This window comes from Actinomycetospora lemnae, assembly GCF_028737315.1.
GTDB classification, from domain to species: Bacteria; Actinomycetota; Actinomycetes; order Mycobacteriales; family Pseudonocardiaceae; genus Actinomycetospora; species Actinomycetospora lemnae.
In genome coordinates, this window is sequence record NZ_JAQZAO010000004.1 from 172,173 (window position 1) to 227,475 (window position 55,303).

A 55,303-nucleotide genomic window follows, 5' to 3' on the forward strand; every position below is an offset into this window, starting at 1 on the left:
CGGCTACCTCGACGACCTCGGCCGGTACAGCGGCCCGCCGAGCGGCGCCGATCCGGTGCCGACGGCCATGGCCCAGCGCGGCCCGCGCACCGGGGAGGGCCCGGACGGACCGAGCACCGGTGGAATCCCTCACGGACTGCGCGGCGTGACAGGCCCACCGAAGGGTCGCACGCCCATCGGTCAGACCGCCGCCGTCCGCCCGGTGCCGCCGTCGCCGGGCCCGGCGGGGCCGGGTACGGCGGGCCCGCCCCCGGCGGTTGCCGTCCCGGGTGCCCCGGCCGCGGGAGTCCCTGCCTCGGCCCTGCGCGGGTCGGGCTCGACGCAGGACCACGAGGCGGGCTCCGGGAACCGTCAACCCACGGTGACACTCTCACGGCGCTGGCTGATCGCCGGGTCGGCCGCAGTGGTGCTGGTGCTCGTCATGACCGGAGTCGCGATCGTGGTTCTGGTGTGGGGGCCACCGGCGGCAGCAAGTGAGACGACTCTGGAGCCGGTGAACACGGCCCAAGCCAACCCGTTCCTGCCGCAGCCCAGCGGTACCGACGCTCCGGGCGTGGCCGCGCCCCACGGCGCGTCCGGCTCCTTGGGGGGCGACACTCCGGGCCTGTTCGGGGGCAGCGGGAGCAACATCTGCCGGCGTGACGAGATAGCGAGCTTCCTGGCCAACAACCCCGACGTCGGCGCGGCCTGGGCGCAGGCTGAGGGCATCGACCCGAGCCAGATCGGCGACTTCCTGGCGCACCTGACTCCCCTGGTCCTCCGCGCGGACACCGCGGTGACCAATCACGGGTACGCCGACGGGCGCCTCACCAGTCGACCCGCGATCCTCCAGAGCGGCACCGCGGTCCTGGTCGACGGGTACGGCACGCCGCGGGTCAAGTGCTACTGCGGCAACCCGCTCACCGAACCCCCACACGACCTCCCGATGCGGTTCGAGGGCACGGCTTGGCCGGCCTTCGTCCAGGTCGGCATCGTGGTCGTCCGACCTGCGCCGGTGATCGTCGACACCCTCACCGTCGTCAACGTGGTCACCAACGACACCTACGTGATCAGCACCCCGCCATGGCGGTATGGACCCCCGCCCCCGCCGCGTCTCGTGAGGGGCTCGAGGACCTCGAGCAGTGACGCCACGCCCACAACCACGACTCCGACCGTCACCAGCACGACAGGCCTCGCCACCACGACGACGACGGGCACCACCACGGCGACGGGCACGACCACGGGGACGGGCACGGCCACGGGGACGGGCACGACCACGGCGACGGGCACGACCACGGCGACGGGCACCACCACGGCGACGGGCACGACCACCGCCACCACCGCGACGGGCACCACTACCGCGTCGGGCGCCACCACCGCGACGGGTGCCACGACTGCGACCGGCACCACCGCCAGCGTCTCGCCGACGAGCACGAGCGGACCGTGAGCCAGGTGACCTTCCCCGTACTCGCGAGGGTCTGTCGGTCGAACGTCGTCGGTGTCGGAGCCCGGGCGATCAGGCGCGGGTGAGGTGGCGGCGGAGGAGCTTGCCCGACGGTGTGCGGGGGAGCTGGTCGACCACGACGATCTGCGCGATCTTCTTGTAGGGGGCGACCCGTTCGGAGAGCCATGCCTGGACGGCGGTCAGGTCGAGGTCGGGGTCGGCGACCACGTAGGCGACCGGTTCCTCGCCGTGGCGGGGGTGGGGGCGCCCGACGACGCCGGCGTCGGTGATCGCGGGGTGTTCCACCAGCACGGCCTCGAGTTCGGCGGGGGCCACCTGGTAGGCGTCGACCTTGATGAGCTCCTTGAGTCGGTCGAGGAGGACGACGGTGCCGTCGTCCTCGACCTGCCCGAGGTCCCCGGTGCGCAGCCAGCCGTCGTCGTCGAGCACCGCCCGGGTCTCGTCGGGACGGTCGCGGTAGCCGGCCATCACCTGCGGGCCGCGGACCCAGAGCTCGCCGACCTCGCCGGGTCCGCGGTCCTGCCCGGTGTGCGGGTCGACGACGCGCAGCGCGGTGCTCGGCACCGGCCGACCCACGGTGCCCGGTCGGGTCCCGCCCGCGGCGCGGTCGGGAACGCACACGCACGCGGCGGTCTCGGTCAGCCCCCAGCCCTGGCCCACGACGGCGTCGGGCAGTCGGCGGGCGAGGGCCTCCTGCACCGACGGCGTCAGGGGCGCACCACCCACCGCGACCGTCCGCAGCGAGGACAGATCGTGGGAGCGGGCGAGGGGGTGGTGGGCCAGGAAGACCGCGAGGGGAGGAGGGACGGCGAGGAAGCGCACGCGGTATCGCTCGACGAGGTCGAGGAAGGACGTGGGCTCGAAGCTGGGCACGGTCACGACGGTGGCGCCCGCCGTCAGCGGCAGGGCGAGGTTCACCACGGCGCCGAGGACGTGGAAGAAGGGAGCGATGGCCAGGGTGGTGTCCTCCGGTCCGAGCGGCATCAGTCGGCCGGCCTGGCGCAGGGCGGCCACGAGGTTGGCGTGGGTGAGCTCGACGCCCTTGGGCAGGCCCGTGGTGCCGCTGGAGAACGGCAACAGCGCCACCGTCGACGGCTCGGCGGCGACCTCCCCGGAGCGGTGGCCGGGCTGCCGGGTGAGCACGTCCTCGAGCGAGACGGCGCCGTCGACCGGTGCCGTGCTGAGCACCGTCGTCACACCGCACCGCCTTGGCGAGGGGGACGAGGTGGGGGAGGGTGAAGGCGAGAGACGGCGCGGCCTGTGCCAGGAGGGCCCGTGCCTCCGCTGCCGTGTAGGCCGTGTTGAGCCCGGTGACGGTGGCGCCGAGCCGCATCGCGGCCCACGCCACGGCCACCCACGGGGGAGCGTTCGGGGTCCACAGCGCGACGGTGTCGTCGCGCCCGACGCCGCAGTCGTCCAGCCAGTCGGTCAACCGGTCGACGCGCCGACCCAGCTCCGTGTAGGTGACTGCCCGTCCCGAGGGGCCGTCGACGAGCGCGATGCGGTCGGGGTGGCGGCGGGCAGCTTCCTCCAGCACGTGGGGCACCGTCGCGTCGTCAGGGACGAGGTCGGGGTAGGGGCTGGTGAACATGAGACCTCCCGCTGCTTGACACGCGTAAAGTACTGGCTGGCTTGACGCATGTAAAGTCTGAGGCGTGGGCTCGACACGTGACCGCATCCTCGACGCCGCCTGGGCCCTGGCCAGCGAGAGCGGGGTGGCCGGGCTGACCCTCGCGGAGGTCGGGCGGGCGGCCGGCGTCTCTCGCCAGGCGGTCTACCTCAACTTCAAGAACCGGGCGGGCTTGCTGATGGCGATGGCGCTCCGCGCCGACGAGGCCTCGGGCTTCGTCGCGCGGATCGCGGCCACCCGCGAGCTCCCGGCCCGGGAGCGGTTCGCCGCCGTCCTGGAGGCATGGCTCGCGCACATCCCCACGATCCTGCCGGTGGCCCGGGCGCTCGAAGCCGCCACGATCACCGGCGACGAGGGCGCCGTGGTCTACCAGGAGCGCATGGAGCAGTGGCGGCGGGTCGTCAGCAGCGCCGTGCGCGCCCTGGCGTCCGCGGGAGCGCTGCGCGCGGACTGGACTCCCGAGGAGGCCGCTGACTGGGTCTGGGCGCACACCCATCCGAGCGTCGACCACCACCTGCGCCTGGAGCGCGGATGGTCGCGGGAGCGGGTGGCGTCCCGCGTGATCGACGGCCTGGGTCGAGAACTCCTGCGACCTCGGGCTGCGTCACACCCTTTCGACGCCGCCGACTCGGACGTGGAGGTGTCCGCCGATACGGAGGCATGTGGGACACCGCCGGCGAGCACGAAGGGTGCGCCGCGAGTGTCTACTTCTCAACGATCTTCCAGTAGGAGTCCTTGCGAGTGACTTTCCCGTCGCGGAACTCCCAGTGGTCGCATCCTCGCACGCGGACCTTCTCGCCCTCGGGAGTCGTGCCCGTGAGCAGCCATTCAGAGACACCGAGGTCGCCGCTGATCCAGTGCCGGTCCTCGCCATAGTGGACGTCGGGGAGACCGTCGAAGCGGGCCGCCAGGCCCTCGCGCACCGCCGCCTTCCCGACGTGGCGCCGCCCCCAGGGTTCAGGACCCTTCGGCATGTCCAGGGAGCATTCATCGGCGAAGAATCCCATGATCTCGTCCAGGTCGTGCGCGTTGAAGGCGAGGGTTATTGCTCTCAGTGTTTCCTCGGTGGGTCGATCGTCCGCCATGGTCATGCTGTCCAGATGCGGTAGGGGTCGGGATCGGGTGGCGGCCAGCGTACTGCTCGCGGCGAGATCGAGTGGTGAATTGCGCCGTTCGCTACGGCCCTTCTGCGAGAAGGGCACGAAAGCTGCAGGACCCCTGAGCGCGCCGGAGCGCGTCGGCACGACGGCCGCGCTGCACCGGGACCTCGAGCACGAGGACCGAGCCGGGGACGGCCTCTCTCGGTCGCGGTCCCGCGGCGGGGCGGAGGACTGCGTCGGGCCACACCGGACCTCACGCCCCGCGCTCGAACTCCCAGACGAGGACGCCGGGCAGGCCGACGTAGGCGGTGCGGTTGGCGTCGGGGATGAGGCCGGCGGTGGGTGTGGCGGCGGCCTCGGCGGTCAGGCTCGGTTCCTCGTAGCTGCGGACGGCGAGGCCTGCTCGCAGGCCGGCCGTGACGTAGTCGGAGGGCTTGTGGGCGTGCAGGCGCATGTAGGCGCGGCCGCCGTCGACCGTGAACTGCGGCTGCCAGCCGAGCATGACGAGGAACGGGTGGACGTCGCTGATGATGACGCGACCGCCGGGACGGACGACGCGGGCGAACTCGGCGAACGCGGCGTCGAGGTCGGCGACGTGGACCAGGGCGAGGGCGCAGACGGCCGCATCGACGGAGGCGTCGGGCAGGGGCAGGCGGGTCAGGTCGCCCAGCAGGAACCGCGCGTCGGGGACCTTGGTGCGGGCACGGTCCACCATGTCCGGGGACTGGTCGACGCCGGTGACCGCGTGGCCGCGGCCGGTGAGGTACGCCGACCAGCGGCCGGTGCCGCACGCGGCGTCGAGGACCTCCCCGGCGGGGAGCGCGTCGAGCAGGCGTCGCAGCGGTGGTTCCTCGATGCCGAACAGCCGCAGGGGACGGTCGTAGGTGGGGGCCCACCGGGCATAGCCGTCGGTGAGGCCGAGCTCGACGCCGACGCTGTCGGTCGGCACACCACCGTCCAGGAGGGCGAGCGTCTCGGCGAGCCGCGCCGCCCGCGCCTCGGGTTCGTCGGAGTAGAGCGACCGGAGCAGCGCCAGGCCCTCGACGCCCACCATCAGCTCACCGAGGGTGGGTCCCGATCCGGTCACGTCGCGCACGCTACTGGCGCGACATCGAGACTCCCAGCGAGGACGTGATGAGCGTGAACAGCCCACGACGTCCTCTGACAGCGGTCAGGCGCTCCACGCCCGGGCGCGCCAGAAGGCGGTGAGCGCGCGTGCTGCGCGCGCCGGGTCCTCGGCCATCCACCAGTGGCCCAGCCCGTCGAGCACCGCGACCTCGGCGCCCGCGCGTTCCGCAGCTCGCCGGGGGAGCTCCTCGGAGCCGACGAAGGGGTCCGCGATGGCGACGATCCCGAGCCCCGGGCGGGCCGCCAGGGCCGGCAGTCCCTGGCCGAGCTCGGCCATGACCGGTTGGGCGGCCGAGCGGTAGAGCGCGAGGACCGCCTGCTTCATCTCCTCGCCCTGCACGCCCGCGATCTGCAGCGCCTCGGCGCGACCCAGGCCGAACTGCTCCATCTGCTCGGCCCGCTGCTCGAGGGTGCCGCCGAACATCTCCTCGAGGTGGGCCTCGCCGTCCCCGGGCGTCTGCCAGATCTGCGCGAGGTCGTGCCAGGTGTAGTCCGGCTCGAACAGGCCCAGCGCGTCGCTGGCCCAGCTGCGCACCAGCTCCGGGCGCTGCATGACCGCGGTGACGACGTGGCCGCCACCCCAGTCGTGGCCCAGGAGGTCGACGGGCCGGTCGAAGCGCTCGAGCTCGCCGATCAACCAGTCGCGGTAGGCCGTGACGGTCGCGGGGAAGCCGGCCGGGAGCGGCACGCCGAACCCGGGCGGGGAGAGCCGGACGACGTCGTCGACGCCCGCGCGGGCCAGCTCGGCGACGAGCGGGTCCCACAGCGCCGCGCTCTCCGGATTGCCGTGCACCAGTGCCACCGTCATGACGCCGCATCCTGCTCTCTCGGAGCGGGTGCGGCACGGCTGCCGACCACGACCCCCGACCGGTCCTCGACCACGGCGTCGGTTGTGCGCCAGGTCGCCAGCGGGCCGTGGGCCCAAGGATCCCCTGGAACCCGGTCTGCCTGCGCCGGGGACGACGCGCCGTTCGTTTCCCCGTCTCCCCGAACGGCTATCCCCGCTGATCCCCACGTCGACGGCCACGGTGCCGCCTGCGGGGAACGATGACGGGAGCAGGACCATGACCAGCGAGAAGCACGACGCGACCAGCGAGTCGACGGGCGCCGGGGGCAACGGTCCCACCAACATCCCGGAGGAGTCCGCGTCCTCGGAGTCAGAGCTCGCGCTGTCCAAGCAGGCGGCGCGGCGAGACGGGGACGAGGACGGCGAGTAGGACCACGTCGTCGGCTCCGGCGCCCCCCGACCTCGTGAGGGCGCCGGTGCCGCGACGGTGATCGACCACGGTCCGCAGGGCCGGGCGCCTCAGCCGAAGAACACCGCCGCCTCGGCGTAGAGGGCCGGGTCGACGAGCTTGAGCTGCTCCGTCGCCTCGTGCAGCGGCACCGTCACGATGTCGGCGCCGCGCAGGGCGGTCATCTGGCCCCACTGGCCCGCCGCGACCGCGTCGATCGCGTGGAGGCCGAAGCGGGTGGCGAGCCAGCGGTCGCGGGCGGTGGGGGTCCCACCCCGCTGGACGTGCCCGAGCACCGTCGTGCGGGCCTCCTTGCCCGTCCGGGCCTCGATCTCGCGGCCCAACCACTCGCCGACGCCACCGAGCCGGACGTGGCCGAAGGCGTCCTTCTCCCCGGTGAGCAGCACCTCTTCGCCGTCCTTGGGCATCGCGCCCTCGGAGACGACGATGATCGGCGCGTAGTCGAGCCGGAAGCGGGCCTGCACCCACTCGCAGACCTGGTCGATGTCGAAGCGGACCTCGGGGATCAGGATGGCGTTGGCGCCACCCGCCATGCCGGCGTGCAGCGCGATCCAGCCGGCGTGGCGCCCCATCACCTCGACGATCAAGGTGCGGTGGTGGGACTCGGCGGTGGTGTGCAGGCGGTCGATCGCCTCGACCGCGATGTTGACCGCGGTGTCGAAGCCGAAGGTGTAGTCGGTGCCCGAGAGATCGTTGTCGATCGTCTTCGGCACCCCGACGACCCGGACGCCGGCGTCGTGGAGCTCGCTGGCGACGCCGAGGGTGTCCTCCCCGCCGATGGCCACGAGGGCGTTGACCCCGAGGTCCTGGAGGTTCTTCTTGATGCGCCCGACCCCGTTCTCGATCGCGAACGGGTTGGTCCGCGACGACCCGAGGATCGTGCCCCCGCGCGGGAGCAGGCCGCGCACGGCCGGGATGTCGAGAGGCCGGGCGATGGCCTCCAGGGGCCCGCGCCAGCCGTCCCGGAACCCCAGGAACTCGTAGCCGTACTCGGGCACGCCGCGCCGCACGATCGCCCTGATGACGGCGTTGAGACCGGGACAGTCGCCGCCCCCGGTGAGGATGCCCACGCGCATGACCGGAGGTTCCCACGACATCGGTGGTCGGGCGTAGCAGGCCCCGACCGGGATGCGCGTCGAGCGGGCCGGACCGTGCTCGAGCGCTGCACCTCGTCAGCGCGGGGACGCCGGCGCGGGGTGGGCCGTCACCGCCTGTGCGGCGATCCGGGACAGGGCCTCGACGAGCTGGATGCCGGCGTCCTTGCTGGGTTGCTGTTCGGTGAGGACGGCGAGGAGGACGGGACGGCCCGCCGCGGTGACGATGCCGACCGAGCCGACGACCCAGCGTCCGTCGTCGGCGTCGACCGGCGTCCACCCGTTCTTCAGGGCGGTCGTCGTCCCCGGGTCGGCGGCCGCGCTGACACCCCAGCGTTGCTCCTCCACGACGGTGGTCATCAGCTCGTGGGCGAAGTGGCGGGAGTCCGCGTCGAGGGGTCCCGGCGCGTGCAGGGCGGCGAGCAGCGCGAGCCGGTCGGACGCCGGTGTCGTGCTGCTGCCCCAGTGATCGAAGAGCTGGGTGGCGCGCACGCCGAGACGACGGTGGGCCGCGTCCAGCACCGGCACCCCGCCCAGGTCTTCCCAGAGGCGCGAGGCGGCGTCGTTGTCGCTCTGCTGGATCATCAGGGCGGCCAGCTCCCGCGCCTCGGCGGACGGCGGCTGTCCGTCGTCCTGGCTCTGCAGCAGCAGGGTCTCCAGGATGTCGAGCTTCACCACGCTGGCGGTCTGGATCGGGGTGTCGGCGGCGTAGCCGAACGGCCGTCCCGTTGCGACGTCCAGCGCGGCGACCGAGACGTGGTCGACCGAAGCTCCGGTGACGAGACGGTCGATCGCCGCGGTCGCGTCACGTGCGGCAACGGCTGGGTCGACGACCGGGACGGCCGGTGCACGGGGCGGGCTGATGCCCGGTGCCGGAGCGGGCCCCGGTGCCGGACCGACGTCGTTCGTGGCCGTCACGACGAGCACGCCCAGCACCAGCGCGAGGAGGGCCCCACGGCGCCGGCGCCCCCACGACCGACGCCGTGGGGCCACGGCACCCGGTGAGACCGGCGCGACCGTGGCCACACCGGGTGTGGGGCGCCGCGTCGGCGGGACGGCGATGAGCCCCGGAGGTCGCCCTGCCGGGGGCAGCGGCACGGTCGGCGGGTCCCTCGGCGGAGGCGCCGTCCTCCGCGGCACGAGGCGGACCTCGATCGTCGGCCGGTGCCACGAGCGCTCCCGCGGGCCGACGGTGGGGACGACGGTGTCACCCGTCGGATGCCCCAGATCGTCCCCGTCGCGGATGTGCGCCGCCGGTGACGCGCGATGCTCCGTCCCGGCACGCCGCCGGCGGAATCCGGAGGTGGTCACGTCACCGGGTCGCCTTCGCCGAGGCCTGACTCGGTGCCGCAGCGGCCTGGTAGGCGGACAGGAACGCGACGAGCTCGGGGATGGCCTGCCCGACAGCGTGGGCCACCGGCACCTGAGCGGGCGTGTAACCGTGACGCCCGAGCAGCTCACCGAGCTCGATCAGGAAATGGACCGACGGGAACTCGTCAGGATGGCGGGCCATGGCCGCCACCGTGGAGTGACGCCCGTACGCGGTCACGTCGCCACGCCGTGGAGTCGGCGTCGTGGTTCCGGATCGCGCGCTCCGCAGCCGCCACCGAATCTGCGCTCGCCCTCGACTCATCGGTGACCCGGCGCGCCGACACTCCCGTGCCTCGACGTCGGCAGCCAGCCGGCGTCCGGAGTGAGGAGGTCCGGTGAACGCGCGAGAGCTGATCGAGAAGAACCTGGAGTGTTGGAACGCCAAGGACCAGGCGGGCTGGTCCGCCACCTTCGCCGAGGACGCCACGCTGGCCGCGCCGGGCGGGGTGCACGGGTCGGGACCGGAGATGGTGGCGACCTTCTATCGCCTGTGGCAGGAGGCCTTCCCCGACAACCGGTGCCGCATCGTCCGCATCGTCGACGGCGGGTCCAGCGGCGTCCTCGAAGCGGTGTTCGAGGGGACCCACACGGACACGCTCCACGCCCCCAGCGGCGATCTGCCGGCCACCGGTCGCCGTGTCAGCGTGCCCTTCATCAACGTCTGCGAGATCTCCGGCGACCGGTACACCGACTTCGTCCTGTACTTCGACCAGGTCGAGCTGCTGACCCAGCTCGGACTCGTCGCCGCGCCCGTGGGGTGATCGCGGCGCCCCTCACGGCCAGGCGCCGGGCGGCCCGCGCGGCGCCTGGCGGGGTGTCGACCCGCTCACCCCCACCGCCGGCACCGCACCCACCGCACGCGAGGTGCTGACCTTCGCCGGGCTGACCCTCGTGGTGCACGCCGACGCCGCAGCCACCGGCGGGGTCTTCTCCGTGATCGAGGAGCTGCCGCCGCTGTCGGACACCCCGCTGCACGTCCACCAGCACGAGGACGAGTACTTCCACGCCGTCGAGGGCGAGCACGTCATCCGGATCGGCGACCGGGAGCACCGGCTGGCCCCGGGCGAGAGCGTGGTCGCCCCGCGCGGGACACCGCACGCGCAACGCCGCGTCGTGCCCGGCGAGGGACGGATCCTCCTCGTCGTCGCCCCGGCCGGGCTCGAGGGCTTCTTCCGCCGCCTCGCCGACGCGGAGGCCCGCGGGTGCCTCGACGACGAGGCCCGCCGAGCGGCCTCCGCCGCGTACGGGATCACCTGGCTCCCGGACACCGACGTCGAGATCGAGATCGGGAACCACCACCGCGTCGAGGACGAGCTGACCGACACCCCTCACCGAGGACCACGACCGGCTCGACCGCTCCTGTAGCGCCCGCGATCGAATGACGCGTCCGCCGGGTCCAGGTGTCAGCGCCGTCACGGTCGGCAACCCCGAGGGTGACGCACCGCGCCCGGGACCGATCGCGTCCGCACCGCCCGCCGGTCCCGCCCAGGGCGCTCGCCGAGACACCGGGTCGGGCGGGGCTCGCCGCGCAGGGCACGACGGCGTGGGCTCGGCCCGGACACCCGCCGACGGGACGAGGCATGTCCTTCCCCGCCCGCAGGGGCGCCCGGCGCGCCGTCGTGCGCCTCGCCGTGGCCGCCGCCGTGACCCTCGGTGCGTGCGGCACCGCGTGCGCCGCCGCACCGCCCCCGTCTCCGCCGCCACCGCCAGGGGTCGCCGCGCCACCGGCAGCACCGACAGCGCGGCCCGTCCCCCTCGCCGTCCCGGCCGAGCCCTGGGACAGCCTGGCCCGGTGCGAGACCGGCGGCGACTGGCACGCCGACACCGGCAACGGCTACCACGGCGGTCTGCAGCTCAGCCCCGTCACGTGGGCCGCGCACGGCGGCGACGCGTTCGCCCCGCGGGCCGACGAGGCCAGCCGGGAGCAGCAGATCGTCGTCGGTGAGCGGATCCGGGCCGAGCAGGGCTGGGAGGCCTGGTCGAGCTGCGCCGACGAGGTCGCCCCGAACTGACCGACTCGTCCCCGGGGACGCGACGAGGGGTGACCCACCGCGGTGGGCCACCCCTCGCCGACTCCTCGTCCTGCCTCGCCGTGTCCGGTCCCGACCCCGCCGCGTCTCGCCGTGCTCTGCAGTGGCCTGGCTCCCGCACCCGAGGGAGGTGATGGCTGCCCGGCCGGCCCGAGAGCCAGAGGTCGGTGGGCAACCACGGAGAACGGTAGGGGCCGCGCGCGGGGTGTGGCAGCGGCCGTCACGGAACTACTTCCCGGGGGCGACGTTGACGGTCGGGGCCTCAGACCGGCGGGATCGCGTCCCTGTCCTGTCGGCGGATCTCGACGCCACCCCAGAGCGCCAGCCCGGTGACGTGGAGCGGCGGGGCTCCCACCGGCGGCGGGGTCGTCGGCGGTCCCGACAGGTCGCCGAAGCCGCCCATCACGCCCCGGCCGTCGCAGCGCACCTCGACGTCCGGCCCGACGATGATCACGACGCCGCCCATGACCGCGACGACCCGCAGGGTGGTGCCGTGCGGGTCGAGACGGGCGTGGCGCAGATCCAGCTCCGCGCCGCCCATGAACACGAGCACCGAGTGCTCCGGACCCGGCGCCCACTGCCCGCGCCGAATCGTCGCCCGCCAGAGGGAGAACGACGACGTCGGCGCCACCGCGCCGGTCGCCGGCGGCGGCACCCGGTCATCGGGGTCCGACCCGCTCATGCCGGCCCCGGACCCCGGCGTCGGGTCACCGGAGCAGCCCGCGCGTGACGAGCTCGACGCCCTCGGCCGTGACGTGGTGCGTCCGCCCCGAACCCCCGGCCACCCGGCTCCCGCTGCGGACCTCCACGGTCGGCTCCGCCGTGTCCTCCGCCCAGCGGCAGGCGAAGCCGCCGTACATCCCGGGCACCGCGACCCACATCGTCGCCTCCGGGTGCTCGAGCAGCGGCCCGAGCTGCGGGGGCCGCAGGCGGCGGCCCAGCCGCCGTGTCCGCACGTCGACCAGCGCCCACAGGAAGATCTCGAGGTCGGTGCGGGTCTCGTCGTCCACCGCCACGGCGGGCTCCGGGCGCAGACGTTCGGCGAGCTCCGTGCGCCCGAGCCGGCGCGCCAGTGTCTCGGCGGTCTCGCCGTCCCCGCTGCGCACCGTGCGCCAGGCTCCGCGCCCGACGAGGTCGTCGACGACGTCGGGGTGTGCGCCCTGGAGCGCCGCGTGGTGCAACGGGGCGAGCCCGCTGTCGTCCCCGGCACGGAAGGCGTTGGCGCTCAGCGCGGCCGGCAGGTCGTCGTCGGTCCGGTCGAGCAGGCTGGCGACGTGGGCCCAGTGGCCCTCCTCGACGGCGTCGGAGAGGGCATCGCGCAGGGCGAGGACCTCGGGCGGGAGGTCGGAGCGCTCGAGGACGGAGTCCCAGGCGAGCCGCGTCACGGCCGGGGCAGGTCGGACCATTGCGCACACCCTGTCCGACGGCGGCCGATCTGTCAGTCCGCTGGTCGGACGGGTCGGTTGCTCGCCGGCCCGGGCACGGCGCCGCGGGGCGGTCAGCCGGCGGCGGCCCGGATCGCGTCGGCGTCGGCCGCGAGGGTCTGGACGATGTCGGCGGCCGGACGGATGTCGGAGATCAGCGAGCAGGATTCGCCGGCGTAGAGCACCGACGAGTCGAGATCGCCCTCGAAGCCCTCCATCGGCATGAAGATGCCGTAGCGCGGGAGCTCGATGGTCTGCCCGCCGACGGGCATCTTGCCCGTGATCTCGCCTTCGCCGGCCCGTTCGCCGCTGGGGGGCGACCCGGCCGCCTCCCACTCGTCGACGATCCGGTTCCGCAGTACCCGATGGGCCGCGTCGGGCCACCCGAGATCGAAGAGCTTCGTGTAGTAGGTGTCGGCGGCGGTGGCCGCGACGACCCTGTCCTTGTACGCCGCGCGCGACTCGTCGCTGCACACGAACCGCGTCCCCAGCGACACCGCCTGGGCGCCGAGCGCCAGGGCGGCGGCGAGCCCGCGGCCGTCCGCGACGCCTCCCGCCGCCACCACGGGCAGGGGCGACACGGCGTCCACGGTGGCGGGCAGGACGACCGACAGCGACTCGACGCCGCGAACGTGCCCGCCCGCTTCCACCCCCTGGATCATGACCGCGTCCACCCCGGCGTCGGCGGCGGCCTTCGCCTCCTCGGCCGACCCGACCTGGGACACGACCCGTGTCCCGACCGCGTGCGCCCGCTCGACGTAGGGACCCGGGTCTCCCCAGAAGAGGACGAGGACCGGGACCCGCTCCTCGAGGCAGGCCTCGACGGGCGCGTCGTCCTCGAGCAGCGGGAGGATGAGGTTGACGCCGAAGGGGCGGTCGGTGAGCTCGCGCGTCTCGCGGACCTGCTCGCGGAGCACCGGCTCGGGCAGCCCGCCCATGCCGAGGACACCGAGGCCGCCGGCGTTCGAGACCGCGGCAGCGAGGGCCGGACCCGCGAGACCTCCTCCCATCCCCGCGTTCCAGATCGGGAGATCGACTCCGAGGGTGCGACAGAGGTTCGTGGTGAGCATCGGTGCTCCAACGCGCGTCCGAGAGGTAGGCCCTGTGCGAGGACTGTCGCGCCGGGCCGGCCGGTCGTCAACGGCGGTGGTCGTGAGGCGCGACGGACGCGCCGCGGCGCTCACCGGCGAGCGATGTCGCCCGCCGATGAGCGCCGCGAGGTCTCAGATGGGCAGCGCGCTCATGGCCGGTTCGCCGGCCTCGGTGTCGTCGGTGCCCGCGTCGGTGGTCTCGTCGGTGGTCTCGTCGGTGGTCTCGTCGGTGGTCTCGTCGGTGGTCTCGTCGGACTCCTCACCGTCGGTGGGGGTCGCGCCCGGGACCTCGGGCGAGTCGGAGCCGGCGATGTCGATGTCGGCGGTGTTGCCGCTGAGGTTGCCGTTCAGGATGTCGTTGCAGACGACGTTGCCGAGGTTCGCGCCGCCCACCGGTGCCTGGGCGAGCAGGTTCCCGGCGAGGGCGTCGCCACCGATGCCACCGTTGGCCTCGGCGTCGCCACCGGTGACGTTGCACGACGATCCGGCGTCACCGTGGTGCCGGTCGTGGCCGGACTCGTGGGCCGAGGCCAGCGGCGCCGCCGCGGCCAGGCCGGCGGCCACCCCGATGGTCACGGCACCGAACTTCTTGAGCATGTCTCTCCTCGTTCACACATGCGGACATGAGGTCGAGACGAAGAGCCCGCTCGCCGTCGGCGAGCACGAACAGTGAACCCCCCGTCACGCCACCACGGGCGAGGCGACCAACCACGTGCCGTGGCGTGATCGCTCCGTGCGGTGACGCAGGGGGCCCAACGAAACTTCCGTGGCTCGGTCACGGCGGGATAACGACAAGGTCACGGAACGGACAGACCGTCGGCGCTCGGGCTGACGCAGCGTCTCGTCGGCCCGAGCCGGGACGGCCCGCGATCACTCGATCCAGGGACGAGGTCGGCACCGCGACCTGACGTCGTGCGATGTTTCGACCGGGGTGCGAGCTCCAGCGGTACCCACTCCGGGTGAAGCGCGTCCCGCGACTGATCCCCCCCCCGGGTCGGGCCTCAGGCCGTCGCCCACTCCGACACGGTCGTGAGGGCCTGCCTGTCCGCCGGGCCGATGCCGGGCTCGGCGGCGGCCTTGTCCACGGCGGCCCGGCGCTCCTCCGGGTCGGGGGACGTCAGCGCGTGGACGTGGTCGACCAGCGTCCAGAGGTAGCCCTTGGGGTCGCGCCGGCCGCCGGGCTTGCGGCCCAGCGCGGCGCGCAGCGTCCTGACGGAGGGCTTCTCGGCGTCGGGGAGGTACTGCGCGTCGACGCCCCGCAGGAGCCGGTCCAGGTCCGACTCGGCCAGGAGTCCGTCCTGGGCGAGCGCGGCGAGGGACGCGAGGACCCGGGCGCGGCTGCCGCCGGCGGCGTCGTCGTCGACCATCGCGCACCAGGTCACGGCCGTTCCGACGGTGCTCGCGGTCTCCGCGTCGAGGGTGCCCTCCCGCCACCACTCGCCGAGCGTGCCGGCCCAGGGGCGGCGGTCATGGCGGTCGTCCGAGGACAGCGCGTGGAGGAGCTGGCGGAGTCGCTCGGGATCAGGTGTCGCTGGCATCGCGGTGATCCTGACAGCGGATCCCCGGCGCAGGAAGCCTCCGACCCGACGAGCCGCAGCGACGCCAGGGCCCGTCCCGTCGCCGCGCGTGACCTGGATCACAGAGCAGGAGGGAGTCGACGATGACGAGCGCCCGGGCACACGTCCGCACCGAGCCCGACGACGAGGTGCCGCCGACGCCGCGACAGCAGGTGCCGCGTGTGGCCCAGCGGGAGGTCCCGGAGCTCCCCGAGGACGAGCTGCCGTCCGTGCCCGACGACGAGACGGTCGAGCCGTCGGAGCCCGCGCTGCCCCCGGTCGACGCCCCGCACCGGCAGGACACCGAGGACGAGCCGGCCGCCCCTCCTACCGCTCGGTCGACGCCGCGTAGGTGAGGATCACGACGCCGTCGTCGAGCGCTGTCGTGTCGGTGAGCGCGAAGCGCCCCGACGACCCGGGCCGGTGGAGCAGGTCGCTGCTCGAGCCCGTGCCGACGAGGAACGGGTGCACCCACAGGCGCAGCTCGTCGAGCAGGCCCCGAGCCATGAGGCCGTGGGCCAGGGGGCCGAAGCCGTACTGGACGATGTCGCCGCCGGGCTGCTCCTTGAGCTCGCGCACGGTGTCGAACGGGTCGCGGTCGATGACGGTGGTGTTCGCCCACTGCGGGTCGGCCAGCGTCGTCGAGACGACGTACTTGGCGAGCGCGTTCATGCGGTCGCTCGCGGGGTCGCCCACGCGGGCCGACCACACCGGCGCGAAGACCTCGTAGGTCCGCCGTCCCATCAGCACCGCGCCGCTGCGCTCGAGCAGGGCGGTCTGGACGTCGTCGCCCTCGCTGCTGCGGCTGCCCAGCGACGGCCAGTGCTGCGGGCCCTCGATGACGCCGTCGAGGGTGACGTAGGTGGAGTTCACGATGCGCCGCACGAGCTCGCTCCCGGGTCCGGTGATGCTTCGACGGGAAGCGTCGTCGGACGACGTCGCCGACGTCTTGCACCGGAACGCAGCCTCAGAGGGCCAGGAACGCCTCGCCACGCGCGATCTCGGCCGGCGTGTGACCGATGAACGCGCGGAGCGACCGCGTGAGGTGTGGCTGGTCGTAGTAGCCCGCCGCGGTGGCCACGTCGGCGATCTCGCCCCCGCCGCTCAGGAGCCGAGCGGCGTCCCGGGCCTGCTCGATCGCCCGCACCGTCCGGCGCGACAGCCCGACGGCCCGCGCGAAGCGGCTCTGGGCGGTGCGCACCGGCACGCTCCGCGGACGGTCCTCCTGCCACAACCGCTCCACCAGCGGGTCGACGACCAGCACCCCGACCCGCTCGAGATGCCGGACGAAGACGTCGACGTTCTGCGGCGTCGGCATCTCCCACGCCTGCCCGCCCAGCACGACGCGACCGTCCGGGAGGATCGGCAGCACCGCGTCGCGGTGGTCCGCGAGCCGGGCGGGAGGGCAGGACGGGAGGAAGGCTCCGACGCGGAAATCGGCGCCGAAGTACTCGGCGCCGCGCGGCGACGACAACGTCGACGCCCGCGCGATCGGACCGCGGAGGTGCGCGCGGGTGACGCCCCCGACCCGCACGAAGCCCAGCCCGCCCCGGGCGGAGGCCAGGGAGCTGAAGTCGACGGGCTCGTCGCACGCCGCGACCCACACCCGCTCGACCGGCCCGTCCGCCCCGCCGACGACGCGACTGGACAGGCCCACGGGGGCAGTGAAGCAGAATCGCGAGCGCCCGCCGAGCGAGGAGTCGCGTGGGGTCGGTCGACGAGGTGGTGCGCGATGGCGCCCGTGTTCGCCGTGCGCGTCACCGAGGCCGTCGGCGGCGCGGCGGTGGCGGTGCGCGCCCACGGCGGGCAGACGCTGATCGATCCGGAGAGAGGCGGTCTCGCCGGCTCATGACGTTGAACCGGCGAGACCTGGATCGACCATCGGCCCGCGGGCGCCCCTGTCGACCTGGCGCGATGTTCCCCGGTGGATGCCCGGCCCTAACGTTCGGCGACCGCCGGTCCCCCGGACGCACGACGGCCCCGGACCGAGGCGCGGTCCGGGGCCGTGGGCGAGTCGCGCGCGGCTACTGCTGCCGGCGCTGGTCGGCTTCCTTCTCGTCCGCCTCGGCGCGGGCCTTCTGGGCCTCCGCCTCCTTCTGGCGGGCGGTGTCCTCGGCGTCGGCCTTCTTCTGCTGCTCCTGGCCTTCGCGAGCCCAGTCGTCCTGGCCCGTGACGGCGCCGACGGCCTCCTTGGCGCGGCCCTTCAGGTCCTCGGCGGAGGTGTTCTCCGACACGGCTGCCTCCTTCGTCGAGCGAGTCGTGGTCGCGCGCGGAGCTACCCGATCGTCAACCCGGCTCACACGCCCGCGGCTGAGAACCCGCGGTAGTCCGTTCGGGGTAGGCGTGCCACCCGTCCGGGGAGGGGTCCCGACCGCTCGTCGTGCCGGACCCGGACCTTGGGCGGACGGACGGGCGGGGCCTCTCAGGTCCGGGGGTGCGCCCGTGGGCGGCCCCTAGCGTCGCGGCGTCGATCGACGACCAGGGAGGTGTCGCCCGTGGCGACCGACGTCGCGGAGAGTGCGGGACCGGTCGGGACGGCGGGAACGGCGGACGACCCGCGCGTCACCACCGAGCTCGCCGTCACCGGCATGACGTGCGGGACGTGCGCGGCGCGCATCCAGCGGCGGCTCGGGCGCCTGCCCGGGGTCGAGGCGAGCGTGAACTACGCGAGCGGCCGCGCCCGCGTCACGCACCCGCCGGAGCAGGACCCCGACGAGCTCGTCGCCGCGGTCACCGCGATCGGCTTCGGCGCCACCCCGGTCGCGCCGCTGGTCCCCGCGTCCGTCCCCGCGCCACGTCCCGCGCCGGACCGCCCGAGCACCCGCGCGAGGACCCCCGACGCGGACGCGCCCGACCCCGAGCTCGGCGAGCTGCGCCACCGCGCCCTGGTCTGCCTGGCGCTGACGCTGCCCGTGGTCGCGGTCGCGATGAACCCCGACTGGCAGTTCCGGTACTGGCAGTGGTTCTCGCTCGTGCTCACCGCGCCGGTCGTCATCTGGGGCGGCTGGCGGTTCCACCGGGCGGCGGCGAAGAACCTGCGCCACCTCGCCGCCACGATGGACACGCTCGTCTCGGTGGGCACGCTCGCGGCCTTCGGCTGGTCGTGCTGGACGCTGTTCTTCGGCGGTGCGGGGCTCGGCGGCATGCGCCACGGGCTCTACCTCATCCCGCAGCCCGACCAGTTCGACGGCGCGCGCACGATCTACCTCGAGACCGCCGCGGCGATCACCACCGCGGCCCTGCTCGGGCGCTGGATCGAGCGCCGCGGGCGACGCCGCGCCCTCGGGGTGTCGGCGGCCCTCATGGCCCCGCCGGCAGCGGAGGCGCGCGTGGTGGTGGGTGACCGCGAGCTCCCGGTGCCCGTCGAGGGCGTGCAGCCCGGCGACCGCATCGCCGTCGCCGCGGGCGAGCCGTTCCCGCTGGACGGGCGGGTCGTGGAGGGCCGCTCGAGCGTCGACGCCGGCGCCATGACCGGCGAGTCGGCGCCCGTCGACGTCGGGCCGGGCGACGAGGTGCTCGCCGGGACGCGCAACGAGACCGCACGCGTCGTCGTCGAGACCACCCGCGCCGCCGCGGACACGCAGTGGGCCCGCATGGCCCGCCGCGTCGAGGAGGCCCAGGCCGGCAAGACCGCGATCCAGCGCCTCGCCGACCGCGTCTCGGCGTGGTTCGTGCCGGTCGTGATGCTCGTGGCCGTCAACACCCTGCTGTTCTGGGGCGTCGCGGGCGAGGGGTGGGGCTTCGCGATCGCGGCCGGGATGGCGGTGCTCGTCGTCGCCTGCCCGTGCGCGCTGGGCCTCGCCACGCCCACCGCGCTCGCCGTCGCCACCGGCCGCGGCGCGCAGCTGGGCATCCTGCTGCGGGGGCCCGAGGTGCTCGAGTCGAGCCGGCGGGTCGACACCATCGTGCTCGACAAGACCGGCACCGTGACCACGGGCCGCATGACCCTGCGCGCGGTGCACACGACGCGCGAGACCGGCCGCGAGGAGGTGCTCGCGCGGGTCGGCGCCCTGGAGGCGGAGCTCGAGCACCCCGTGGCGCGGGCGATCGCGGCCGCGGCGCGCGACGAGCTCCCGCCGCACACGGCCGAGGTCCGGGACGTGACGACCCTCGACGGGCTGGGCGTGGCCGGCACGGTCGACGGCGTCCGCGTGCTCGCCGGCCGTCGGCGGCTGTTCGAGGAGCAGGGTGTCGCCCTCCCCGCCGAGCTGGCCCGTGCCCTCGACGCCGCCGCGTCCCACGGCGCGACCACCGTGCTCGCCGCCTGGGACGACGGCACGGGCGCGCCGGTCGCCCGCGCGGTGCTCGAGGTGGCCGACGGTGTCCGCGAGGGCTCCGCCGAGGCCGTCGCGGCGATGAAGGCGCGCGGCCTGCGCCCGGTCCTGCTCACCGGCGACAACCCCGCCGCGGCCGCCGCCGTCGCCGCCGAGGTGGGCATCGCCGCCGACGACGTGGTCGCCGAGGTGCTGCCCACCGAGAAGGCCGACGAGGTCCGCCGGCTCCAGGAGCAGGGCGCGACCGTCGCCATGGTCGGCGACGGCGTCAACGACGCCGCGGCGCTCGCCCAGGCCGACCTGGGCGTGGCCATGGGCACCGGCACGGCGATGGCCATCGAGGCCGGCGACGTCACCCTCGTGCGCGACGACCTGCGCGCCGTGCCCGTCGCCCTGCGCCTGGCCCGCCGCACGCTGGGCACGATCCGCGGCAACCTGTTCTGGGCGTTCGCCTACAACGTCGCCGCCCTGCCGCTCGCCGTCGCCGGCCTGCTCAACCCGATGATCGCGGGCGTGACCATGGCACTGTCGAGCGTCTTCGTCGTCGGCAACAGCCTGCGCCTGCGCCGCTTCCGTCCGTGAGCGTTTCCCGGCGCCACGGATCGGCAACGCCGCACTGTTGCTCGTCGGGAAGGGGTGTGCAGGTGTCGCAGGATCCGCAGGAGCTCGCGAAGTCGGTGTCGGAGGCGGCGTCGCGGGACGGGCGTCGGCTCGCGATCGTCGAGTCGTTGACCGGCGGGCTGGTGTGCAGTGACCTCGCGGCGTCGCCGGGGTCGAGCGAGTGGTTCCGCGGCGGCGTCGTCGCCTACGACCGCACGACCAAGCACGGCGCGCTGGGCGTCCCGGACGGCCCCGTGGTCTCGGAGCCGGCGGTGCGCACGATGGCGGAGAAGGCCGCGGACCTGCTGGGCGCGGACCTGACGCTCGCGGTCAGCGGTGCCGGCGGCCCCGAGCCGCAGGACGACCAGCCGCCGGGCACGGTGTGGTTCGCGATCGACGACAAGGGGTCGACCGAGGCGTGGGTCGAGCAGTTCGAGACCGACGAGCCGGGCGAGGTCCTCAAGAACACCCGCATCCGGTCGCTGCAGGCGATCCTCGACCACCTGGGCGGCTGAGATGATCGGCGGCGTGGTGGACCACGTCGTCTGGGACTGGAACGGCACGTTGCTCGCCGACGTGCACGTCGTCGTCGACGCCACCGCCGCCAGCCTCGCCGCGGTGGGCGTCGACGCGGAGATCGACCTCCAGCGCTACCGCTCGACGTTCCGGCGCCCGCTGCGCACGTTCTACGAGGACATCGTGGGGCGCAGCGTGGACGACGCGGAGTGGGCGCGGGTGAACGCCGTCTTCGGCGAGCACTACCTGGGCCGCGAGCCGGCGCTGCCGCTGGCCGACGGGGCGCTCGACGCGCTGGAGCGGTTCGCCGACGCCGGGTTCGGCCAGTCGGTGCTCAGCATGCTCGGCCACGACGAGCTGCACGCGACCCTCGGGCGGCGCGGCCTGCACGACTGGTTCGTCCGCGTCGACGGCGACCACCACCGCGACGGGCGCAGCAAGGCGGCCGCGCTCGCGGAGCACCTCGACGTGCTCGGGCTCGAGCCGGCGCGCGTCGTGCTCGTCGGCGACACGCTCGACGACGCGGCCGCGACGGCGGCGGTGGGCAGCGCCTGCGTGCTCGTGGCGGAGCACTCCACCCACCACGCGAGGGACCTGCGCACCGTCGCCCCGGCCGTCGACACCCTGCCCGAGGCGGTCGAGCACGTGCTCGCGTTGCGCCGATCCGCGCCCTCCTCGACGTAGTCTGCCGTCGTGGCCCTGCCGTCCGAACCATCCCCCGTGCCCGCGTACGACCGCGTCGTCCTGGTGTACAACCCGCAGAGCAGCGGGGACGGCGAGCAGCGCGCCGAGGACGCGCGGACGACGCTGGCCGAGCACGCGCCGCACCTCGCGGTGACGATCGTGCCGACGCAGTACCCGGGGCACGCGCGGGTCATCGCGGAGCAGGAGGCGCGCGCGGGCCGCACGCTGGTGGTCTCGGTGTCCGGCGACGGCGGCTACAACGAGGTCGTGCAGGGCGTCATGGCCGCCGGCGACGGCACGACGTCCGGGGCCGCGGCCGCGGTGATGCCCGCCGGCAACGCCAACGACCACCGGCGCGCCACGGCCCAGCGTCCGCTGGTCGACGCGATCGCCGCTGCGCAGATCAGCCGGATCGACCTGCTGCGCGTCCAGGTGGCCGGCGAGGACGCCCCGCGGTGGGCCCACTCCTACCTCGGCCTGGGCATCACGCCGACGGTGGCGCTCGAGCTGGAGCGCGGGGGCAAGGGCTCGCTGCGCGAGGTCATCACCACGGTGCGGGCGTTCTCGCAGTTCCACCCGTTCGCGGTCGACGTGGAGGGCCCCGGGGACATGGCCGGCCGGCGCCGCTTCGACAGCCTCATCTGCGCGAACACCACCGAGATGGCGAAGTACGTGACGCTCTCCGACGGCGACCCCGCCGACGGGCTCTTCGAGGTCATCACGCTGCCGCACCGCTCGAAGCTGCGGCTGCTCGTCTACGCCGTGCGCGCCGCCGTGTCGGGCCTGGGCCCGCAGCCGCGCACCGACCGCTTCGCGTTCACCACGCTCTCCCCGATCCCGGTGCAGCTCGACGGCGAGGTGCTGGAGCTGGAGGGCGACCGCGGGGTCACCGTCGAGATCGCCCAGCACGCGCTGGCGACCGTGGTGTGAGCCTCGAGGAGGCCCGCGCGGAGACGGCGGCGCGGATCGAGGCGCTCACCGCCCAGCTCGCGGGGATCGTCGAGACGGCGTCGGCGAGCTCGGGCGACGACGAGCACGACCCCGAGGGACAGACGATCGCCTACGACCGCGCCCAGGTCGCCGCCCTGCTCGCCGCCGCCCGCCACGACCTCAACGAGATCGACGCCGCCCGCGCCCGCGTCGACGCCGGCACCTACGGGGTGTGCGAGCGCTGCGGACGCACCATCGCCCCCGAGCGCCTCGAGGCCCGCCCGGCCGCCCGCACCTGCGTGGCGTGCGCCGACCGTCGTTCGTGAGCACTTTCCACGGCTATAGGCGTGGAAAGTGCTCACGAGGCTAGGGGCGGCGGAACGGGACCGACGGGTCGCGGACGGGGCGGGGACCGGCGGCAGCGGTGAAGCGGTCGCGGGCGGCGCGGGCGGTCTCGCCGTCCTCGCGCAGCCCCGGCGCCATGGCGTCGCGCACCGGCGTCAGCAGGAGCTTGCGGTCGGGGTGCACGACGCTCGTCAGCCGCAGGCGGGTACGCATCCACTCGGTCAGCCGGGCCTCGTCGGCCTTCGTGAGCACCACCTCCGCCGCCCAGGTCGGCGCGAGCGCGAGCTCGTCGAGCAGCAGCCCGGCCAGCGCGCGGCGCAGCGGCGAGACCCCGGTGCGGTAGAGGTCCTGGCGGGTGACCCGGTTGCGCAGCATCGTCGCGTCGCCGACGTCGAGGAGCACGGCGCCGGCGTCGGTGGGGTGCACCGGCCCGTCGACCGGGACGTCGGAGCCCCACCACGCCACCAGCCCCGCGTCCCGGCCCAGCCCCGCAACGGCGTCGTCGAGCGGCGCCAGGGGCACCGACAGGGCCGCCACGACCCCGAGCACGACCTCCTCGTCGACGGTCACGACCGCCTCGCCCCCGACGGTCGCAATGACCCGGCCAGCACGAACGCGGCCACCGCCGCCACCGGCACCAGGACGAGGCCCACGCCCACCGACACGCTGTCCGCGACCGCGCCGATGATCGGCGGGAACGCGAGGAACCCGAGCCGCGCGAGCCACCCGACCACGGCGATCCCGTCTCCGGGGCGCACCCCCGGCACCCGGCCCGCCGCCGCGAAGCCGAGCGGGAAGATCGTCGCCACCCCGAGGCCGGTCAGCGCGAACCCCGCCACCGCCGCCACCGGGTGCGCCACGAGCAGCGCCCCGGCCATCGACACCGCGGCCAGCGCCGCGCCCGTCCGCGCGACCGCGACGGGCCCGAAGCGGTCGACGACCCGGTCGCCGGCCAGCCGCCCGAGCGTCATCGCGGTCTGGAACGCCACGAACGGCAGGCCGGCGACGAACGCTCCACCGCCGAGGTCGTCACGCACGTAGATCGCGCCCCAGGACGCCGCGGAGTCCTCGATCCCGCCCGAGGCCACGAGCAGCGCGGCGAGCGCGAGCAGCGGGCCGGCGGCGATGACGACCGCCCGCCACGGCCCCTGGCGCGCACCTCCGTCGGCGTCGTCGACCTGCTCCGCCTCCGGCTCCGGACCGGGCAGGGACCAGCGCCACGCCAGCACCGAGACGACGACGAGGACCGCCGCCACGACTCCGAGGTGCACGAGCAGCGGCACGCCGAACCCCGCCGCGGCCGCGCCGAGCAGCCCCGCGCCGACCGCGGCCATGCTCCACACCGCGTGCAGGCCGTTGACGATCGAGCGCCCGTACCCGGTCTGCACGCGCAGCCCGTGGGCGTTCATGGCGGCGTCGGCCCAGGCGTCGGTCAGCCCGAGGACGAACAGCGCGGCGGCCAGCGCGATCCACGAGGGGGCGAGCGCCACCGCCGGCAGCAGGATCGCGCCCGCGAGCCCGACGCCCGCCCCCGCCCGGCCGCTGCCGACCCGGGCGATGAGCGGTCCGGCGAGCACCCCGAACACCAGCGCGGCGGCCGGGAACGCGGCGATCGCCGTGCCGAGCGCGGCGTTGGAGAGGCCGAGCTCGTCGCGCAGGGTCGGGAACCGCGGGACGATGCTGTTGTACGTCGACCCGTTGACGACGAACATCCCGACCACCGCCACCCGCGCCCGGCGCAGGGTGACGTCCGGGCGGGTCACGGAGTCCACGTCACCGACCGGCGCGCCACCTCGTGGATCTGGGCGACGGCGAGGTCCGAGAGCGGGTCGCCGAACGCGGACAGCAGGCGCGGCAGCTGGCCGACGCGGGAGACGGTGACGCCGCGCGGGCGCCCGTGCCCGGACAGGATCGCGCCGACGACGGCGACGACCGGGTGCACCGCCGGCGGGTCCAGCGTCTCCGTCGCCCCGGCGGCGCGGGCGAGGGCGATCGAGATCCGCTCGCCGACCTCGATCCCGATGCGGCGCGGGCGTCCGAGGTCGAGGGTCGAGCCGCCACCCAGGTCGAGCGCCTCGTCCTCGATGGTGATCCGGCCGCCCGGCTGGTTGACGACCTCGATGACGAACACGCCCGGCGGCCCGATGAGCACGTGGTCGAGGACGAGGTCGCCCTCAGCGAACGCCATCGGGACGCTGTGCAGGATGCGCCAGCGCGCACCCCGCCCGCGGCGCAGCGTCGGGGCGCGGGTGAGCTTGGCGACGGCCTCGGCGACGGCGTGCTGGCCGTCGGCGCGCAGCCGGTGGGGGCGGTCGGCGTCGGGCCCGCGGGTCGCGCGGGCGGTCGCCGCCTCCTCGAGCAGGCCGTGCCCGGGCCGGTGCAGGGCGAGGTCGTCCGAGGCCGGGTTCCAGCCGCCCTCGGGAGGCTCGACGCCGGCACCCAGCGCGGCCGGCTCCGCCTCGGCGGGCCCCATCGGCGGCAGGCCGTTCTGCCACAGCCAGGCGTTGGCCTCCTGCGCGAAGCGTTCGCGGTAGCCGGCGGGGACGTCGTGGGCGATCCGCGAGGAGAGGTCGAGGTGCCCGAGGGGCAGGCCGTCGGACGAGGTGACGTAGAGCCGGTCCGACCCGGGGCGGCGCTTGCGGCGGGCGGGCATCAGCCGGCCTGCCCGGCGCGGTCGAGCCAGCTCGAGATGCGCTCGTGCTCGCTGCCGGTGAGCCCGCGGATGCCCGTGACGACGGCGCGCTCGATGCCGCCGCCGAGCAGCGGGATCGCCGCCGTGACGTCGAGGTCGACCGAGAGCCGGCTCCCGCCCCCGGAACCGTCGCCGGGACCCTCCCCGACCACCGACATCGTGCCCTCCGCGCTGATCGGTGTCCCCGGCACCGCGACGTACGCCCGGCCCTCGCACCGCGTCGGGGTGAGCCTCCACTCCTCGGTGCGCTCGATGACGAGCACCCCGGACAGCAGGCGCTCGACGACGGCGGGCACCTGCCCGGGCGGCACCGGCTGGCGCAGGACGACCCGCACGCGCCGGGCGCCGTCGGCGGGCGACGTGCGGTCGAACGCGACGACGTCGATGCGCCCGGACCCGTCGACGTCGAGCTTGACGCGGTGGAACTCGGGGTCGGCGAGCGCGGCGGCGAAGGCGGGGACGCCGTAGGGGTAGGCGCGGCTCAACGCCAGCCGGGTGCTCACGTGGGGCGAGGGTAATAGGAGTGGCGGGACGCGCAGCGGAGGTGATCAGAACGCGTAGCGGATCCTCAGCCACGGCGCGTGGTGCGCCACCAGCTCCCGGAACCGGGCGACGGCTCGCCGCTTGACGTCGACGCGGTAGCGCACGACGTCCCCGCCGTGCTGGGTGCGCTTGGCCTCCTGGGCCTCGGGGCGCCACAGCACGTCCTCGGCCTGCGGGTGCCAGCCGAGGTTCACCTCGTGCAGCCCGGCGTGGTGGGTCAGGAGGATGACCTCGCACGCCGCCTGCGCCTTCGCGCGCTCGGAGAGGCGCTCGCTCAGCTCGTCGAGCAGCAGCGCCCACTCCGACTGCCAGCGCTCGCGCAGCACGACGGGGGAGAAGTTGAGGTGCACCTCGTAGCCGGCGTCGACGAAGTCGTCGACCGCGGCGATGCGCTCGTCGATCGAGCTCGTCCGGATGTCGAGGAGCTTGGCGTCGCGCCGCGGCATCAGCGAGAACCGCACGCGGGTGCCGCCGCGGGGGTCGAGGGCGAGCAGGTCGCGGTTGACGTGCTTGGTCGCGAACGACGCCTTGGCGCCGTCGAGGCGGGCGAACTGGGCGACGAGGTCGGCGACGTTGTCGCTGACCCGCGCGTCGACCGAGCAGTCGGAGTTCTCGCCGAGGTCGTAGACCCAGTCGAGCGGGTCGCACTGGTTGGGTTCCGGCTTGGGGCCCTGCCTCGCGACGTGCCGGGCGATCGCGCGCTGGATCGCCGCGATGTTCGTGAACACCGTGATCGGGTTGGCGTAGCCCTTGCGCCGCGGGACGTAGCAGTACGCGCAGGCCATGGCGCAGCCGTTGGCGGTGGACGGCGCGATGAAGTCCGCGGAGCGGCCGTTCGGCCGGACCGTGAGCGACTTCTTCTCCCCGAGCACCAGGTGCTCGGCCTTGACCCGCACCCAGCGCGCGACGTTCTCCTCGGCGCCGTGCAGGTCGGGGATCGCCCAGTGCGAGTCGATCTCGACGACCAAGGCGTCCGGGAACCGCGCGAGCACCTCCTGGCCGCGCAGGGACGCGAGCGACGCCGGCTCGGCGTGGATCGTCGCGACCTCGAGCAGGGGACGGGTGGCGGTCACGGCTCCAGGGTGCCGATCAGCGCCCGCGCCTGCGCGCCGGCCCGGAACACCTCGACCGGTCGGCCCGGACGGATGTGACGGCCCTCGCGGCGCGCGAGGTCGGCGAGCACGGGCGCGACGTGCTCCGGCCCGCCGAACTGGAACCCGACCTGGGTGACGTACGCGCCCGCGGCCTCGCTCTTCGCGTCGAGCACGGCACCGACGTCGACGGCGACGTCGGTGCCGCCGACCTCCGGCGCCCCGCGCGCGTCCGGGTGGCGCACCGCGTAGGGCGTGTCGCGCCACCACGCGGTGCGGTCGGCGTCGACCAGCCCGGCGACGACGGCCGTGACGACCTGGTGGTCGACGTGGTCGCCGACGGCCTGCGGCGCGAGGACGAGGTCGGCGCCCGCGACGTGCTCGCGGATCGCGTCGGCCACCGCCCCGGCCACGTCGTCGCCGTCGTGGCGCCCGGCGAACAGGGCGGCGGGCGAGTGGTAGCCGCGGTGCGGGGCCTCGAGCAGCCCGAGGTGTGCGCCGCGCACGCCGAGGCGCGCGAGCGCGGCGTCGTCCTCGTCGCGGCGCAGGGCCATGTAGTCGACGTCCGGCGCGAGGCCCTTGTCGGTCTGGCAGGCGAGCGCGAACCCCGACGGCGCCGCGACCGAGCCGGTGAAGACGGTGAGCACGAGGACGTCGTGGCCCGCGGCGGCCAGGCGCGCGAGCGTGCCGCCGGCCGAGAACACGGCGTCGTCGAGGTGCGGGCTGACGGCGACGACGCCGAGGGGACGGGAGCTCACGAGGTCTCCGTGATCGAAGTACCGATACGGACACTCAACGTCAGCGACGGCACTTCGCTGACACTCACAGCAGGTGCGGCGCCGCGCGGAAGCGGCAGTCGGGGTCGACGGGGACGTCGTCGATGGCGGGCACGGGGACGTCGCGCACCTGGTCGTAGACGTCGGTCAGGCGGTGGGCGATCACCGGCCACGACCAGCGCTCGCGGACCTCGTCGAGCGCCCGGCGGGCGAGCCCGACGCGCAGCTCGGTGTCGTCGAGCACGCGCGCGATCCCGTCGGCCAGCGCCGCCGGGTCCTTGGGCGGCACGAGCAGGCCGTTCTCGCCGTCGCGGACGCAGTCGCGCACGCCGACGACGTCGGTGGACACCACGGGCAGCCCGGTCGCCATGGCCTCGAGCACGGTGTTCGAGAAGCCCTCGGCGTAGGTCGGGCTGACGAAGACGTCGCCGCGCCGGTAGACCTCGTGCGCGTCCTCGTAGGCGGTGTAGCCGAGCTGCGTGACGTGCTCGTCGAGCCCGAGCTCGGTGACCCGGTCGGCGACGGTGCCGGTGTCGGGGCCGATGCCCGACACCACGAGGTCCAGGCGCCGGCCCCGGTCGAGCAGGTCGACGACGGCGTCGAGCAGGTCGAGCACACCTTTCCGCGCGTCGACGCGACCGTGGTAGAGCAGCACGGGCGGGTCGGACAGGGCCCCGGGCGTGCGGGCGGGGGTGAAGCGCTCGGTGTCGGTGGCCCCGGAGACGACCGTCCAGCGGCCGGGGTCGACGCCGTGGCGCTGCGAGACCTCCGCGGCGAACGACGACGAGCCGATGACCAGCGCGGGCGCGTCGGCGAACACCGCCCGCACGAGGGTCTCGTGCGTCACGCAGCACGTGCCCACCCAGTGCCCGTCGCCGCCCTGGACGCTGACCACCGCGGGCAGCCCGAGGTCGTGCGCGGCGCGCAGGACGGCGAGCCCGTTGGGGTAGGCGTACTGCGCGTGGAGCATGTCGAACGGCGCGCGGGCGTGCTCCTCCCCGATCGTGCGGCGCATCGTCTCGACGTCGGCCTCGAAGTCCGCCGGGCGGCCCTCGACCACCTCCTGCTCGCCGAGCGCCTCGAGCGCGACGACGTGCACGCCCTCGGGCACCCGCTCGGGCGGCGGCGGCCCGCCGCCGTAGACCGCGCGGCCGGCCTGGTCGCCGCGGTACTGCGAGATCAGCACGACGTCGTGGCCCTCGCGGACCAGGTGGCGCAGCAGGTTCTCGGCGTAGGCGCTCATGCCCGACACCGCGGGCCAGTAGCGGCGGGACACGAAGCAGATCCTCACGCGCCGGCCTCCATCTTCCTGATCGTCTCGAGGGCCGACGGCACGAGCGTGTCCGCGCGGTGCGAGTCCCGGCTCAGCTCGAACGAGACGAGACCCGGGTGCCCGACGGCGCGCAGCGCGCCGAGCACCGCCGGCAGGTCCATGTCGCCCTCGCCGGGCGCGCGGTGCTCGTGCACCCCGCGCGGCATGTCCTCGACGGCGACGGCGCCGAGCAGGGGCGCGAACTCGTGCACGGCCGCCTCGGGGGTCCAGCGCCCGGAGACGATGCAGTGCCCGGTGTCGAGGGCAAGGGTCACCTCGGGGACGTCCAGCGCGAGCCGCACCCAGTCGTCGCAGTCCTCGACGAGCATCCCGGGCTCGGGCTCGACGGCGCAGACGACGCGCTTCCCGCGGGCGTGCGCGACCACCTCGTGCACCCCGTCGACCAGCCACGACCAGGCCTCGTCGCGGTCCTGCCCCGTCGCCGGCACCCCGGCCCAGAACGACACCGCCTCGCTGCCCAGGTCGGCCGCGACGTCGACGCACGTGCGCAGGAAGGCGGCGCGGCGCGCGCGGCCGTCCGGGTCCTCGGTGATCAGCGTCGGCTGGTGCTTGCGGCGCGGGTCGAGCAGGAACCGCGCGCCGGTCTCCACGACGCTGTCCAGCCCGAGCCCGCGCAGGCGGTCGGCGAGCGCGGCGGTCCGGCGCCCGAGTTCCGGGGCGAACGGGTCGTGGTGGGCGACGTCGAGGGTGAGGGCCACGCCGTCGTAGCCGCAGTCGGCGAGCAGCGCGAGCGCGTCGTCGAGACGGTGCGAGGTGAGCCCGTTGGTGTTGTACGCGTAGCGCAGTGCGTGCGGGGAGGACTGCTCCGGACCGGACATCCCGGCCGAGGTACCACCCCGGCCCGGAGCAGAACCCACCGCTCGTCCGCCGCTCGTCGCGGCCGTCGCCGGTGATCGACGAGGCCCAGCGGTCGACCGGGTGCGGCCTGCGGTTGGTGCAGCATCTGCACGCACAAACAGTGATGTTGACCACAAGGGTCCGGGCCGCGTTCAGTGACCTCCACACGACGGCGCGCGAGCAGCCGGTCGGAGCAGCACGACCACCGCGAGAGTCACCTGTCGGGAGGAGGGCACGCATGACGGATGCGCGGCGGCCCGGAACTCCCGGCCGCGGTCCCGGCGGGGGGCGTTCCCTCAAGACCGCGGCCGAGGCACTGGCGGCGCTGCGCTTCCTCGGTGCCGCCGAGGACGGCGTCACGGCCGAGGCCCTCGGCGCCGAGCTCGGCAAGAGCACGGCGACCGCCCGGTACCTGCTCAACACCCTCTGCCAGGAGGGCTTCGCCGTCCGCGACCGGCAGACCGGCCGGGTCCGTCTCCAGGAGGCCCCGCCGTGGGGTGGGGCGTGGGGTGACGCCGAGGCCCCGCAGGACCTGACGCGCTACGAGCTGCCCGAGCGGCTCTCCGACGCGGTCACCGAGCTCTACTGGCGCACCCGCCAGCGCACCTACCTCGCGCGCTGGGAGGACGAGGACGCGACGGTGATCGTCGACGCCCGCGGCCACCAGGGCCTCGCCCGCATCCCCGACCTCGCCGAGCGCATCCCGCTCGCGTCGGCGCACGCGCTGGCCGTCACCAAGGCACTCATCGCCTCGTCCGGCACGCACGCCGCCGCGCTGCGCGAGCGCTCCCGGCTCGAGGCGTTCACCGGCACCACGATCACGAGCACCCCGGCGATCGAGCTCGAGCTCGAGCGGGTCCGCCGGCGCGGCTACGCGGTGGACCGCGAGGAGTACGCCGAGGGCTTCTGCTGCATCGGCGCGCCGATCTTCGCCCCCGACGGGCGGGTCGCCGCGAGCATCGCGATCTCGACCCCGGCGACGCGCTTCGAGGCCCACGCCGAGGAGCTCACCGGCGCCGTCCGCGACGTCGCCAGCACGGCGACACGCGGATGGCTGGAGTCGGAGCCCGTCACGGGCGACCTGCCCCCGCCGCGACCGGCCGACCCCGTGCCCCCCGGGCACTGACGCGGGCCGACACCGGCCGTGCCGCCCCCGCACGGGGCGGCCACCACCACGGACCACGGCTGCGGAACCCCGCAGGCCGAGCACGAACTCCACAAGGAGAAGAGATGAGCCGTCAGAGTTTGGCGAAGGCTCACCAGAAGATCCAGGAACTTTCCTGGGAGCCGGTGTACCACGAGCCGTACATGAAGTACGGGACGGACTACACCTTCCGCAAGGCGGCCAAGAAGGACCCGCTCAAGCAGGTCCTCCGGTCCTACTTCCCCATGCAGGAGGAGAAGGACAACCGCGTCTACGGAGCGTCCGACGGCGCGATCCGCGGGAACATGTTCCGCCAGGTCCAGGAGCGGTGGCTGGAGTGGCAGAAGCTCTTCCTGTCGATCATCCCGCTGCCGGAGATCTCGGCCGCCCGGTCGATGCCGATGCTGTTCCAGGCCGTTCCCAACCCGGAGCTGCACAACGGCCAGGCGATCCAGATGATCGACGAGGTTCGGCACAGCACGATCCAGCAGAACCTCAAGCGGCTGTACATGAACAACTACATCGACCCGGCGGGCTTCAACAACACCCTCCGGAACTTCCACTCGGACTACTGCGGCACCATCGGCCGTCAGTTCGCCGAGGGGTTCATCACCGGTGACGCGATCACCGCGGCCAGCATCTACCTCACGATCGTCGCCGAGACGGCGTTCACGAACACCCTGTTCGTGGCCATGCCGGCCGAGGCCGCGGCCAACGGTGACTACCTGCTGCCCACGGTGTTCCACTCCGTGCAGTCCGACGAGTCGCGGCACATCTCGAACGGCTACGCCACGCTGCTCATGGCGCTGTCGGACGAGGACAACCGCCAGCTCCTCGAGCGCGACCTGCGCTACGCGTGGTGGAACAACCACCGCGTGGTGGACGCCGCGATCGGCACGTTCATCGAGTACGGCACCAAGGACCGCCGCAAGGACCGCGAGTCCTACGCGGAGATGTGGCGCCGCTGGATCTACGACGACTACTACCGGGCGTACCTGCTGCCGCTCGAGAAGTACGGCCTCGTGATCCCGCACGACCTGGTCGAGGAGTCCTGGAACCAGATCTGGAACAAGGGCTACGTCCACGAGGTCGCGCAGTTCTTCGCCACCGGGTGGCTCGCGAACTACTGGCGCATCGACGGCATGACCGACGAGGACTTCGAGTGGTTCGAGTACAAGTACCCGGGCTGGTACGACAAGTACGGCAAGTGGTGGGAGAACTACAACCGTCTGGCCAAGCCGAACGGCCACCACCCGATCGTCGCCGAGGACGTCGACTACGTGTACCCGCACCGGTGCTGGACCTGCATGGTCCCGTGCCTCGTGCGTGAGGACATGGTCGTGGACAAGGTCGACGGTCAGTGGCGGACGTACTGCCACGAGGCCTGCCGCTGGACCGACGCCGAGGCCTTCCGGCCCACGTACCAGGGTCGCGAGACCCCGAACATGGGCAAGCTCGTGGGTCACCGCGAGTGGGAGACGCTCTACCACGGCTGGAACTGGGCCGACGTGGTCTCCGACATGGGCTTCGTCCGCGACGACGGCAAGACCATGACGGCGCAGCCGCACCTCGATCTCGACCCGAAGAAGATGTGGACGCTCGACCACCTGCGGCGCATGCCGCACGTGGCCAGCCCCAACGTCATCCTCAACGAGATGAGCGACGCGGAGCGTGAGGCGTTCGTGGCGGACTACAACCGCCAGGGCCCGGCCGGCCGTCCGGCCGACGCGACCAGCTAGTCGCGGCCGCACCACGGTGGGGTGAGAGGGAGGGCCGGGTCCGCCCGGCCCTCCCTCGATCCCTCACGCCCTCGTCCGGTCGAGGACACCCCCCTCCTCGTCCGGATCCCGGCCCACACCTCCCGAACGGAGAAGCCATCGATGGGTGACAAGCACCGGGTCCGCTTCGAACCGGTGGGCATCGAGATCGAGGTCGACGAGGACCAGACGATCCTGCGTGCCGCCTTCGAGCAGGGCGTGCAGCTCATGCACGGCTGCAAGGAAGGGCAGTGCGCCGCCTGCAAGTCCTTCGTCCTCGAGGGCGACATGGACGAGATCGAGCTCGACAAGTACTCGACGTTCGCCCTGCCCGACATGGAGCGCGAGGAGGGACAGACCCTCCTCTGCCGCGCCCACGCCTACGACGACCTGGTCATCGAGCTCCTCAACTACGACGAGGAGATCATCCGCAGCGGTCTCCCGGTGCGGAAGGGCACCGTGGAGGTGCTGTCCAACGAGGCCGTCACCCACGACATGCGCCACCTCGTGGTCAAGCAGGTCGCCGGCGAGGACATCAAGTTCTTCCCCGGCCAGTACATGGACCTCACGGTGCCCGACACCGGCGAGGTGCGGTCGTTCTCGATGGCGAACCTCCCGAACCGCGAGGGCGTGTTCGAGTTCGTCATCAAGATCTACCCGGACGGCGCCTTCTCGCAGTTCCTGGAGAAGACGGTGGCGCCCGGTGACCGCATCGAGGTGGAGGGCCCGTTCGGGACCTGCACCCTGCGCGAGAACCGCACCTCCGACATCGTCTTCGTCGGCGGCGGCGCGGGCATGGCCCCGCTGCTCGGTCTCCTGCGGGCGCTCGCGGAGAAGGACGGCGAGCGGAAGGCGCGCCTCTACTACGGCGCGCGCACGAAGGCTGATCTCTGCTTCGAGGACGAACTGCGCGCGCTCGAGGAGAAGATCCCGGGCTTCCGCTACGTCCCCGCACTCTCCGAGCACACCGGCGACGACTGGGACGGCGCGACCGGACTGATCACCGAGGTCGTCCGGGAGAACGAGCCGGGCCTGGAAGGGATGGATGCCTATGTGTGCGGGCCGCCGCCGATGGTGGATGCGGCGATCGCCCTGCTGACCCAGCGCGGAATGGACGAGCAGCACATCTACTTCGACAAGTTCACCACCACCGGAGAGCCGGAGGACGAGGGCTAACCCATGACCAGCACCGAAGAACGTCCAGAGCGGAGCGTTCCGAAGCCCGTCTTCACCGACGCGGAAGCGGGCGCCAAGGAGTTCCCCGACTCCGGGCCCTCGGCCCGGCGCTACAACTACTTCAAGCCGGCGAAGCGCAAGCAGACCCACTACGAGGACGTGACGGTCGAGGTCCAGCCGGACCCGCGCCACTACCTCTCCCAGGGGTGGATCTACGGCTTCGCCGACGGCTCGCGCGGCTACCCGCTGACCTGGACGAAGCTCAAGGCGTGGGGGGTCGACGAGCCCGAGCCCGAGCGCGGCCCCGGCTCCGGCGGCAAGCACGTCGAGGACTGGCCGGCCCACGGGTGGCACGAGTTCCGTGATCCCAACGAGGAGTGGGAACTCACGATGTACCGGTACAACGCCAACGTTGTCCGGCAGGTCACCCAGAACGTCGAGAACGCCCGCAACGCGAAGGCGTTCGACCAGTGGACCCCGAACTGGGTGCGCTTCGTGGAGCGCAACGTCGGCGCCTGGATGCACATCGAGCACATCCTCGGCCTGTACGTGTTCGCCGCGTGCAACCGGTCCGGCCCGACGAACATGCACAACACGGCGATGGCCGTGAACAGCGAGCACAAGATCCGCTTCGCGCAGGACCTGGCGCTCTACAACCTCACCCTCACCGAGGAGATCGAGGGCTTCGACGGCTCGGCCCACATCGACGCGTGGAACAACGACGCGGAGTGGCAGGGCGTGCGCAAGGTCGTCGAGGAGATCACCGCCATCGAGGACGACTGGGGCGAGATGATCTTCGCCACCAACATCGTCTTCGAGCCCCTGATCGGCGAGCTCTTCCGGTCGAACCTGGTCATGCAGTCGGCGGCCGGCCACGGCGACTACGTGACGCCGACCGTCATGGGCTCCGGGGAGTACGACTACGCCCAGCGCGACCTGCGCTGGACCGTCGCGGCCTTCGCGCCGCTGACGCAGGACCGCGAGTTCGCGGACCACAACAAGGAGCTGTTCAACGGCTGGCTCTCCAAGTGGGTGCCGAAGTGCCTCGAGGCGGCCCGCACGATGCAGCCGATGTGGTCGCAGCCCGACGCCAAGCCGCCGCGGTTCGAGGACGCCCTCGACCGAGCCAAGAGCCGTTTCTCCGCGATCCTCACCGACCTCGGCCTCGAGACCCCGAAGGAGCTGAACCAGTGACCAAGAGTTTCAAGACGGCCGAGAGCCCGTTCAAGCAGGACAACACCGAGTCCGGCATGGCCGGCGTGACGCTGATGAACAACCAGATCGGCGTCGTGGTGGCCGAGGTGATGGACCGTCAGGAGAACGTGACGGTCAAGCACCTGCCCTCGATGATCCGCGTGGACTGCGTGGGCCGCATGGACTTCGTGTACGCGGAGATCTCCGAGGCGCTCGGCGAGGAGCCCGACTTCTACAACGCCGCCGAGTTCGAGGAGAACATGTCGACCCACTACGGGAAGATGATCCACATGGACGACCGGACGATCATGTTCGGGAATCTCGAGGAGGCCGCCGAGTTCATCGGCGACATGCTCCCACCCGTGGTGAAGAAGTAGGACCGGTGGCCGGGTCGCCGTCCGCTGCGGGGGCACCGCGGGCGGCGGCCCGGCCGCCTTCTCTCCCTTTCGCACTGATCGCCCCGTTCGCGCCCACGAGGAGAAGAGAGGCCGTACGAAGCCATGGCCAAGGAACTGCGATTCGGTCCCGACGCACGACGCGCGCTCCAGGCGGGGGTGGACCAGCTCGCCGAAGCCGTGAAGTCCACGCTCGGGCCCAAGGGGCGCAACGTCATCCTCGAGAAGATCACGGGCACGCCGGAGGTCACGAACGACGGCGTGACGATCGCGCGGGAGATCTACCTGCGCGACCAGTTCGAGAACATGGGCGCGCAGGTGCTCAAGGAAGCCGCGGTCAAGACCAACGACGTGGTCGGTGACGGCACCACGACGTCGACGGTGCTGGCCCAGGCGATCGTCCGCGAGGGCCTCAAGGCCATCGGCCAGGGCGGCAACCCGGTGCTCGTCAAGCGCGGGATCGACGCCGCCGTGGCGCGGGTGGTCGATCACCTGGCCTCGGTCGCGCACCCGGTCGACGACGTCGAGGCGCTCTCGCGCGTCGCGGCGATCTCGGCCAACGACGACGACGCCATCGGACGCGTCGTCGCGCAGACCCTGCACACCGTCGGCGACGACGGCGTCATCACCGTCGACGACGGCCCGATGCTGGGCCTGCACGTCAACTTCGTCGAGGACTTCGAGTTCGACAACGGCTACGTCTCGCCGTACCTCGTCACCGACCCCGGCTCGATGCTGGCCGTCCTGGACGACCCGTACATCCTCTTCTCGGCCGAGAAGATCACCGACGTGCGCTCCCTCATGCCGGTGCTCGAGCGGATCATGCGCGACCCCCGGCCGCTCGTGATCGTCGCCGAGAAGGTCGAGGGCTCCGCCCTCCAGATGCTCGTGCACAACCACGTCAACGGGCACCTCAAGGTCACGGCGATCCAGGCCCCGGGGTTCGGCGAGAAGCGCGTGCACCTCCTCGAGGACATGGCCGCCCTCTGCGGCGGCAAGGTGTACTCGAAGGCGTCGGCGTTCTCGCTCGAGCAGATGGGCGCCGAGCACCTCGGCCGCGCGACGCAGGTCCGTGCCACCAGCGAGCAGACCGCGATCATCGGGGGCCTCGGCGACCCGGCCGGCCGCGAGCGGCGCCTCTCGCAGCTGCGGGCGGAGCTCGACCGCGCGACGATCGGCACCGACGAGGACTGGTTCTCCGAGCGCATCGCGCGGCTGTCCGGCAAGGCCGCGATCCTGCAGGTGGGGGCCCCGACGAACGCGGAGCTCAAGGAGGTCCGCCACCGCGTCGACGACTCGCTGCAGGCGACCCGCGCGGCGATGGCCGAGGGCATCGTCGCCGGCGGCGGCGCGGCGCTGCTGCACGCCGAGTCCGCGCTGGCCGACCTCGACGGTCTCACCGGCGACGGGCGCATCGGCGCCGAGATCGTGCGCGCGGCGCTGTCCGAGCCGGCCAACCTCATCGCCTCGAACGCGGGCTACGAGGGCGGCGACGTCGTCAAGCAGACCCGCGACCTGGGCGTCGACGAGGGCTTCGACGCCCTCGAGGGCCGCTTCGGCAACATGATCGAGCTCGGCATCATCGACCCGCTGCGGGTCGTGCGCTCCGCGCTCCAGAACGGTGCCTCGGTGGCCGGCCTGATCCTCACGACGAACTCGCTCGTCGCCGAGGAACAGACCCCCTGGAACAAGTCCCTCATGACAGAGTTCGGCCAGCTCGACGAGGGCCTGCCGCAGCCGGCGCCCGACTCGAGCACACCGCAGTCGATGGGCCTCGGCCCGTCGATGGGGTGACAGCGCTGTGACCATCGAGAGGAGCTCGTCGTGAAGGCCGTTCGCGTCCACGGTTACCAGCAGGACCCCAGCCTCGACGACATCCCGGAGCCGAAGCTGCAGGGCCCGCTCGACGTCATCGTGAAGATCGGTGGCGCGGGGGTGTGCCGGACCGACCTGCACATCGTCAACGGTGACTGGGCGGACATCCAGAACCCGGATCTGCCCTACGTCATCGGGCACGAGAACGCCGGCTGGGTGCACGAGGTCGGTGACGCCGTCACCAACGTCAGCGTCGGGGACACCGTGATCCTGCACCCGCAGCCGTCCTGCGGGCTGTGCTTCGCGTGTCGGGCGGGGCGGGACATGCAGTGCACCGGGGGCGCGTTCTTCCCGGGCCTGTCCAACAACGACGGCGGGATGGCCGAGTACCTGCGGACCACCGCCCGGGCGTGCGTGAAGCTGAACCCGGACACCAACCCCGCCGACGTCGCGGCGCTCGCGGACGCGGGCATCACGGCGTACCACGCCGTGCGCAAGGCCGTGCCGTACCTGTACCCCGGCACGTCGGCGGTCGTCATCGGCGCCGGCGGCCTCGGCCACATCGGCATCCAGGCCCTGGCCGCGCTGACCGCGACGAAGATCGTCGTGGTCGACAAGAACAAGGACGCCCTCGACCTGGCGAAGCGGATCGGCGCCGACGAGACGGTCCTCGCCGACGGCAACCAGGTGGGCGAGGTCCAGGAGCTGACCGGTGGGGGCGCCACCGTGGTCTTCGACTTCGTCGCCGAGCAGGGCGTCGAGCTCGAGGCCTGGCAGATGACCGGACCCGCGGGCTACCAGTTCGTCCTCGGGTACGGCGGTGAGTTCAAGGCCCCGACGCTCGACTTCGTCGCCGGGGAGAAGAACGTGATCGGCAACATCGTCGGGACGTACAACGACCTCGTCGAGCTCATGGTCCTGGCCCAGGCCGGCAAGGTCACGCTCCACACCCAGCAGTACTCGCTCGACAACGCCCTCGACGCCCTGCACGACCTGGACGCGAACAAGGTGCGCGGCCGGGCGATCCTCGTCCCGTAGGAAGGACACCACCACATGTACGAGAAGGACGGCGAGAAGTACTTCATCGTCGATTCCCACATGCACTACTGGGACGCGTCGCCCGAGAACTGGGTGCAGGGCGCGGAGCAGTACGCCAAGGGTTGGATCGAGTGCTTCCACGCCTACCAGGGACTCGGCCCGGCCGACACGCACCAGCCCCTCGAGGAGTTCCAGAAGGTCTCCGAGGAACAGCTGATGCGCGAGGAGTTCGAGGAGGGCCACGTCGACGTCGCGATCTTCCAGTCGACGTACCTGCGCGAGTGGTACAAGGACGGCTTCAACACCACCGAGCGCAACGGCTACCTGGCCGAGAAGTACCCGGGCAAGTTCATCCTGAACACGCGCTTCGACCCCCGCGACGGCGACGCCGGCATGCGCGAGTTCGAGGAGAACGTGCGCAAGTACGGCTGCACCGGTGCGAAGATCTACACCGCGGAGTGGAACGGTGACTCGCGGGGCTTCAAGCTCACCGATCCCGAGGCCTACCGCTTCCTGCAGCGCGCCGAGGAGCTCGGCGTCAAGAACATCCACGTCCACAAGGGCCCGACGATCTGGCCGCTGGACAAGGACGCGTTCGACGTCTCGGACGTCGACCACGCCGCCACGGACTTCCAGGGCCTGAACTTCATCGTCGAGCACGTGGGTCTGCCGCGCATCGAGGACTTCTGCTTCATGGCGACGCAGGAGCCCAACGTGTACGCGGGCCTGTCGGTGGTCATCGGCGGCCTCATGCACGCCCGTCCCAAGTTCTTCGCGAAGGTCATGGGCGAGCTGCTGTTCTGGGTCGGCGAGGACAAGATGACCTTCGGCTCGGACTACAACATCTGGGAGCCGAAGTGGCAGGTCGAGGGCTTCGTCGACTGGACGATGCCCGACGACGACCAGTTCGCCGACTACCCGCGCCTCGACACCAACGGCAAGAAGAAGATCCTCGGTCTGAACGCGGCGAAGCTCTACGGCATCGACGTGCCGGCCGAGTGCCAGATCAGCGAGGGGCAGCCGGCCGCGCAGGACGACGCCCAGCTCGTCGAGGACCGGTCGGTGGCCCAGGCATGACCGCGGACACGGGTCCAGCTCCCCTGGCGGCGTACTGGTCTGCTGGCTCCGTGTCCCGCGTCCCCGACACCCCGCCGGCCACGCTGGTCGGCGGGGTGTGGGAGGCGCTGCGCACGGTGCGCGACCCCGAGCTCGACACCGACGTGGTGAGCCTCGACTTCGTGGCCGACTGCTCGGTCGACGAGGACGGGATCGCGCACGTGCGCCTGCGCCTGCCGACCTACTTCTGCGCCCCGAACTTCGCGTTCCTCATGGTCGCCGACGCGTGGGACGCGGTGTCGCAGGTGCCGGGGCTCGCCGACGTCGACGTCGTGCTCATCGACCACTTCGCCTCCGACGCCATCAACGCCGGCGTCGCGGCACGGGCCGGCTTCGTCCACTCCATGGCGGGCACCGAGGTCGGCGAGGCCGTCGACGAGCTGCACGACCTGCGGCGCACGTTCACCGAGCGGGCGATGATGGCCGGCACCGACCTCGTCGTCCGCCCGCTGGTCCGCGGGGGCGCGACGCCCGAGCAGATCGCGGCCATGACCCTGGGCGACGCCCCGGACAGCCCCGACCTGCAGCGCCTGCGGGCCCGGCGTCGCGAGCTCGGCATCCCCGACGGCGACGACGCGCCGTTGGTCGTCGACCCGGTGGGCCGCACCGTCGGCGTCGAGGCCCTGCCGCTGCACCTGCGCAAGGCGCGCTCGTACCAGGTCGGTGTCGACGCGAACACCAGCATCTGCCGCGGTCAGCTCGCGGCCCGCTACGGGCTGTAGAGCGGGTCGCGCCCGAGAGGAGAGACCTCGCCATGCCGGTCGATCCGGTCCGGCTCGATCCCGGCAACCACGTCGACCCCGGGACCGGCCGCTGCCTCATGGAGCACGTCTCGGTCCTGGCGGGGGAGCCGTTCCGGGCCTGGCCGCGGTGCACCCACCCCGCCGTGGCCGCGCTGGCGACCCAGGTCAACGACCGGTGCTCGCCCGTGGGCCGCGCCGCGCTCGTGCGGCGGGCCGAGGCGCTGACCCGGGCCGACAGCGACGACCCGGCGCTGACCTGGCGCCTGGTCGCGCACGCCGCCGCATCCGTGCTCGCCCTGCGCCCGGGCGACCCCGGCGCGCTCCGGCGGATCGTCCGGGCCCGGCGCGCGGCCCGCGCGTGGCGCACCGCCGTCCCGCACCGGCTCGCGCGGCGACTGCCGCGGTGGGCCGTCGTGGGCTGCGGGCTCGCCGCGCTCGACGAGCTCGTCGCGGCCGTGCACGCGCTGCTCGCCGTGACCGGACCGCCCGGCTCCCCGGAGCGCGACATCGCCCTGGTCGCCCTGCTCGACACGGTGCTCGACGACGTCCTGGACGACAGGCCCGACGCCCCGCCCACCCCCGCCCTCCCCGTGCCGCGGACCCCCGTCCGAGAGGAGCAGTACGCATGACTGCGCCCAGCGAGACCCCCCGCACCGTCCGTCGGATCGGGTCGCCGGCCGCCGCCGCGCTGGCCGACCTCGCCGCGATCTTCGACGACCTGCAGACCGTGCTCCTGTGCTGCGAGCGCCTGGTGACGCAGCTGTCCGTCCCGGAGCCGGATCCGGTCGTCGTCGAGTCCCTGTGGACGACGGCCCTGCTGTCCTACACCCGCTGCTTCGCCCCGGGCGGGCGCGGCATGGGCCTGACCGAGGCCGATGTGACCGGGCTCCAGCTCGAGGGCGAGGTGCTCGCCTGGCACCAGATGCTGCGCCAGCTCAAGAAGCACTACGCCGACCCCGCCGCCAACCCGCGCGAGACGTTCGACGTCGGCGTGGCCGTGGCCGACGGCGTGCCCCAGGGGGTCGCGATCACCTCCACCCGCCAGGCGCTGCCCGACACGATCTCGGTGCACCAGACCGGCGCGATCGCCTACCAGCTCAGCCAGCTCGTCGACCAGCGCATCGCCGAGCACCAGGGCACGGTGCTCGAGGGGGCCCGCAGCCTGAGCCCCTCGGAGCTGGAGACGCTGGACGAGGTCGAGCTCACCGACGCCCCGGAGGGGGAGGCGTGATCGAGAAGTACAACCCCTGGACCGTCGTCAACCTCGTCTTCAACCACCTCGCCGAGCACGGGCTGCACCCCGTGCTGGGCGAGTCCGGCGACCCGTCGGAGGCGGCGGCGCAGCTGCTGCGCTCGCTCGGGATCACGCCCGGCGACCCGTCGTGGGGCGAGGGCCAGGACGCCGAGCGCGTGCGCGACGACCTCGCCCGCATCCGGGCGGCGTTCGACGCGTCCCACGACACCCGGGACTGACCGTGGTCACGATGCGCGTCGCGCGCCTCGTCGTGCACCGGATGACGCGGGAGCCGCTCGCGCTGCTCGTCGAGGCGGGCGCCGACCGGTGCCTCGTCGTCTCGGTGCGCGGGCCCCAGGCCGAGATCATCGACCGCGGCCCGCGCCCACCGGAGCCGTCCGACGACGACCGGCTCACCCAGGACCTCCTCGGCGAGCTGGCCCTGCTCGTGGGCCGGCGGCTCGACCACGGCGCCATCGTCGACCTCGTCGACGACCGGTTCCGGGCCGAGCTCGTGCTCGACGACGGGTCGCGCCTCCCGGCCCGGCCGAGCGACGTGCTCGCGGTCGCGGTGCGCGAGGCGCTGCCGATCGAGGTCGCCGACGCGGTGCTCGACGCGGTCGGCCAGTCGTTCAGCGAGCTCGGCGGAGACAGGAAGGAGCCCGCGCGCGAGGCCGCCGAGCAGGTGGTCGAGATGCGGGCGTTCCTCGAGCAGGCCACGGCCCAGGACTTCGGCCGCCCGCCCGACGGCGGCGAGGGCCGTGAGCAGGGTCGGGAGTCCGGCTGAGGTCGGGCCGAAGGCCCTGACCTGCGGTGTCGCCGGTCGTTCGTCTCGATCCGAGACACGCGAAGGCCCCTGCGGAGCCCGTTCGGGCCGTACGATGCCGTGTTGTCCATCACTTCGGCGTGGTGGTCGATGGCGAGGTGGCCCATGGACGGACGCGCCCAGAGCGCCCTCGGTCGTGCGCGTGAGTACTTCGTCGACCGGGGCTCGGTGAGCGCCTCCGGCATCGTCCGGCCCGAGATCGTCGACTCCTGGGAGCGCTCGCGGCGCGCCGGGGTCGACGCGACCCACCTCGACCTCCCCTACGAGCCCGACCTCGACTTCGACGGCAGCCTGGCCAACTGCGCGCGGCCGGTGCTCGACGACCTCGCCGAGCGCCTCTCGGGCATGTCCGTGGCCGTGGTGCTCACCGACGCCGACGGGCGGGTGCTCGAGCGCCGGGTCGGCGAGGGCGAGCTCCAGCGCCGCCTCGACGCGATCTCGCTCGCGCCCGGCTTCAGCTACGCCGAGGAGTTCGCCGGCACCAACGGGGTCGGCACCTCGCTCGAGGGCGCGATCCCGGCCCTGGTCGTCGGCGCCGAGCACTTCAGCGAGCGCCTGCAGGCCTTCGCGTGCGCGGGTGCGCCGGTGCGCGGCCCGGATGGCGCGCTCGCCGGCATCCTCGACGTCACCTGCCTGCGCTCCGAGGCCAACGACCTCATGCGCTTCCTCGCCCAGCAGGCCGCCACGGACATCGAGGACGTGCTGCGCGAGCGGGGCGGGGTCGGCATCCGCCGGGTCATGGCGGCGTTCCGCGCCACGTGCGCCCGCACCCGCGGGCCGGTGCTCGCGCTCACCGACGACCTCGTCATGGCCAACCGCGCCGCCCGCGCGCTCTCCCCGCTCGACCAGGACCGGGTGACGATGCGGGCGCTCGAGCTGGGCGAGACCGCGCGCCCGCACCAGGACCGGGTGCTCCTCGCCGACGGGCCGGCGCGCCTCATGATCACCCCGGTGCCCGCCGAGCGGCCGGTCGGCGTCGTCGTCGAGGTGGTGCCGAGCCGCAGCAGCCTGCGCCTCGCCGGACGCGAGGACGCGCCGCCGGAACGGCCCGACATGCCCGCCCCGCCGGGCCCCGCGTTGCCGGGCCCGTCGTCGTCCGTGTCGACGTGGGCGCCGCCCGCGCCGGCCGCGGACCGCCCGCTGCCCGGCCTGCCCGGCGACTCGCGGCCGTGGCGATCGGTCGCCGCCGCGCTGCGCACGGCGGCGGCCGCGGCGCGCAGCACCGTCGTCCTCGGCGAGCCGGGCACGGGCAAGACCGCCGCGGTGCGCGCCGTGCACGGCGAGACCCGTTCCTGTGCGCGGTGGGTCGCGGTCGACGGCACCGACCCGGAGGCCGCGGTCACGCTCGCCGGGTACGCGGCGGAGGCGTCGACGGACGGGGCGGGACCGGTCACGGTGGTCGTGCGGCACACCGAGGCGCTCGACGAGGCCGGCGCGGGGGCGCTGACGGCGCTGCTCGGCGAGGTCCCCTCGACGTGGTGGGTGGTCGGGCTGATCACCGCGGAGCGCGCGCCCGAGGAGGGTCCGGTCAGCGGTGTGCTGGCGGGGTTCGCGACGTCAGTGCTGGTCGAGCCGCTGCGCCGCCGGCCCGACGACGTGCCGGTGATCGCCGCCGCCCTGCTCGCCCGCCTCGCGCCGTCACGGCGCGCCCGGTGCACGCCGGAGACCGCGGCGCTGCTCACCGGCGCCCGCTGGCCCGGCAACGTCACCCAGCTCAGCGGCGTGCTGCGCCGTGCGCTCGCCGCGCGCCCGGCCGGGGACATCGAGCCCGGCGACCTGCCCGCGGACTTCGCGAGCGGCACCCGCCGGCGTCTCACCCCGCTCGAGTCCGCCGAGCGCGACCTCATCGTGTCCGCGCTGGTCGAGGCGAACGGCAACCGCAAGCAGGCCGCGGCGGCGCTCGGGATCGGGCGGGCGACTCTGTACCGGCGGCTGCGGGCGTTCGGGATCAGCGACGTGGGCCGCTGACCAGCGGCTCGCTGTGGACCGGGCGCACCGGGGCCGCGGGCTCCAACGGCAGGGCGGGCACCGGGCGTGCCCCGACCTCGCCGGCCCACTGCGCGCTCGCGTGCCGGGCCACCGCGCGCACCGCGTCGACCAGCTCGTCCTCGTCGAGCGCCAGCCGGCGCGCCGAACAGGACAGCCCGAGCGCCACCGTCACCGCGCCGGACGGCGAGACGACCGGGGCGGCGATGGTGGCGAAGCCCTCGGCGAACTCCTCGCGGTCGAGCGCGACCCCTTCCTGGCGCACGGCGTCGAGCTCGGCCCGCAGCGCGGCGAGGTCGGTGACGGTCGCCGGGGTGAGCGCGAGCGGCTGCCCCTCCTCGTCGACGACCTCGCGGTACGCCGCCGAGGTCGCGAGCAGCACCTTGGTCATGGCGAGCGCGTGGGCGTGGGCCGGCGGCACGTGGTCGCCGAGGCCCGGGTGCTTGGCGAGGCCCTGGTGGCCGCGCGAGTCGGTGACCGAGGCGACCACGGTGCCCGTGCGGCGCACGAGGTAGGAGCGCTGGCGGGTGCGCCGGTAGAGCTCGGTGGTGGCCTCGGCGAGCACGGCGCCGGGGTCCGGGTCACCGGGGACGGGGCTGGGCGCCTCGGCGCTCGTACCCCAGTGGCCCCAGGGCGGCGCGTCGGAGAGCCGGCAGCGGCCGGACGCCGTGCGTTCGGCGTATCCGGCCTCGCACAAGGTGTTGATCATGTATCGGGCGGTCGCAGCGCTCTTGCCGAGCTCCTTGGCGAGGTCCGCGGCGCACAGGCCCTCGGGGTGGTCCCCGAGCAGGCGCAGCGCGCGCAGGACCGTCGCCGCGGTCTTCAGCGACCGCGACCCACCGCCCCCGGGCACCACGTCGTCGTCCACACCGCTGACGGTAGGGCTCCCGCGACGTGACGCCTGTCTCAATGTGGGACGCCCAGCGAACGCCCCACCCATGTGAGCGAACTCCCGACCTATAGCTCGAAAGTCCGCTCACGAGGGGCGTCAGCGCAGGTCGACGGGCTCGCCGGCCGCGGCGCGGGCGAGGGCGTGACGGGAGGGCTCGCGGTAGAGCGGGTAGAGCTCGCCGACCGTCCGGTCCACCGCCGCGCGGTCGAGCCACGCCGGGCCGCCCAGGCGCTCGCGGCCCTCGGCGGTCAGGGTGACGGGCTGCGCGCCCGGCCGGGGCGGGTCGCCGAGACCGACGAGGTCGCTGCCGCGGGCGAGCAGGCGCTCGACGCCCCGGGCCCCGATGCGCCCGTACGACATGGTCTCCACCTCGAGCCCCGGCACGATGACCTTCGCGGTGACCGCCGACCCGGCGTCCGCGACCACCGTGAGCACGTCGAACCCGTCGAGACGGGCGAGCAGGTCGTCGAGCAGCGCGCCGGGCTCGGACAGGCCCGGGGTGTGCGGCAGGTCGGTGAACGCCACCCGCCCCCGGCGCGCGAGCACGGTGGGCTCGAGCAGGTCGCGCAGCTCGGCGGGCCCGCGCGCGATCCAGTCGGCCATCGCCTCGAACGCCCGGCGCTCCTGCGGCGGCACCGGGTGCGCGAGCTCGCGCTCCCAGTACCGGGCGTCGAACAGCGGCCCGACGGTGTCGAGATCGGCGTGGGCGACGAGCTTGCGCACCCGCGCGGAGCAGAACTCCAGCAGCGCCTTCTGCAGGGCCTCCTCGCGGTCCGGGTGCGCGGCCTCGCCGCACGCCGTGACCGAGATCGGGTGCGGGGCGTCGGCGGGGTCGGTGTCGTAGCCGACGACGTGCAGGTCGGTGACGCCGAACGCCGTCGACGCGAGCTTCGGCACGACGGTGATGCCGACGTCGGCGAGGTGGTCGAGCAGCCGGCGGGTGTCGGGGTCGGTGACGCCGTCGGTGTCGATGACGATGCCGCGGTCCAGCGCCCGGAACGCGGTCGCGTTGCCGTCGCGCTGCAGCAGCTCGCCCAGGGCGTGCCCGACCGCGCGCTCGGCGGTGTCGCCGGCGCCGCAGCCGTTGGTGATGACCGTGATCAGCCGCTCCTCGGCGGGCTGCCAGTCGAGGTCGACGGGGTAGGCCGCCGCGAACTCGGCGGGGACGAGCACCTCCTCGCCGGTGCGCCACCGCGTCGTCGGCAGCCACCAGCGCGCGGCGTCCGGGTCGTAGTCGGTGCCCGCGGGCAGGACGAGGGCGACCGGGTCGACGACCCGGTCGTCGCCGCGGGCGGCCCGCAGCTCGGTGAAGGAGCCGCGGACGGGCTCGAGCTCGCGCAGGCGCCGGGCCAGCAGCATCTCCTCGGCGAGCTCGGCGTGGGCCGCGACCCGGGCCCGCTCGGCGGACAGGCCGTAGCCGAACGCGCCGCTGCGCGGCCACTCGGCGGCCGGGTCGGCGTGGTCGGCGGCCACCACGGCGACGCCGGTCCGGTCGGCGGACGACAGCTCGACGTCGCCCACCTCGCCCGGGGGCAGCGCCGCGTCCAGCGCGGCGGTGACGTCGTCGTAGGACACCGTCACCGCAGCTCGTCCAGCGGGACCGGCCCGGCCACCGGCTGCGCGGAGAGCAGCCGGTCGTAGAGCGCGAGGACGGTCTTGGTGGAGATGCCCGACGCGTACTCGAACGGCGTCGCGACGGCGTCGAAGTCGAGCCGCTCGATGACGGCGTAGGCGTCGCGGATCTCCTGGTGGGAGAGCGGGATCTGCGCGTGGTACGCCTTGTGCGCGCTCAGCCCGACCGGCGCGCCGTCGGCGTCGAAGCTCGCCTTGAGCATGTCACCGCAGAACAGGATGCCGCGCCGCTCGTCGTGCAGGACGTTGTGGCCGTCGAAGTGCCCGCCGGTGCGGTGGGCGACGAGGCCGGGGGCGAACTCGTGGCGGTCGTCGAGGGGCCAGGTGACGCGGAAGGCCTTGGTCCACTCCAGGTCGCGGACCCCGATCCCGAGCACCGGCGGGTCGAGCTCGTCCTGGAGCTGGAAGAGCGCGCCGTAGCCGTGGACGTGGCTCGCGCCGAGTGCCGCGAGCCCGCCGCGGCGACGGATCTCGGCGATGGCGGCGTCCGGGTAGAAGCCGGCGGCCTCCCAGCCGACGAGCCCGCGATCGGTCTCGATCACCCACCCGCAGGTGCCCAGCCCGACCTGCGGCTCGCACCAGAAGCCGGTGACGCCGGGCGTCACCTCCTCCCAGCGGGCCTCGCGACCCGCGGCGAGGTCGGCGAACGACCGGAACTCCCAACCGTCCTCGGGCAGGGCGTTGCGGACGTCGACGCACACCGGGCACTGCGGCGGCACGGCGAACCAGCGCTGCCAGTGCCCGCAGTTGGTGCAGGTCCAGGGGCTCAGGGGCATGCCGCCTCCATCAGCAGGGTGTGCAGGGCGAGGTCGCGCTCGAGCGGGTACGGCCAGGTGGCCTCCCCGCGGACGGCCGCGCCGAACGCGGCGAGCTGGCGGTCGAACGGGCCGGTGTCGGCGTCGAAGGGCACCGGGGCGGCCGCGCCCGTCGTCGCGTCGATGCGGGTGAGGGTGCCGCCGGCGTCCTGTCCGAGCGTGTTCTCCGCGACGAGCTGGGCGCGGGTGCCGACGACCTCGAGACGCCGCCGGGGCAGCGGGTCGGCCGTGGAGAAGCTGACGTGGTGCGACAGCAACGTGCCGCTCGCGGTGCGGCCGACGAGGACGGCGCTGTCATCGGCGGTGCGGTCGACGTAGTCGTGGACCCGGGTCGCGGTGAGGGCGACGAGGTCGACGACGTCCTCGCCGAGCAGGCGCCCGGTGAGGTCGATGCCGTGCGGGGCCAGGTCGATCATCGCGCCGCCGCCCGCGCGGGCGGGGTCCACGCGCCAGTTGTCCCGGCCCCCGATGGGCGTGGCCCAGTCCGGCGGCAGCCAGCACCCGTAGACGATGCGCACGGTGGTGACGACGCCGAGGTCGCCCGCCGCGACCATCCCGGCCATCACCTCGTGGGCCGGGTGGAAGCGCTGGTCGAAGGCGGTGCCGGCGAGCAGGCCGTCGGTCGCCGCGACGATCTCCTTCGCCGCCGGCACGTCGTGGGCCAGCGGCTTCTCGCACAGGACCGGGATCCCGGCGGCCGCGACGGCGGCGACGACCGGTGCGTGCGCGTGGTTCGGGGTCGCCACGTAGACCGCGTCGAGGCCGGGCGCGGCGAGGAGGTCGATGAGGTCGTCGAACGCCGGCGCTCCGCCGTCCACGGCCTCGAGCGCGGCCGGGTCGCGGTCGTGCACGCCGACGAGGTGCGCGGCGGGATCGGCGGCGATGGCGGGCAGGACGTGGTCGCGCGCCACCCAGCCGGCGCCGACGACACCCCAGCCACATCTCTCCCGGCCCGTGCTCACCAGCGCCCCGGGAGGTCGACGACGAGCCGGCGCGCGCCGGCGTCGGCAGGCAGGGGGTCCGGCCACTGCTCGGGGAGGTAGGTCGCGGCGCGCGGGCCGTACTCGTGGCCCCAGACGTCGTTCGGCCAGCGCCGCTCGCCGTCGGCGTAGAGGGGGTTGGGTCGCAGGTCCGCGCCCGGCGGGGGATCGAGGAGCGCCGGGTCCGGGGGGACGGCGCCCCCGTCGCGGGCCAGCGCCACGGCCTCGGTGTCGCCGAGGTCCTGGGCGTCGGCGGCCCGCGGCAGGCGCCGCTCCAGGGTCGCCGAGGTCAGCTCCTCCTCGGCGTAGGTGCTGGCGCCGGGCAGCAGCGCCGCCCACGCCTCCGGCGGGCGCGGATGGCCGGGCTGACCGAGGTTGTGGCAGTGCGCGGCGACGACGGCACCGCCCTCGCCGGCGTGCTCCGCGGCCGTCGCGAGCACCGCCGCCGGGTCCGCGAGGAAGTAGAGGACGTCGTGGACCGCGACGTAGGTGCCGGAGGTGCCGGAGGTGCCGGTCTCCGGCGCCACCGGCCAGGGGTACGCCAGGTCCGCGCACACGAGCGCGACGTGCTCGGGCACGAGGAAGCGGCGCGCGAGCCAGAGCTTGGCGAACACGACGTCGACGCCGGTCAGGTCGCGCTCGCCGTGGTCGGCGAGGCGGCGCAGGAGGTGCCCGGCCCCGCAGGCGAGGTCGAGCACCGGGCGCCCGGCCGGCGGGTGGGCCGCCGTGAGCGCGAGGACGGCGAGGCCCGAGGGGTCGTGGTCGCGGTGCAGGAAGTAGTCGCCGACCCGCCCGAGCCCCAGCCCCGCGACGGCCTCGCGCAGCGTGGTGGCCGCGAGCGTCGCGCGCAGCTGCTCGGCGGGCGGCGGGGGCTGGTCCCACCAGTCGTCGTTGTCGGCGAGCAGCACCGCCGCCGCGTCGTCCGGGCGGCCGTCGTCGAGCGCCGCGAGCGCGGTGTCGCGCACCTCCTCGCGACCCGCCCGCAGGTAGGGGATGCCCTCGAGCACCGGCCAGCGGGCCGTGCCGTCGTCGAGGCTGTGCGGGGTGTCGGGGCGCAGCGCGGCCCCGGTCGCGGGGCTGCGCAGGGTCGCAGCGAACGAGCTGTTCGCTGCTTCTACGCGCGCGAACTCCGCGTTCGCGGCGCTCGCCGCGCTCACGGCAGCAGCCCCGCCGCGTCGAGGACGGCGTTCTGGTGCTCCTGGACCGGCGAGGCGTGCACGAGCTCGAGGTCGACGAGCGCCGCCCGGGCGGTGAACGCCGCCGCGCGGGCGTGGTGGTGGGTCTGCAGGACGCGGTCGAGGACGTCGGCGGCGTGGAAGGTCGCGCCGAGCGGGGTGTCCGCGTCCGCCCGGGCGCCGAGCAGGCCGCGCACGCGCCCGGCGAGGGCGTCGGGCAGGCTCGCGAGCGCGCGCTCGGTCAGCCGGTCGACGACGCCGTCGAGGTGCTCGCCGAGCAGGGTCTCGCCGGCGAACCCGGCGTCGGGCAGCACGGCGTTGTGCACGTGGTGTGCGAGCCCGAGGAGGAACGCCTCGCCCCGGTCGGCGCCGTGGTCCTCGGCCAGCAGCGCCCCGTAGACGGCCACCGCCCAGCAGTGCTCGCCGTGGTCCTCGGGTGGTTCGACGATCAGCCGCGGCTGCCCCGGGGCGGTCGCCCCGGCCCGGGGCTGGCGGCACAGCGCCCCGACGAAGGTCGGCGGTGCCACGTGACCGGCCTCCGGGGCCGGGGCCGCGTGCAGTCGCGCGAGCGTCGCCGGGTGCACGGCGTCCGCGGCGACCTCGTCGATCGCGCGGCGCAGCACGTCGCGGGTCTCATCGGCGGAGAGCCCCGCCTCGTCGAGCACCGTCGCGTCGATCCCCGCCAGGCGCGCCCCGGCGACCGCGGCCGCGGTCTCGGCGTCGGCGACCGAGGTCGGGTCGGCGCCCGAGACGAGCGCCGACCACGCACGGACGAAGGCCCGCGCCGCCATCGACCCGTCGGCGTCGGCGGTGCGGACGCGCTTGAGGTCGCCGACCTCCCGGAACAGCCCGGGGACCGCCGCGTACCGGGCGGTCGGCGCGGCCAGGGCCGTCGTCACGCCGCGCCCGCGCTGATCCACTCGCGCAGCACGCGCTCCTGGACGTGCAGCGCGTGCTCCGGGCGGCGGCCGTCGCGGGTGGTCGGCGCCTTGAAGAAGTAGCCGAGCTGCTCCTGCGCCCCGCCCTCACCGCGACGCTGGGCCTCGACGACCAGGCGCACGAGCTCGAGCACCAGCGGCGCCGCGAGCACGGAGTCGCGGGCCATGAAGTCGACCTTGATCTGCATCCGCTGGCCGAGGAAGCCGGTCAGGTCGATGTTGTCCCAGGCCTCCTTCTCGTCGCCGCGCGGGCGGTAGTAGTCGATGCGCACGACGTGGTCGCCGACCTCGTAGCCGAGGATGTCGTCGAGCACGGAGCCCTTGGTCTGCACCTTGGAGGACAGCGAGTCCGGGTCGTCGAGGATCTCGCCGTCGCGGTTGCCGAGGATGTTCGTCGAGTACCAGCCGTCGACGGTCAGCGCGCGCGAGCGGAAGGCGGGCGCGAGCACCGTCTTCATCATCGTCTGCCCGGTCTTGCCGTCCTTGCCGGCCACCGGCACGCCCCGCTGCTCGGCGAGCTCCAGCAGCGCGGGGACGTCGGCCGCCGCGCTCGGGGTGAAGTTGACGTACGGGCAGTGCTCGGTGATCGCGGCGTAGGCGTAGAGCATGCCCGGGGTGATCGCGGCGTCGTCGACGTCGAGCGCCTTCTCGAAGCCCTCGGCCGTGGCCAGCGCCGGCAGGGTCAGGTCCGGCCAGCGCTCGGTGGAGGCGAGGTTGACCACGACGACCTGGTCGAGGTCCTGCTCGGCCCTGAAGCGCCGCAGGTCCTCGACGATGTGCGCGACGCGATCGCGCAGCGCCGCCACGGCCACGAGGTTGGTGCCGCGGGCGTTGCGGCAGTACTCGGGGTCGGCCACGGCCGCCCACGGCTCGATGCCCCCGAGGGCCGACCCGACGGCCTCGATCTGGCGGTCGTCGAGGACTCGGTGCACGTGCGCGGCCTTGGCGAGGTCGTCGCCCTGGACGTCCCAGCCGCCGAAGACCAGCGAGGTGTAGGGCACCAGCCCCGGCACGTCGGCGAGCGGGAGCCCGTCGGTGCCGACCGTGCCCAGCTTCATCATCTCCACGCCACCGACCGCGGTGGTGGCGACCGCGCCACCGAGCCCGACGATCGCCACTCCCGTGCGCCCGTTGTCCGCCACGTGGTCCTCCTCGACCCTGTCCTCCGGCCCGGTGTGGACCCCGGCAGCCGTACCAACAGGGCCCCCCACCGAAACCGGTGGTGGGCGACCGGTCGCCGGAGAGCCTCGGTGACCGGGATCACGGTGACCCCGGCAAAGTCCGGGGTCGGGCACCCGCGACCCCCGCCGTTCGTTGCGGGAACGTCGGTGGTGTCCAGCCATCCACGAGGGAGCGGAGGCGTCCATGACCACGCTGACCAGGCCGCAGTCCAACAAGGTGATCGCCGGCGTGTGCGCCGGGCTCGCGGAGCGCTTCGGGATGTCGGCGGGGGTGGTACGGCTGCTGTTCGTGCTGTCGTGCCTGCTGCCCGGCCCGCAGTTCGTCATCTACATCGCGCTGTGGGTGATCATGCCGAAGCGGTGACGCTCAGGTTGCGCTCAGGCCTCCGCCAGGCGCGGGCCAGGCCGGAGGGGGACTCTGGAGTCCGACGCACCGGAAGGGGTCGGACATGGAAGGCCTGCTGATCGTCCTCATCATCGTCGGGGTCCTGGCGCTCATCACGGGTGGCGCCGCCGTCCAGGCCGTCCAGCAGTACCAGCGCGGGGTCGTGCTGCGCTTCGGGCGCCTCCTGTCCCAGGTCCGCGAGCCGGGGCTGCGGGTGATCATCCCGTTCGTCGACCGCATGCGGAAGGTGCCGATCCAGACGACGGTGCTCGACGTGCCGTCGCAGAACGCGATCACGCGTGACAACGTCACGATCGGCGTCGACGCGGTCGTCTACTTCCGCGTGAGCGACCCCGTCCGCGCGGTCATCAACGTCGACGACTACCTGCGGGCGACGTCCCAGGTCGCGCAGACCTCGATGCGGTCGGTCATCGGCCGCGCCGACCTGGACACGCTGCTCTCGGACCGCGAGGCGATCAACTCCGAGCTCAAGGCGGTGATCGACGCGCCCACCGAGGACTGGGGCGTGAGCATCGACCGCGTCGAGATCAAGGACATCGCGCTGCCGGAGGGCATGCGGCGGTCGATGTCGCGCCAGGCCGAGGCCGAGCGCGACCGCCGGGCCCGCGTCATCTCGGCCGAGGCCGAGCTCGAGGCCTCGGAGAAGCTCACCCAGGCCTCGGAGCGCATGAGCGCCGCCCCCGGCGCGCTGCAACTGCGCCTGCTCCAGACCGTCACGGACGTGGCGTCGGACAAGAACTCGACCCTGGTCATGCCCCTGCCGGTGGAGCTGCTGCGGTTCTTCGAGAACACGACCGGCTCGGCTGCGGGCTCGGCTGCGGGCTCGGCGTCGGCGACGCCGGCCGAGACGGGCGAGGCGGTCCGCCGTGCGATCGAGGCCGCGGCGGAGCCGACGGCCCGGGAGGCGGCCGAGCCCGTCACCGAGGACGAGGCGGCCGCACCCCTCACCAGAGGTGACCCGGCAGATCGCGGGTGAGCTCGGCGAGCTCCCCGCGGGTCGTCGCGGCGTAGGCCGCGGCGGCCCGCTCCTCGAACTCCTCGACGGTCAGGCGGCCGTTGCCGACGGCGCGCTGCAGTCGCTCGACGACGAGCTCGCGCTCGGCGTCCGATGCCCGTACGTCCCGCACGTCGCCATCTTCCCCGGCTCAGGGCGTGGGCGCGGGCTGTGCGACCCGGCCGAAGGGGGAGTCGGCGGGGTCGGCGAACACGTGCAGCCCGAAGGTCTCGGAGAGCTCCCGGCACAGGCCGACCCCGCGCACCGAGTTCCCGTGCACGTCGAGGCCCGGTGAGTACACGCCGAAGCCGAAGTAGCGGGGCAGCACGAAGACGATGTCGCCCGACACCCCGCTCTTGGCGGGGATGCCGACCTCGTTGGCCCACTGGCCGGCGGCGTCGTACATGCCGCAGGTCATCATGACGCTGATGACGTCGCGGACGTGCTCGCGCCCGATCGCCCGCTCGCCGGTCAGCGGGTTCACGCCCCCGTTGGCCAGCGTCGCGCCCATGACGGACAGGTCGGCGGCGGTGACCGTGATCGAGCACGCCGACAGGTAGGTCTCGACGACCTCGTCGATGTCGCCGGTGATCATCCCGAGCGAGCGCATGATGTAGCAGAGGCCGAGGTTGCGGTCGTTGCTGCGCAGCTGGGCGCGCAGGATCCGCTGGTCCACGGCGAGCTCCGGGTTCCCGGAGTACACGCGGTAGCGCTCGAGGATGCGGTCGACCTTCTCGTCGACGTCCTTGCCGGCCACGAGGTTGGCCGCGACGAGCGCGCCCGCGTTGATCATCGGGTTGTGGGGCCGGTGGTGGGCCTCGTCGAACGTGATCGAGTTGAACGGGTCGCCGGAGGGCTCGACGCCGACGCGGCGGAGGGTCTCGGCGGCGCCGTTGTCCTCGAGCGCGAGCCCGTAGGTGAAGACCTTCGACACCGAGTGCAGCGGGAACTTCACCGAGCAGTCGCCGGAGCGCCACTGCGTGCCGTCGACGTTGGTGCCGGCGAGGCCGAAGTGGTGGCGCTCGTCCTCCGGCGCGTCCTCGGGGTAGTAGCTGACGACCTGGTCCTGGCCCCAGGTCCGGTACTTGGCGTGGAGCTCGTCGAGCTGGCGTGCGACGAGGTCCCGCTCCTCGGTGTCGACCACGATCGACATCGTGCCGCCTCAGGCGCGGGTCAGGCGAGGCCCCCCGGTGCGCCGGAGCCGGCCGAAGCGGGTCTGGTCCGGGGTGGCGAACATGTGCAGGCCGTAGCGGGCCGAGAGCTCCCGGAACACCGCCTGGCCTCGCACGGAGTTGCCGTGGGCGTCGAGCCCGGGGGAGAAGGTCGCGAGACCGAGGCGTCCGGGCATCACGGCGACGATCCCGCCCGAGACGCCGCTCTTGGCGGGGATGCCGACGTCGGTGGCCCACTCGCCGACCGCGTCGTACATCCCGCAGGTCATCATCACGCTGACGACGTCGCGGACGTGGTTCGCATCGAGCGCCCGCCGGCCGCTCAGCGGGTTCAGGCCCCCGTTGGCGAGCGTCGCCCCGACGGTCGAGAGCTCGCAGGTGGTCACGCGCACCGAGCACATCGACAGGTAGACCCGCAGGTTCTCCTCGATGTCGCCGGTGAGCATCCCCAGCGATCGCATGAGGTAGCTGATCGCGAGGTTGCGGTCGGCGGCCGCGAGCTGGTCGGCGAGCAGCTCCTGGTCGACCTCGAGGTCCGGCGCCCCCGCGAACGCCCGCATCCGGTCGAGGATCCGGGCGATCTTCTCGTCGGCCGTGTCCCCGTGGACGAGGTAGGCGGCGACGAGTGCGCCGGCGTTGACCATCGGGTTGTGCGGGCGCTGGTGCTCGTCGTCGAAGGTGATCGAGTGGAACGGGTCGCCCGACGGCTCGACGCCGACGTGGCGCAGGGTCGTCTCGCGCCCGTTGTCCTCGAGCGCGAGCGCGTAGGTGACGACCTTGGAGATCGACTGCAGCGGGAACCGGAACTCGCAGTCGCCCACGGTCCACTGGGTGCCGTCGACGGCCGTCCCGGCGAGCCCGAAGATGTCCTCCTCACCCTCGGCGGCCGGCAGGGCGATGGAGACGATGTCGTCCTCGTGCTCCTCGGCGTGGTGGTCGTGCAGCGCCT

At 73.8% G+C, this 55,303-nt stretch carries 61 protein-coding genes and 1 pseudogene (2 of these 62 only partly in view); 28 read left to right on the top strand and 34 right to left on the bottom strand.

Annotated features, from left to right (window positions below):
- Positions 1 to 1,426: the 3' portion of an Hsp70 family protein gene (locus PGB27_RS10295; protein ID WP_274200273.1), read on the top strand. Its footprint begins 1,055 nt before the window's first position; 1,426 of the gene's 2,481 nt are visible here — the last part of the coding sequence; its start codon lies beyond the left edge, outside the window; its stop codon occupies positions 1,424 to 1,426.
- A 69-nt stretch (positions 1,427 to 1,495) separates the two neighbouring features.
- On the opposite strand, the gene PGB27_RS10300 is transcribed toward PGB27_RS10295, so the two are convergent.
- A complete protein-coding gene (locus tag PGB27_RS10300) occupies positions 1,496 to 2,641 on the bottom strand; it encodes an AMP-binding protein (RefSeq protein WP_274200274.1) in 1,146 nt (381 codons plus the stop codon).
- A 22-nt stretch (positions 2,642 to 2,663) separates the two neighbouring features.
- Positions 2,664 to 3,122 (bottom strand): annotated as a pseudogene (locus PGB27_RS29405) (AMP-binding protein); the annotation flags it as partial.
- On the opposite strand from PGB27_RS29405, the gene PGB27_RS10305 reads away from it, so the two are divergent.
- Complete coding sequence (locus PGB27_RS10305; RefSeq protein WP_274200275.1) at positions 3,100 to 3,819, top strand: TetR/AcrR family transcriptional regulator; 720 nt, start codon at positions 3,100 to 3,102, stop codon at positions 3,817 to 3,819. The pseudogene PGB27_RS29405 and the gene PGB27_RS10305 overlap by 23 nt on opposite strands.
- Here the strand turns inward: PGB27_RS10305 and PGB27_RS10310 are convergent.
- The 3 genes from PGB27_RS10310 to PGB27_RS10320 form a co-directional block, all read right to left on the bottom strand.
- Positions 3,779 to 4,276, bottom strand: coding sequence for a nuclear transport factor 2 family protein (locus PGB27_RS10310; protein ID WP_274200276.1), 498 nt, complete (start codon positions 4,274 to 4,276; stop codon positions 3,779 to 3,781). The genes PGB27_RS10305 and PGB27_RS10310 overlap by 41 nt on opposite strands.
- A 151-nt stretch (positions 4,277 to 4,427) precedes the next feature.
- Positions 4,428 to 5,261: a class I SAM-dependent methyltransferase gene (locus PGB27_RS10315; protein WP_274200277.1), complete on the bottom strand. Its 834-nt coding sequence runs from the start codon at positions 5,259 to 5,261 to the stop codon at positions 4,428 to 4,430.
- Between the two features lie 84 nt (positions 5,262 to 5,345).
- Positions 5,346 to 6,110 (bottom strand): alpha/beta fold hydrolase, encoded by a 765-nt coding sequence (locus PGB27_RS10320; RefSeq protein ID WP_274200278.1) that lies wholly within the window; start codon positions 6,108 to 6,110, stop codon positions 5,346 to 5,348.
- A gap of 256 nt (positions 6,111 to 6,366) precedes the next feature.
- Between PGB27_RS10320 and PGB27_RS10325 the strand changes: the two genes are divergently transcribed.
- Positions 6,367 to 6,519 carry a hypothetical protein gene (locus PGB27_RS10325; RefSeq protein ID WP_274200279.1) on the top strand — a complete coding sequence of 51 codons (153 nt, stop codon included), beginning with the start codon at positions 6,367 to 6,369 and terminating at the stop codon, positions 6,517 to 6,519.
- 89 nt (positions 6,520 to 6,608) lie between these two features.
- Here the strand turns inward: PGB27_RS10325 and PGB27_RS10330 are convergent, their stop codons facing one another.
- From PGB27_RS10330 to PGB27_RS10340, 3 genes are all read right to left on the bottom strand, one after another.
- Entirely contained in the window at positions 6,609 to 7,634 is a 1,026-nt protein-coding gene (locus PGB27_RS10330; RefSeq protein ID WP_274200280.1) for a 6-phosphofructokinase, read from the bottom strand.
- 96 nt (positions 7,635 to 7,730) lie between these two features.
- Positions 7,731 to 8,645 (bottom strand): serine hydrolase, encoded by a 915-nt coding sequence (locus tag PGB27_RS10335; RefSeq protein WP_274200281.1) that lies wholly within the window; start codon positions 8,643 to 8,645, stop codon positions 7,731 to 7,733.
- Positions 8,646 to 8,964: 319 nt separating this feature from the next.
- Positions 8,965 to 9,165 carry a hypothetical protein gene (locus tag PGB27_RS10340; RefSeq protein ID WP_274200282.1) on the bottom strand — a complete coding sequence of 67 codons (201 nt, stop codon included), beginning with the start codon at positions 9,163 to 9,165 and terminating at the stop codon, positions 8,965 to 8,967.
- A 193-nt stretch (positions 9,166 to 9,358) separates the two neighbouring features.
- On the opposite strand from PGB27_RS10340, the gene PGB27_RS10345 reads away from it, so the two are divergent.
- The 3 genes from PGB27_RS10345 to PGB27_RS10355 all read left to right on the top strand — a co-directional run bounded on the left by PGB27_RS10345 (position 9,359) and on the right by PGB27_RS10355 (position 11,035).
- A complete protein-coding gene (locus PGB27_RS10345; protein WP_274200283.1) occupies positions 9,359 to 9,784 on the top strand; it encodes an ester cyclase in 426 nt (141 codons plus the stop codon).
- 103 nt (positions 9,785 to 9,887) lie between these two features.
- Positions 9,888 to 10,388: a cupin domain-containing protein gene (locus PGB27_RS10350; protein ID WP_274200284.1), complete on the top strand. Its 501-nt coding sequence runs from the start codon at positions 9,888 to 9,890 to the stop codon at positions 10,386 to 10,388.
- 215 nt (positions 10,389 to 10,603) lie between these two features.
- A complete protein-coding gene (locus tag PGB27_RS10355) occupies positions 10,604 to 11,035 on the top strand; it encodes a transglycosylase family protein (RefSeq protein WP_274200285.1) in 432 nt (143 codons plus the stop codon).
- 280 nt (positions 11,036 to 11,315) lie between these two features.
- On the opposite strand, the gene PGB27_RS10360 is transcribed toward PGB27_RS10355, so the two are convergent.
- The 5 genes from PGB27_RS10360 to PGB27_RS10380 all read right to left on the bottom strand — a co-directional run bounded on the left by PGB27_RS10360 (position 11,316) and on the right by PGB27_RS10380 (position 15,106).
- Positions 11,316 to 11,735 carry a hypothetical protein gene (locus PGB27_RS10360; RefSeq protein WP_274200286.1) on the bottom strand — a complete coding sequence of 140 codons (420 nt, stop codon included), beginning with the start codon at positions 11,733 to 11,735 and terminating at the stop codon, positions 11,316 to 11,318.
- Between the two features lie 25 nt (positions 11,736 to 11,760).
- Positions 11,761 to 12,459, bottom strand: coding sequence for an ankyrin repeat domain-containing protein (locus tag PGB27_RS10365; RefSeq protein ID WP_274200287.1), 699 nt, complete (start codon positions 12,457 to 12,459; stop codon positions 11,761 to 11,763).
- 92 nt (positions 12,460 to 12,551) lie between these two features.
- Complete coding sequence (locus PGB27_RS10370) at positions 12,552 to 13,547, bottom strand: NAD(P)H-dependent flavin oxidoreductase (protein WP_274200288.1); 996 nt, start codon at positions 13,545 to 13,547, stop codon at positions 12,552 to 12,554.
- Positions 13,548 to 13,700: 153 nt separating this feature from the next.
- The gene (locus PGB27_RS10375; protein ID WP_274200289.1) at positions 13,701 to 14,165 is read right to left on the bottom strand and encodes a hypothetical protein; all 465 of its coding nucleotides are present in this window, start codon (positions 14,163 to 14,165) and stop codon (positions 13,701 to 13,703) included.
- Between the two features lie 404 nt (positions 14,166 to 14,569).
- Complete coding sequence (locus tag PGB27_RS10380; protein ID WP_274200290.1) at positions 14,570 to 15,106, bottom strand: hypothetical protein; 537 nt, start codon at positions 15,104 to 15,106, stop codon at positions 14,570 to 14,572.
- A 122-nt stretch (positions 15,107 to 15,228) separates the two neighbouring features.
- Between PGB27_RS10380 and PGB27_RS10385 the strand changes: the two genes are divergently transcribed.
- Entirely contained in the window at positions 15,229 to 15,480 is a 252-nt protein-coding gene (locus PGB27_RS10385; RefSeq protein WP_274200291.1) for a hypothetical protein, read from the top strand.
- Here the strand turns inward: PGB27_RS10385 and PGB27_RS10390 are convergent.
- From PGB27_RS10390 to PGB27_RS10400, 3 genes are all read right to left on the bottom strand, one after another.
- Positions 15,452 to 16,009, bottom strand: a complete 558-nt coding sequence (locus PGB27_RS10390; protein WP_274200292.1) for a dihydrofolate reductase family protein — start codon at positions 16,007 to 16,009, stop codon at positions 15,452 to 15,454. The genes PGB27_RS10385 and PGB27_RS10390 overlap by 29 nt on opposite strands.
- Before the next feature lie 82 nt (positions 16,010 to 16,091).
- Positions 16,092 to 16,781 carry a helix-turn-helix domain-containing protein gene (locus tag PGB27_RS10395; RefSeq protein WP_274200293.1) on the bottom strand — a complete coding sequence of 230 codons (690 nt, stop codon included), beginning with the start codon at positions 16,779 to 16,781 and terminating at the stop codon, positions 16,092 to 16,094.
- Positions 16,782 to 17,148: 367 nt separating this feature from the next.
- Complete coding sequence (locus PGB27_RS10400) at positions 17,149 to 17,358, bottom strand: CsbD family protein (RefSeq protein WP_274200294.1); 210 nt, start codon at positions 17,356 to 17,358, stop codon at positions 17,149 to 17,151.
- A 261-nt stretch (positions 17,359 to 17,619) separates the two neighbouring features.
- Here PGB27_RS10400 and PGB27_RS10405 point away from each other — a divergent pair, with 261 nt between their 5' ends.
- From PGB27_RS10405 to PGB27_RS10425, 5 genes are all read left to right on the top strand, one after another.
- Entirely contained in the window at positions 17,620 to 19,980 is a 2,361-nt protein-coding gene (locus tag PGB27_RS10405) for a heavy metal translocating P-type ATPase (RefSeq protein WP_274200295.1), read from the top strand.
- A 62-nt stretch (positions 19,981 to 20,042) separates the two neighbouring features.
- Complete coding sequence (locus PGB27_RS10410) at positions 20,043 to 20,513, top strand: CinA family protein (RefSeq protein ID WP_274200296.1); 471 nt, start codon at positions 20,043 to 20,045, stop codon at positions 20,511 to 20,513.
- A 13-nt stretch (positions 20,514 to 20,526) separates the two neighbouring features.
- The gene (locus PGB27_RS10415) at positions 20,527 to 21,198 is read left to right on the top strand and encodes an HAD family hydrolase (RefSeq protein ID WP_274200297.1); all 672 of its coding nucleotides are present in this window, start codon (positions 20,527 to 20,529) and stop codon (positions 21,196 to 21,198) included.
- Between the two features lie 9 nt (positions 21,199 to 21,207).
- On the top strand, positions 21,208 to 22,128 hold the full coding sequence (locus PGB27_RS10420; RefSeq protein ID WP_274200298.1) for a diacylglycerol/lipid kinase family protein: 921 nt from the start codon (positions 21,208 to 21,210) through the stop codon (positions 22,126 to 22,128).
- A complete protein-coding gene (locus PGB27_RS10425) occupies positions 22,125 to 22,454 on the top strand; it encodes a TraR/DksA family transcriptional regulator (RefSeq protein ID WP_274200299.1) in 330 nt (109 codons plus the stop codon). Before PGB27_RS10420 ends, PGB27_RS10425 begins: the two co-directional genes overlap by 4 nt.
- A gap of 40 nt (positions 22,455 to 22,494) precedes the next feature.
- On the opposite strand, the gene PGB27_RS10430 is transcribed toward PGB27_RS10425, so the two are convergent.
- From PGB27_RS10430 to PGB27_RS10465, 8 genes are all read right to left on the bottom strand, one after another.
- Complete coding sequence (locus tag PGB27_RS10430; RefSeq protein ID WP_274200300.1) at positions 22,495 to 23,043, bottom strand: GIY-YIG nuclease family protein; 549 nt, start codon at positions 23,041 to 23,043, stop codon at positions 22,495 to 22,497.
- Complete coding sequence (locus PGB27_RS10435) at positions 23,040 to 24,236, bottom strand: MFS transporter (RefSeq protein ID WP_274200301.1); 1,197 nt, start codon at positions 24,234 to 24,236, stop codon at positions 23,040 to 23,042. The genes PGB27_RS10430 and PGB27_RS10435 overlap by 4 nt, the downstream gene beginning before the upstream one ends.
- The gene (locus PGB27_RS10440) at positions 24,233 to 25,126 is read right to left on the bottom strand and encodes a nuclease-related domain-containing protein (protein ID WP_274200302.1); all 894 of its coding nucleotides are present in this window, start codon (positions 25,124 to 25,126) and stop codon (positions 24,233 to 24,235) included. The genes PGB27_RS10435 and PGB27_RS10440 overlap by 4 nt, the downstream gene beginning before the upstream one ends.
- Positions 25,126 to 25,668 (bottom strand): DUF2505 domain-containing protein, encoded by a 543-nt coding sequence (locus PGB27_RS10445; RefSeq protein WP_274200303.1) that lies wholly within the window; start codon positions 25,666 to 25,668, stop codon positions 25,126 to 25,128. The genes PGB27_RS10440 and PGB27_RS10445 overlap by 1 nt, the downstream gene beginning before the upstream one ends.
- A gap of 45 nt (positions 25,669 to 25,713) precedes the next feature.
- A complete protein-coding gene (locus PGB27_RS10450) occupies positions 25,714 to 26,781 on the bottom strand; it encodes a spore photoproduct lyase family protein (protein WP_274200304.1) in 1,068 nt (355 codons plus the stop codon).
- A complete protein-coding gene (locus tag PGB27_RS10455; protein WP_274200305.1) occupies positions 26,778 to 27,557 on the bottom strand; it encodes a PIG-L deacetylase family protein in 780 nt (259 codons plus the stop codon). Before PGB27_RS10455 ends, PGB27_RS10450 begins: the two co-directional genes overlap by 4 nt.
- A 64-nt stretch (positions 27,558 to 27,621) precedes the next feature.
- Entirely contained in the window at positions 27,622 to 28,866 is a 1,245-nt protein-coding gene (locus PGB27_RS10460; RefSeq protein ID WP_274200306.1) for a glycosyltransferase family 4 protein, read from the bottom strand.
- Positions 28,863 to 29,726, bottom strand: a complete 864-nt coding sequence (locus PGB27_RS10465) for a sugar phosphate isomerase/epimerase family protein (RefSeq protein ID WP_274200307.1) — start codon at positions 29,724 to 29,726, stop codon at positions 28,863 to 28,865. The genes PGB27_RS10460 and PGB27_RS10465 overlap by 4 nt, the downstream gene beginning before the upstream one ends.
- A 257-nt stretch (positions 29,727 to 29,983) precedes the next feature.
- Here PGB27_RS10465 and PGB27_RS10470 point away from each other — a divergent pair, with 257 nt between their 5' ends.
- From PGB27_RS10470 to PGB27_RS10535, 14 genes are all read left to right on the top strand, one after another.
- On the top strand, positions 29,984 to 30,871 hold the full coding sequence (locus PGB27_RS10470) for an IclR family transcriptional regulator (protein WP_274200308.1): 888 nt from the start codon (positions 29,984 to 29,986) through the stop codon (positions 30,869 to 30,871).
- A 104-nt stretch (positions 30,872 to 30,975) separates the two neighbouring features.
- Positions 30,976 to 32,628, top strand: coding sequence for a ferritin family protein (locus tag PGB27_RS10475; RefSeq protein ID WP_274200309.1), 1,653 nt, complete (start codon positions 30,976 to 30,978; stop codon positions 32,626 to 32,628).
- Between the two features lie 141 nt (positions 32,629 to 32,769).
- Complete coding sequence (locus PGB27_RS10480) at positions 32,770 to 33,822, top strand: NADH:ubiquinone reductase (Na(+)-transporting) subunit F (protein ID WP_274200310.1); 1,053 nt, start codon at positions 32,770 to 32,772, stop codon at positions 33,820 to 33,822.
- A 3-nt stretch (positions 33,823 to 33,825) separates the two neighbouring features.
- The gene (locus PGB27_RS10485; RefSeq protein WP_274200311.1) at positions 33,826 to 35,016 is read left to right on the top strand and encodes a ferritin family protein; all 1,191 of its coding nucleotides are present in this window, start codon (positions 33,826 to 33,828) and stop codon (positions 35,014 to 35,016) included.
- 56 nt (positions 35,017 to 35,072) lie between these two features.
- Positions 35,073 to 35,393 (top strand): MmoB/DmpM family protein, encoded by a 321-nt coding sequence (locus tag PGB27_RS10490; RefSeq protein ID WP_274200607.1) that lies wholly within the window; start codon positions 35,073 to 35,075, stop codon positions 35,391 to 35,393.
- A 123-nt stretch (positions 35,394 to 35,516) separates the two neighbouring features.
- A complete protein-coding gene (groL, locus tag PGB27_RS10495; protein WP_274200312.1) occupies positions 35,517 to 37,205 on the top strand; it encodes a chaperonin GroEL in 1,689 nt (562 codons plus the stop codon).
- Positions 37,206 to 37,235: 30 nt separating this feature from the next.
- Positions 37,236 to 38,264, top strand: a complete 1,029-nt coding sequence (locus tag PGB27_RS10500) for an NAD(P)-dependent alcohol dehydrogenase (protein WP_274200313.1) — start codon at positions 37,236 to 37,238, stop codon at positions 38,262 to 38,264.
- A 15-nt stretch (positions 38,265 to 38,279) separates the two neighbouring features.
- Entirely contained in the window at positions 38,280 to 39,341 is a 1,062-nt protein-coding gene (locus PGB27_RS10505) for an amidohydrolase family protein (RefSeq protein WP_274200314.1), read from the top strand.
- 50 nt (positions 39,342 to 39,391) lie between these two features.
- Positions 39,392 to 40,102, top strand: coding sequence for a metal-sulfur cluster assembly factor (locus tag PGB27_RS10510; RefSeq protein ID WP_274200315.1), 711 nt, complete (start codon positions 39,392 to 39,394; stop codon positions 40,100 to 40,102).
- Between the two features lie 32 nt (positions 40,103 to 40,134).
- Positions 40,135 to 40,752: a hypothetical protein gene (locus tag PGB27_RS10515; protein WP_274200316.1), complete on the top strand. Its 618-nt coding sequence runs from the start codon at positions 40,135 to 40,137 to the stop codon at positions 40,750 to 40,752.
- Positions 40,749 to 41,354 (top strand): hypothetical protein, encoded by a 606-nt coding sequence (locus PGB27_RS10520; protein ID WP_274200317.1) that lies wholly within the window; start codon positions 40,749 to 40,751, stop codon positions 41,352 to 41,354. Before PGB27_RS10515 ends, PGB27_RS10520 begins: the two co-directional genes overlap by 4 nt.
- Entirely contained in the window at positions 41,351 to 41,596 is a 246-nt protein-coding gene (locus PGB27_RS10525; protein ID WP_274200318.1) for a hypothetical protein, read from the top strand. Before PGB27_RS10520 ends, PGB27_RS10525 begins: the two co-directional genes overlap by 4 nt.
- 11 nt (positions 41,597 to 41,607) lie before the next feature.
- On the top strand, positions 41,608 to 42,144 hold the full coding sequence (locus PGB27_RS10530; protein WP_274200319.1) for a bifunctional nuclease family protein: 537 nt from the start codon (positions 41,608 to 41,610) through the stop codon (positions 42,142 to 42,144).
- 144 nt (positions 42,145 to 42,288) lie between these two features.
- Positions 42,289 to 44,151, top strand: coding sequence for a sigma-54-dependent Fis family transcriptional regulator (locus PGB27_RS10535; protein WP_274200320.1), 1,863 nt, complete (start codon positions 42,289 to 42,291; stop codon positions 44,149 to 44,151).
- On the opposite strand, the gene PGB27_RS10540 is transcribed toward PGB27_RS10535, so the two are convergent.
- The 7 genes from PGB27_RS10540 to PGB27_RS10570 form a co-directional block, all read right to left on the bottom strand.
- Positions 44,132 to 45,037, bottom strand: coding sequence for an IclR family transcriptional regulator (locus tag PGB27_RS10540; RefSeq protein WP_274200321.1), 906 nt, complete (start codon positions 45,035 to 45,037; stop codon positions 44,132 to 44,134). The two genes, PGB27_RS10535 and PGB27_RS10540, sit on opposite strands and share 20 nt — an antisense overlap.
- Positions 45,038 to 45,157: 120 nt before the next feature.
- Positions 45,158 to 46,642 carry a YcaO-like family protein gene (locus PGB27_RS10545; protein ID WP_274200322.1) on the bottom strand — a complete coding sequence of 495 codons (1,485 nt, stop codon included), beginning with the start codon at positions 46,640 to 46,642 and terminating at the stop codon, positions 45,158 to 45,160.
- On the bottom strand, positions 46,639 to 47,469 hold the full coding sequence (locus PGB27_RS10550) for an MBL fold metallo-hydrolase (protein ID WP_274200323.1): 831 nt from the start codon (positions 47,467 to 47,469) through the stop codon (positions 46,639 to 46,641). The genes PGB27_RS10545 and PGB27_RS10550 overlap by 4 nt, the downstream gene beginning before the upstream one ends.
- Positions 47,460 to 48,470, bottom strand: coding sequence for a Gfo/Idh/MocA family protein (locus PGB27_RS10555; RefSeq protein WP_274200324.1), 1,011 nt, complete (start codon positions 48,468 to 48,470; stop codon positions 47,460 to 47,462). The genes PGB27_RS10550 and PGB27_RS10555 overlap by 10 nt, the downstream gene beginning before the upstream one ends.
- Positions 48,467 to 49,645, bottom strand: coding sequence for a class I SAM-dependent methyltransferase (locus PGB27_RS10560; RefSeq protein WP_274200325.1), 1,179 nt, complete (start codon positions 49,643 to 49,645; stop codon positions 48,467 to 48,469). Before PGB27_RS10560 ends, PGB27_RS10555 begins: the two co-directional genes overlap by 4 nt.
- Positions 49,642 to 50,562 carry an HD domain-containing protein gene (locus PGB27_RS10565; RefSeq protein WP_274200326.1) on the bottom strand — a complete coding sequence of 307 codons (921 nt, stop codon included), beginning with the start codon at positions 50,560 to 50,562 and terminating at the stop codon, positions 49,642 to 49,644. The genes PGB27_RS10560 and PGB27_RS10565 overlap by 4 nt, the downstream gene beginning before the upstream one ends.
- The gene (locus PGB27_RS10570; protein WP_274200327.1) at positions 50,559 to 51,743 is read right to left on the bottom strand and encodes an inositol-3-phosphate synthase; all 1,185 of its coding nucleotides are present in this window, start codon (positions 51,741 to 51,743) and stop codon (positions 50,559 to 50,561) included. Before PGB27_RS10570 ends, PGB27_RS10565 begins: the two co-directional genes overlap by 4 nt.
- Positions 51,744 to 51,966: 223 nt before the next feature.
- On the opposite strand from PGB27_RS10570, the gene PGB27_RS10575 reads away from it, so the two are divergent.
- Positions 51,967 to 52,146, top strand: coding sequence for a PspC domain-containing protein (locus PGB27_RS10575; RefSeq protein ID WP_274200328.1), 180 nt, complete (start codon positions 51,967 to 51,969; stop codon positions 52,144 to 52,146).
- Positions 52,147 to 52,231: 85 nt separating this feature from the next.
- A complete protein-coding gene (locus tag PGB27_RS10580; RefSeq protein ID WP_274200329.1) occupies positions 52,232 to 53,164 on the top strand; it encodes a slipin family protein in 933 nt (310 codons plus the stop codon).
- Here the strand turns inward: PGB27_RS10580 and PGB27_RS10585 are convergent.
- The 3 genes in view from PGB27_RS10585 to glsA (PGB27_RS10595) are tightly spaced (at most 18 nt apart) and all read right to left on the bottom strand, a layout consistent with a single transcriptional unit that may run on beyond the window.
- Positions 53,133 to 53,315 (bottom strand): DUF1707 SHOCT-like domain-containing protein, encoded by a 183-nt coding sequence (locus PGB27_RS10585; RefSeq protein WP_274200330.1) that lies wholly within the window; start codon positions 53,313 to 53,315, stop codon positions 53,133 to 53,135. The two genes, PGB27_RS10580 and PGB27_RS10585, sit on opposite strands and share 32 nt — an antisense overlap.
- A gap of 18 nt (positions 53,316 to 53,333) precedes the next feature.
- The gene (gene glsA / locus PGB27_RS10590; RefSeq protein WP_274200331.1) at positions 53,334 to 54,326 is read right to left on the bottom strand and encodes a glutaminase A; all 993 of its coding nucleotides are present in this window, start codon (positions 54,324 to 54,326) and stop codon (positions 53,334 to 53,336) included.
- An 18-nt stretch (positions 54,327 to 54,344) separates the two neighbouring features.
- Positions 54,345 to 55,303: the 3' portion of a glutaminase A gene (gene glsA, locus PGB27_RS10595; RefSeq protein WP_274200332.1), read on the bottom strand. Its footprint extends 52 nt past the window's final position; only the last 959 of its 1,011 coding nucleotides appear in the window; its start codon lies beyond the right edge, outside the window; it ends in the stop codon at positions 54,345 to 54,347.

Excerpts from the sequence above, each read along its gene's own strand:
- PGB27_RS10575 (WP_274200328.1), top strand. The coding sequence starts at position 51,967 with ATGACCACGCTGACCAGGCCGCAGTCCAACAAGGTGATCGCCGGCGTG.
- PGB27_RS10330 (WP_274200280.1), bottom strand. The coding sequence starts at position 7,634 with ATGCGCGTGGGCATCCTCACCGGGGGCGGCGACTGTCCCGGTCTCAAC.
- PGB27_RS10440 (WP_274200302.1), bottom strand. The coding sequence starts at position 25,126 with ATGCCCGCCCGCCGCAAGCGCCGCCCCGGGTCGGACCGGCTCTACGTC.
- PGB27_RS10325 (WP_274200279.1), top strand. The coding sequence starts at position 6,367 with ATGACCAGCGAGAAGCACGACGCGACCAGCGAGTCGACGGGCGCCGGG.
- PGB27_RS10360 (WP_274200286.1), bottom strand. The coding sequence starts at position 11,735 with ATGAGCGGGTCGGACCCCGATGACCGGGTGCCGCCGCCGGCGACCGGC.
- PGB27_RS10380 (WP_274200290.1), bottom strand. The coding sequence starts at position 15,106 with ATGCCAGCGACACCTGATCCCGAGCGACTCCGCCAGCTCCTCCACGCG.
- PGB27_RS10480 (WP_274200310.1), top strand. The coding sequence starts at position 32,770 with ATGGGTGACAAGCACCGGGTCCGCTTCGAACCGGTGGGCATCGAGATC.
- PGB27_RS10365 (WP_274200287.1), bottom strand. The coding sequence starts at position 12,459 with ATGGTCCGACCTGCCCCGGCCGTGACGCGGCTCGCCTGGGACTCCGTC.
- PGB27_RS10580 (WP_274200329.1), top strand. The coding sequence starts at position 52,232 with ATGGAAGGCCTGCTGATCGTCCTCATCATCGTCGGGGTCCTGGCGCTC.
- PGB27_RS10530 (WP_274200319.1), top strand. The coding sequence starts at position 41,608 with ATGCGCGTCGCGCGCCTCGTCGTGCACCGGATGACGCGGGAGCCGCTC.
- PGB27_RS10550 (WP_274200323.1), bottom strand. The coding sequence starts at position 47,469 with ATGCCCCTGAGCCCCTGGACCTGCACCAACTGCGGGCACTGGCAGCGC.
- PGB27_RS10320 (WP_274200278.1), bottom strand. The coding sequence starts at position 6,110 with ATGACGGTGGCACTGGTGCACGGCAATCCGGAGAGCGCGGCGCTGTGG.
- PGB27_RS10490 (WP_274200607.1), top strand. The coding sequence starts at position 35,073 with ATGGCCGGCGTGACGCTGATGAACAACCAGATCGGCGTCGTGGTGGCC.
- PGB27_RS10520 (WP_274200317.1), top strand. The coding sequence starts at position 40,749 with ATGACTGCGCCCAGCGAGACCCCCCGCACCGTCCGTCGGATCGGGTCG.
- PGB27_RS10535 (WP_274200320.1), top strand. The coding sequence starts at position 42,289 with ATGGACGGACGCGCCCAGAGCGCCCTCGGTCGTGCGCGTGAGTACTTC.
- PGB27_RS10505 (WP_274200314.1), top strand. The coding sequence starts at position 38,280 with ATGTACGAGAAGGACGGCGAGAAGTACTTCATCGTCGATTCCCACATG.
- PGB27_RS10340 (WP_274200282.1), bottom strand. The coding sequence starts at position 9,165 with ATGGCCCGCCATCCTGACGAGTTCCCGTCGGTCCATTTCCTGATCGAG.
- groL (WP_274200312.1), top strand. The coding sequence starts at position 35,517 with ATGGCCAAGGAACTGCGATTCGGTCCCGACGCACGACGCGCGCTCCAG.
- PGB27_RS10475 (WP_274200309.1), top strand. The coding sequence starts at position 30,976 with ATGAGCCGTCAGAGTTTGGCGAAGGCTCACCAGAAGATCCAGGAACTT.
- PGB27_RS10355 (WP_274200285.1), top strand. The coding sequence starts at position 10,604 with ATGTCCTTCCCCGCCCGCAGGGGCGCCCGGCGCGCCGTCGTGCGCCTC.
- PGB27_RS10515 (WP_274200316.1), top strand. The coding sequence starts at position 40,135 with ATGCCGGTCGATCCGGTCCGGCTCGATCCCGGCAACCACGTCGACCCC.
- PGB27_RS10370 (WP_274200288.1), bottom strand. The coding sequence starts at position 13,547 with ATGCTCACCACGAACCTCTGTCGCACCCTCGGAGTCGATCTCCCGATC.
- PGB27_RS10470 (WP_274200308.1), top strand. The coding sequence starts at position 29,984 with ATGACGGATGCGCGGCGGCCCGGAACTCCCGGCCGCGGTCCCGGCGGG.
- PGB27_RS10485 (WP_274200311.1), top strand. The coding sequence starts at position 33,826 with ATGACCAGCACCGAAGAACGTCCAGAGCGGAGCGTTCCGAAGCCCGTC.
- PGB27_RS10385 (WP_274200291.1), top strand. The coding sequence starts at position 15,229 with ATGACGAGCGCCCGGGCACACGTCCGCACCGAGCCCGACGACGAGGTG.
- PGB27_RS10375 (WP_274200289.1), bottom strand. The coding sequence starts at position 14,165 with ATGCTCAAGAAGTTCGGTGCCGTGACCATCGGGGTGGCCGCCGGCCTG.
- PGB27_RS10465 (WP_274200307.1), bottom strand. The coding sequence starts at position 29,726 with ATGTCCGGTCCGGAGCAGTCCTCCCCGCACGCACTGCGCTACGCGTAC.